This window comes from Cyanothece sp. BG0011, from assembly GCF_003013815.1.
GTDB lineage: Bacteria > Cyanobacteriota > Cyanobacteriia > Cyanobacteriales > Microcystaceae > Crocosphaera.
Window position 1 is genome coordinate 1 of the sequence record NZ_PRLH01000053.1, and the last position, 42664, is coordinate 42664.

A 42664-nucleotide genomic window follows, 5' to 3' on the forward strand; every position below is an offset into this window, starting at 1 on the left:
TTTACCTTTGAATTTCCCTTTAGTCCTTGGTATCCTGGCTATTTACAGCGAGAAATTGTCAAAAAAGAACTCATTACCCCCGAAGGTGCATGGCCGACCTACTTTTTAGATAACCATGATATTCCGAGACATTTATCCCGTTGGATTGAATGTAGTTTATGTACTAATCCTCTAGGTATTGCTCAAGCAGCAGCCGCTATTTTATTGACCATTCGAGGCACTCCTTTTCTCTACTATGGTCAAGAAATTGGCATGGTAGACAATTTAGATATTCCTCCCGATCAAATTAAAGATCAAGCTATTGTTAAAAGCGATAGCGGAGAATCACCACCTCCTAGGGATAGTGCCAGAACACCGATGCAATGGAATGACTCCGTTAATGCCGGGTTTAGCTTTGGAAAAGACGTTGAACCTTGGCTTCCTGTTAATAAAAATTACACAGAAAAAAATGTAGAAAAAGAGTTAAAAGATCCCCATTCTTTACTCAATTTTTATCGACAGTTAATTAAAGCTAGAAAAAATAGCGAAGCGTTACAAGTTGGTCGTTGGCATAGTTTAATTCATTATCCTTATGAACATTTAGCTTACACCCGAAAAACGGAAGCAGAAACGGTATTAGTTTTAATCAACTTTTCCTATGAAAAAGAGTTAACCGTAGATGAATATATTGCCCCTTATACTTGGGAAATATTAGTTTCTAATGAGAGGGAAGTGGGTAAAATGATTGACTTACCCTCTAAGTTATATCCCTTTGAAGTTTCCGTATTAAGACGCGATAATTAACTGTAATTTTATAAGTTGAAGATTTCAGGGAATGATCCCTTGTTATCGACTCAAGTTTCCTTAATACATATAATGTATGTATGAGCTTTGAATATGATCCCCAAAAAGCAAAAACCAATCAGCAAAAGCATGGAGTTTCCTTTGCAGAAGCTGAAATGGTCTTTTTTGATCCCCTAGCGATTCACGATCTCGATCCTGATTCTCTAACAGAAGAACGTTTTATCGCCGTGGGGATGGGAAACACAGGATCGCTATTAGTGGTTATTTATACCCTACGAGGTGAAATAATCCGATTAATTTCTGCTCGTCGTGCGACAAAACAGGAGAGAAAAACTTATGAAACCTGAATATGATTTTTCTAAAGGAAAACGAGGTGCAATTATTCCATCTACGGGAAAAACACGGATTACCATTTATCTAGATGATGATATTCTAGCTAACTTTCGAGAACAAGCAGAAGAAAAAGGAACTGGCTACCAAACCCTAATTAATGAAGTTTTAAAGCAACATATCCAATCTTCTTCTGAACGATCGCTTACTGAAGCAGATTTACGTCGTATTCTTCGGGAAGAATTATCAGAAATACGATAAGATTCCTTGTTTAAGACTTGACAGTTTGCGATCGCTTTTTTTACTGACTTGGGAAGCGATCGCTTGATATAATCTTGTAACGATTAAACACCCCTTCCATGAGGATAGTTAAAATCAATATCGGGTCCAACAGGAACAACTCCCGTCGGATTAATGGTTTTATGACTTTGATAATAATGTCCTTTAATATGCTTAAAATTAACGGTTTCTGCTACTTGGGGAAATTGATATAATTCTCTGACATATCCCCATAAATTCGGATAATCCACAATCCGCTTTTTATTACACTTAAAATGTCCTACATAAACCGGATCAAATCTCACTAAAGTGGTAAATAATCTCCAGTCTGCCTCTGTTAATTGATCTCCCATTAAATACCGAGAATGAGACAGTCTTTCTTCTATCCAATCTAAGGTTTCAAAGAGAGGGTTAAAGGCTTCTTCATAAGCGTCTTGAGTCGTGGCAAATCCTGCCTTATAAACCCCATTATTAACTGTATTATAAATTCTATCATTAACTTGATCAATCTCGTCTCTTAACCCTTCTGGATAGTAATCTCCGGGTTTGGCCCCAAGATGATCAAATTCACTGTTAAACATCCGAATAATTTCAGCAGATTCATTATTAACAATGGTATTGTTTTTTTTATCCCATAAAATAGGAACCGTTACCCTTCCCGTATACTTTTCGTCTGCTTTCGTATAAACTTCATACAAATAGTTAGCGTCATGAATGGGATCAGAAATGACCCCTTCTCCGGGTTTAAAAGTCCAACCATATTCCCCCATAAACCAGTGAACAACAGAGACGGAAATCATTGATTCTAGTCCTTTAATTGCCCGAAAAATTAGAGTTCTATGGGCCCAAGGACAAGCATAGGAAACATATAAATGATAACGGTTTTCTTCGGCTTTAAATCCGTCTTTTCCATCTTTGGTTATCCAATGACGAAACTGAGATTGTTGGCGAACAAAACGCCCTCCTGTACTCTTGGTATCGTACCATTGATCCTGCCAAACCCCATCAATTAATAATCCCATTTTTTGATCATCCTAATTTGTTTGTGTGCGTACTTTTTCAGTATAATCCTTTGGTTTCCATTGACGAAATTGTTTTAAAATTAGTTGCCGTAAGTTAAGGGGTAAATAAGACATTAATAAGCCTAAATTTGTTCTTTTTGATGAACCTAAAACCTGTTTTGATGAGGTTAAAAGTTCTCTTCCTTCTTGTGTTTTTCCTTGTTCAATTAATCTGAGTCCTAAGTCTTGTTGGGTTTGGGCTAATTTTATTTTTCGCTTTTCTTCTAAGTCTTGATCCTGAAAGTTATAATTATCAATACAATATAATTTTGCTTGTAAAAAGTGTAAATTTTGTCCTAAACTGGTTTGTCCTCCATGAAAACGATATTCCATTAAATAGTCGGGTAAAAAATAGCCTACTTTCTTAATTAATGCAAGTCTAACTAATAAGTCAAAATCTTCACATCCATCAGCTTTAGGGTCCATATAATCCACTTCTTTTAAACAAGAATAACGGAATAATGTTGACCCTACTTGTAAACTTTGATAATAAAAAGTTTGCCAATCTAAGTCTTGAATAATGCCTTCTTTAAGTTGATCTTTACCCCAACGAATTGTATTTTCTTTTGTGGCAGATTCGACCCTATTACTATTTTTATCAATCACCCAATGGTTAGTACAAACAAAATCAACTTGAGGGTTTTTATCTAATATATTAACTGTTTTTTCTAGAAACTCTGGGGTTAAGGCATCATCATCATCAAACTTGATAAAATAGTCTCCTTTAGATGCTTCAAAACCCGATCGCATATTACGACTTCTTCCTATATTTTTCTCATGACGAATATAACGAATTCGACTGTCTTGAAATCCTGCAACAACTTCCGAAGTATTATCAGGAGAAGCATCGTCACAGATAATTAATTCAAAATCGGAATAGGTTTGATTAAGAACAGTATTAACCGCATAGGTAAGATAATGGGAACGGTTATAAGTTGGAATACAAACACTGACTTTAACCATGATTTTTTAAGAAATAGTGCGCTTAATTTTTCCCATAATTCCTTGCAGTTTTCGAGTTGCTTTCGTCAAGGAAGTCGGGGGAATTAATTGACTGGGTTTTTGTTCAGGATTTTTCAAAAAACGATAATGTAAAAAGGTATCTTTATAGTTAATATCTGCATCTTCTCCTTGACACAAACGGGCGAAAGATGCTGAGGAATAATTCATATAATGAATACGATGAATTGGCTTTAATCCTTGTTCATTGTAAAGGACATTATCGATGTTCACAAAAGGATCAGCGTCAGCACAATTTCCGGTTCTATCTTGTCCGTCTGAACTTTGGGTAAAGTTGTAAATGGGTCGTTCACACCGTAAAGTTAGATAGTTATAGAGAAAAACATCATCCCACCAGCCAATTCTATTAATCCATTCAACTTCTCTTTTGTTAATCAATTTATCTTCTAATTCTGCTAATTCTTCGGGAGGAAATAATCCTTTTTTTGAGCCGAAAAAACTAGCATCATGAATTTTAGGTCTGACTTGTTCTTCTGTATAGCAACCACTGGCTTCTATAATAGGAATATTTAGGGCTGCATTTTCCGTTGATTTACGATGTTCCCAGTCATCAAAGACAAAATCATAATCTTCTAACTTCTTAAATACATCGTCAACAGACTTCATGGCTAAATTATCAGCTTCGTAAAAAATAAACTGATCAAATTCCCCATCAAAGGCGACAAATTTACGATGTAAATGCCCCTTATACCATCTGGGCCGACTAGCTTTACTTTCTTTATTTCTAGGATGGGCTTCCCAAACTTTATGAGCAAACTTTTCCCATCTATCAATAGAGAATTGATTCTCAAATAAACTCAAATTCGATCTATTTTTGATCTCCGCTTTGACCTTATCTAAACGATTATCATAGGGAATAATACAAATGGGTAGTGAAGGACTGACATTAACTTCAATACTATTGAGTAATGCTATGAGTTGATCGTAAACGACATCATTAGCTAGGGTATAAATTCCTTGAGATACCATAATTTTTCCTTGAATTTTTATGGTTTATTAACTAAGATTTGACCAATCTGATACACTTCAAACCCAATAAATAAACATAAAATAATGGTAACCAATTTATTGAGCCAAGGAATGTTACCTTTTCCGAAGAAAGAGGCCACAAGTTTAGCAATTACAATTCCCATGGCCATGCAAACTAAAATTTTACCTAAGTTAGTCATTTGTTTACCTCTAATTAATCTTTATGTTAGTAGAAACGATGTCAAGATAAGTTTAAATTAGGAACTACTGAGAAAAGCTACCATCAGGTAAAATGGTATTTTCTAGGTTAGCACCTTCCATATTCGCCCCCCCTAAATTGGCTCCTTCTAAGTTACTTTTAATCAGTCTTGTGTATTTTAGTTTAGCATTAAGTAAGTTAGCAAATTTAAAATTAGTTTCGGTTAAATTAGCCCCATTTAAAATGGCTCCTTCGAGGTTGGCTCTTTCAAGGTTGGCTCCTTCGAGGTTGGCCTCCATGAGATTCACCCCTTCTAAATTGGCTCCTTCTAAATTAGCTCCTGTTAGGGTAACACCTTTTAAGTAAGCATTGCTAAGATTGACTCCCCTTAAGTCAGCATTGGTCAGGTCAGAATCTTTGAGGTTAGAATCTTTTAAGTTGGCCCCGGCTAAGTTTGCCCCTGTTAAATTCCCTTGTCGCAAACTGAGATGACGTAAATAACAGCCTTGACAGTTTTTGCTGGTTAAAAGCAGTCTGACAGTGCGCCCTCGCCAATACATAAACCCAGTCGTCCCGATCAAGGCCAAGGCCACCATAATACTGATGCTTAAAATGACTGATTTTAAAGAATAGTGAGTGAGGATGGGGTTAAAAGATGTTTTTCTTTCGATGCTCAACGGTTCTAATGCTTGATAAGCCCTTAAGGCATCAACAAAGCGATCGCTTTGTTTCGGTGCCGTCATTTTCCTTAACCATCGTCTAAAACGGGGATGAAGGTGAAGGAGTAAATGTTGATAATGGAGTTGATACCCATGAGGATCAAGTAATTGATTAATATTGTGGGCTGACGTGCCAGTCAACAGACAAACCAGTGTCGCCCCCACACTGTAAAGATCGGAGGCGGTGGTGAGTTCACGGTTAAACATTTCTTCGGGGGGCATAAACCCCACTGTCCCCCGAATGCTACTACTCATGCCGAGATCAGAACCCCCCATGCGAGCAAAGCCAAAGTCAATTAAATAGACTTTTAACCCATTATTCGGGTCAATTAGGATGTTATCTGGCTTAATATCCCCATGAATGATAGGAGGATTCTGTTTTTGTAAATAGATGAGGATTGCTAAGAGATTGAGGGCAACTTGTTTAATTTCTGGGGGGGTTAACCCTTTAACTTGCCCTAGGGACTGTGCTTGTTTATATTCTTGAACTAAACAAAAGCCGTTGGGGGTTTCAAAGGAGTCGAGATAACGGGGAATACTGGCTAGATTCAGCGATCGCAATACCTTAATTTCTGATTGATGGGCCTGGTAACTATTCCAATTGCCAATTTTCGCAAATTGATATTGTTTAATGACCACGGTTTTTTGGGTATCAAGATGGGAGGCCAGATAAGTCACCCGTCCTCCCGTACTGTTTTTTCCTAGGACTTGTTCTATGTGGTAGTTGTACTGTGAAAAGTCGGGATATCTAGCCATATTCCCTCCAGGTCAAAGAATCAGTCCTTATTAGGAGTTATTGCCCCTCAAAATAGTCTTCTAATGCCTGTTGCACAATTTGATTCATGGGTCGTTTTTCCTCCTGGGAGGCTTGTTTGAGACGGGCAAACATAGCATCAGGAACGCTGACCCGGTGTTGATTTTTGCGAACCCGGCGACGTTTTTGGGGCTGATAGCTTTGAGAGAAGGTTCTCAGGGCATCAAAGCTGACTCGTTGACAAAATTGCCCAAAACTCTCGTTATCGATTTTCTCTGCTTTATAGTAGGCAAACAAGGGTTCTAGGAAGCTCTCAATGTCTTTTTCTGGTAATTTCTCAATGTAGGGTTGAGCCAGTTGGGTTTGGTTGGGATCGCCCCCTAACCACACTTGATACATTCCGGGGGCGCTGCCTACAAACCCTAATTCGGCCATGTAGGGACGGGCGCAACCGTTAGGACATCCAGTCATTCTAATGACGATGGGTTCCCCTCCTAGGCCCAGATGGTCTAAAACCCCATTAATCCGCTCTAAAATCCCTGGTAACGCCCGTTCTGACTCGGTGATGGCTAATCCGCAGGTGGGCAGTGCGGGACAGGCCATGGAATACCGGGTTAAGGTATCGATTTTTTCGGGGTCGATAACAATGCCACAGTGGAGCAAAATGTTGTCGATGCCGGCTTTATGGTCTGGGTCAATCTCATAGATAATGAGGTTATGATTAGCGGTTAAACGCATGGGTAGGGCGTATTCGTCCGTAATCTTTTTCAACGCGGTTTTTAGCTGAAAACTGCCCTCATCTTTCACCCGGCCATTTTCGATGGAGATCCCTAAAAAGAGCTTACCGTCTCCCTGTTCGTGCCAGCCGAGATAATCTTCATATTTCCAGTCTGGGAGGGGTTTAAAGGGTTCTAGGGCTTTGCCGAAGTAGTCTTCTACCTTCCCCCTAAATTTTTCGATTCCCCAATCAGAAATCAGGTATTTCATGCGAGCGTGACGGCGTTGGGTGCGATCGCCGTAGTCCCGTTGGGTGGCTAAGATGGCTTTGAGCAAGTCAAACACCTCGTCTTTGGTCACATAGCCCAAGGGATCAGCTAATCTGGCAAAGGTTTCTTCTTTGTTGTGGGTGCGTCCCATTCCACCGCCGGTGAGGACGTTAAACCCGAGTAATTCCTCGTTATCATCGGTTATCACCACTAAACTAACGTCGTGGGTGTAGAGATCGATGGAGTTATCCCCTGGTACGGTGACGCTACATTTAAATTTACGGGGCATATAATGTTGCCCGTAAAGGGGTTCTTCGCTATCTTTAATCAGGGTTCCGTTGCCGTTCCGTTGACGGGCTGCCACCACTTCGGGATCTTCTTCGACGCTGATGGCTTTTTCTCCATCTAACCAAATTTCGTAATAGGCATTGGTTTGGGGTCGCAAGAGATCGGCGATTTTATCGGCGTATTCCCAAGCATATTGGTAATCTGGGCGATTTTTATAGGGGGCTGGCGGGGCCATGACGTTGCGATTGAGATCCCCACAAGCTCCCAGGGTTGATCCCATGCTCTTGACAATAGAGGCGATCGCTGACTTCAGATTTTTCTTTAAAATTCCATGAAGTTGAAACCCTTGTCGGGTGGTGACTCGTAAGGTTTGGTTGCCATATTCATCACTGAGGCGATCCAAGGTTGAGTAGAGTTGCGGTGGGATAAAGCCCCCTGGGTTACGGGTCCGCAACATCATCTGATAATCTTTTTCTTGTCCTTTAACGCGGTTATCTCGGTTATCTTGTTGATAAGATCCATGAAATTTGAGTATTTGAACCGCATCTTGGCTAAAATGGGTACTATCTTCTAATAATTCGCTTTTCAAAGGCTCTCTTAAGAAGTTGCTACGTTCTTTAATGTTTTCTAGTTTGGAAACTTTGCGAGTAGGTGAAACAGGAGTTTTGACCATTGCCATGAATATTAAATGCGTTACTAATCTGGCTTTATCTTTCTATATTGCTCAGTCAGATTATGAGTGACTTTTTCTATCTTAACTGTTTTGAGTCTCTTTGATTCTTTAAAAAATGTGACAGTCTTTTCTTTGTGACTCTCATTTTTTTTAGGATCTTGATTTTTTTGAATAAATTTGCTAGATTTTGTATTATTTTAAACATAAAAAGATTAATAAAAATGGCAATTCCTAAAAAAATCTGGTTTTTATGGTTTCAGGGACTGGAACAAGCTCCATTAGTTGTTAAAAAATGTCACCAATCTTGGTCAGAGTATAACCCTAATTGGGAGCTTATTTGTCTGGATAATAATAATTTTAAAAACTATGTAGACATAATGTTACCAGAAGAAAAGTTCAAACAATTACCTGGTGCCAAAAAAGCCAATTTAGTTCGGTTGGAGTTACTTTCAAAATATGGAGGAGTATGGGCTGATGCTACTAGCTTATGTAGAGTCCCCTTAGATAGTTGGTTAGAAGATTATACTCAAGCTGGTTTTTTTGCTTTTACTTATAAAACGAGAGGTTATGGATGGATTTTGAATTGGTTTTTAGCATCAGAACCATCTAACCCCATTACTGTCAGCATGAATCAAACTTTAACAGCTTTTTATCGTGATAATAAATTCTATCATGGTGGGATAATAGCTAAAAAAAGAATTAAGTTTTTAGAAAAATTCTTAAATCGTAAATATAAAACAACCCGATTTTGGTCTTCATGGTTTGTCAGGAAAATATTTAAAGTTTATCCCTATTTTATTTTTCATTATATCTTTGCCAATTTAATTAATTCAGATCGAGAACTTTTAAAGCAATATCAATTAATGAAGCCCTATCCCCCTAACGGTGAAATTTTAGGAAGATATGGATTACTCCGTCCGTTAACTCCTGAATTAAAAGAAAGAATCGATAGTCGAATTGATCCCGTCTATAAATTAACTTATAAGTACAACCAGGAAAAATATTCTTCATCCTCAATTTTATATTATCTTTTAGAAAAAACTGAATAACTAAAATAGTATCTTCGTCCGATGGTTCTAGGAGTGTGGGATATGTGATATAACTATGAAGGTTAAGTTACGGAAAATCTTGTCTTTTTTGACCCATCATCGGGGTCTTGGTAAGATTGTGAGGCTTTTCAAACCCTAGTTTCCCATAACTTACTTTCTCGTTGACAATTTGTACTATCCCTTAGTTATTCATGACAACATTGCTCACACAGTCTCAACCGTCAGTTTCTCCTCCATTGGATGAGAATATTCGGTTACGCGATATCTTAAAAACGTTACCTTCAGAAGTCTTTGTTAAAAATCCCCGTAAAGCTTGGTTTAAAGTGGTTCTGACTGTCTCGATGGTCGCTTTAGGATGGGCCGCCTTGGCGGTTTCTCCTTGGTACTTGCTTCCCATTTTATGGGTATTTACGGGAACCGCCATGACTGGATTATTTGTCATTGGTCATGATTGTGGACATCGCTCTTTTTCTAATAATAATTGGGTCAATGATTTGGTTGGCCATGCTGTTTTTTTACCGCTATTTTATCCGTTTCATGGTTGGCGTATTCTTCACAATCATCACCACAAGCATACTAATAAATTAGATGTTGATAATGCTTGGGACCCCTTTATGCCCGAATTTTACGAAACCTTTTCTAGTTTTGAAAAGTGGGGATATCGACAGTTAAGAGGTCGTTTTTGGTGGTTTGCTTCTGTGGTTCACTGGGCAAAAATTCACTTTGACTGGACTAAATTTGAAGGAAAAGACAGAGAACAAATCCGCTTTTCTGCTTTAGTGGTTATTGTTGCTGCTATCATTGTTTTTCCTCTTGCCTTCGCGACTTTAGGAATCTGGGGTGTGATTAAGTTTTGGTTATTACCTTGGTTAGTCTTCCATTTTTGGATGAGTACCTTTACATTAGTCCATCATACGGTTCCCAATATTCCTTTTAAAAAAGAAGCAGAGTGGAACGAAGCTCAAGCGCAATTATCCGGTACAGTTCATTGTGATTATCCCCGTTGGGTAGAAATTTTGTGTCATGACATTAATGTTCACATTCCCCATCACATTTCTACCGGAATCCCTAGCTATAATTTAAGAATGGCTCATCAAAGTTTAAAGGAAAATTGGGGTGATTATTTGTGTGAACTTCGCTTTTCTTGGCCGTTAATGAATGAGATCACCACTCAATGTCATCTTTATCATCCTGAAACAAATTATCAGAGTTTTCAACAATATTATCAGAGTAAAAAATAATAAATCCTTGTTCTGAGAATCGGGGATCGCTGACCACAAGCGATCCTTTTTTTATTGTTACAATTAAAAACAAACCAATTAATTTATAAACATGATGAAGATCAGCGTATTAGGCATAGGATTAATGGGCAAACCCCTAGCAAAACGACTGTTAGAAGCTGATCATTCCGTTATTGTCTATAATCGAACCATCAGTAAAGCCCTACCATTAGAACCGTTAGGGGCTAAGGTGGCTCAAACCCCCTTAGAAGCCATCCAGGGGTCAGAGGTGCTAATTTTAATGTTAACGGATGCTAACGCTATCCGCGAGGTAATTTTAAGCCCAGAAACGGCAGATAATCTACAAAACCGTACTATCATTCAAATGGGAACTATCGCCCCCGATGAAAGCCGCAACATCCAAAAAGCGGTAGAAAAACAAGGAGGCCAGTATCTAGAAGCCCCTGTATTAGGTAGCATTCCTCAAGCGAAGGAAGGAACATTATTGGTGATGGTAGGGGCTAAAACGTCTCAATTTGAAGAATATAAGCCAATTTTAAAACAATTTGGCTCCCAACCCCAACATATTGGGGAAGTGGGAACCGCATCCGCTTTAAAGTTAGCCTTAAATCAATTAATTGCAGCTTTAACCAGTGGGTTCGCCTTGAGTTTAGGGTTAATTGAACGGCAGGGAGTTGATATTGATAAATTTATGGGTATTTTGCGAGAAAGTGCTTTATATGCCCCTACCTTTGATAAAAAGTTAGATAGAATGCAGCAACGTAATTTTGAAAATCCTAATTTTCCCACCAAACATTTATTAAAAGATGTCAATTTATTCTTAAATCAAGCGGAAGAAAATGGCTTAAATACTGAAGTTTTGCAAGGGGTTCGTAGGATTATTCAACAAACAATAGAATTAGGATTATCAGATCAGGACTATTCTGCTTTATTTTCTGCTATTAATACAGAAAAATAGGATTCTAACGAGCAACCCTTTGGTGCATAAATTTAATGGCGAATTAAAACAAAAATTCCCACCGCTAAAACAAAATAACCAAACCCTTTTTGTAAGTTTTTCGCCTCAATAAAACGAGTAAGATAAGCCCCCGTCAGGGTTCCTAAACTGGCTGCCAGGGTAAAAGAAATCATTAACGTCCAATCAAGCTTTACCTGGGAAAGATAACCCAGAAATCCCGTCATGGAATTAAAGGTAATAATAATTAAGGAAGTACCGATCGCCTTTTTCATGGGAAGACCCCCTAACAGCACTAAGGCCGGAATGATGGCAAAACCACCCCCCACCCCAACAAATCCGGTTAAAATACCGACCCCTAATCCTTCTAAAAGGATAAACAACCGATTGTTTTGATTATTATCTTTAAAGCTCTCTTTTTCGGTTAGCAAGTTCTGATTTTTCAATCTTTGTCTTCCTTGGCGAATCATGATAAGACTCGCCAATACCATGACAAGGGCAAAGCAGATCAATTGAGTGGTTTCGGTAATAAAGGGAAATCCTGCCATTTTTGCACCGATATAAGCCCCTAACATAGCAGTAGGGACAAAAATAACCGCCACTTGACCATTAACATTCCCATGTAACCAGTGAGGAATGGCCCCAATTAAGCTCACCGTCCCGACAATGCCCAAACTCATGGCGATCGCAGTTTTAGCTCCGAGTCCCATCACATAAACTAAGATCGGCACAGCTAAGATAGAACCCCCTCCCCCAATTAAGCCTAAACTGAGTCCGATACAAATGGCCAAAAAATGTCCAATAATCCAAATTATCATCTTGCATTTACACCCGTTGGTTAAAAGGTAATTTTGCCAGTAATCTTGCTAAAGCGCAGGTATCTGTAATGCCTGCAAAAAGAAGTCCGGTTCCGATCAAACCACTGAGGAGCAAAAACCAAGGGGAAACAAACGCTCCTAACAATGTCCCCATGATGACTAATGAACCTGTGATAATTTGTACCTGACGCATTAAGCTGATAGGGGCATTCCGATTAACAATGGTTGGTAATCCTCTTTTTTTCCAGTCTTCTATACCGCCACCGAGATGACTAACTCCTCGAAAACCCACCGCCATTAGTTTTTGTGCTGCTTGAGCAGACCGATTACCGGTTCGACAGTAAACAACTAAGGGCTTATCTTGTTCTAAGGGAATTTTATCAGGTTTCAGTTGAGATAAGGGAATCAATACCGCTTTGGGAAGATGTTCGGCGGCATATTCTGAAACTTCCCGAACATCCACCAGGGTAACGCGATCCTTATCTAACCATGATTTTAAGGTATTACTATCAATGGTGGGTAATGCCTCATAATTAAGGGTTTTCATCTTATTTTCAATTCAACTATTTAAAAATAAACATAATTTGAGGGCTATGCCTCACGACTTATATTATAACTAATTAACTATATAGTCAACCTAAAAAACTTGACATAATTTGTCATTGCCCTTGATTGATTGCTTAAACAGTTATGAGAGATGCCGATCTATATCACTTTCTTGTTAAAATATTATTTAGTTAACTAAAAGAAACGACGAAACTTGATTAATCGATGGCAAAAACCTCTACTGATAATAATCCAGCCAAGCAACAGGAATTTCTGGCTCCCATCGCTGATTATTTTAAAATTCTTTCAGAAACCAGTCGCCTACAAATATTAAGTTGTTTGAAAGACGGGGGGATGAATGCCAGCGAACTCAGTAAAGCTACTGGTTTAGGGCAAGCGAATTTATCTAAGCATCTTAAAATGTTAACGGAGGCCGAAATTTTATCCCGTCAGCCTCAAGGGGTAACGATATATTACGAAATTCAAGATCCGATGATTTTTGAGTTATGCGAGTTAGTTTGTGGTCGTCTCTACTCAAAGATGCAGCAAAAAACAGAAGCCTTTAAGCAATTACATCTATCCTTTAGCAATACATAATTCAACTAAAAATAAACCCTGAAACCTAAAAATCATCACTAATATTGATGATTCTCGATATTAAGTTAAAAGTTATGATGATTGACCTTACCGACTCCCTACTCCCCTACTCCTGTGCAACCTTTTACCCATAAGTTTTCATCGACTGAGTCTGTCTCTGTATAATGGTAAGATAGAAAACTCTACAGATTCTGGAGGAACAGTCGATTGTCAAGGTCAGTCAATGTCGCTATCCTAGGAGCAACGGGAGCCGTCGGCACTGAGTTGCTAGAACTTTTAGAAAGCCGTAACTTTCCCCTCAATAACCTCAAACTGTTGGCTTCTCCTCGTTCAGCAGGAACGATTTTAAACTATAAGGGAGAAACCATTAAAGTTGAGGCAGTCGAAGCAAAGGCTTTCAATGACGTTGACCTTGTCCTCGCTTCTGCCGGGGGTTCTACTTCCAAAGCTTGGGCCCAGACCATTGTAGACGCTGGAGCGGTGATGGTGGATAACTCCAGTGCCTTCCGCATGAACCCAGACGTTCCTCTCATTGTGCCAGAAATCAACCCAGAGGCGGCGGCTAACCATCAAGGCATTATTGCTAATCCTAACTGTACGACAATTTTAATGGCAGTGGCCATTTACCCCTTGCACCAAGTTCAACCCATCGAACGTATTGTGGTTTCAACTTATCAGTCGGCCAGTGGAGCCGGTGCTAGGGCAATGGAAGAAGTCAAAATTCAATCTCAAGCTATTTTAAAAGGAGAAGACCCTAAAGCAGAAATTTTACCCTATCCCCTCGCTTTTAACCTCTTTCCCCATAACTCTCCCTTAACCGAAACAGGATATTGTGAAGAGGAGATGAAAATGGTCAATGAAACCCGTAAAATATTTAATACCCCCCATTTAAAAATTACGGCAACTTGTGTTAGAGTGCCAGTGCTTCGGGCCCATTCAGAAGCCATTAATTTAGAATTTAAAGAACCGTTTTCTGTGGCTCAAGCTAGGGAAATTATCGCTAACTCCCCAGGGGTTCAATTACTCGAAGATTGGCAAAAAAACTATTTTCCTATGCCTATTGATGCTTCGGGTAAAGATGATGTTCTAGTGGGTAGGATTCGTCAAGATATTTCTCATGCCAACGGCTTAGAATTATGGATTTGTGGGGATCAAATTCGTAAAGGCGCAGCCTTAAACGCCGTGCAAATTGCTGAATTGTTAATGGAAAAAAGCTGGTTAAATACAGCGAAATCATCCCTAAACGTATAAGGAGAATTATTAAGTATCATTAGGTGCAAAATAAAACTGTAACGGATAAGCAAGTTAATGAATGAGCAAAGTTTTGGTAAGGTGATTACTGCAATGGTAACGCCATTTGATCAGGAGGGAAATGTTAACTATGAAATGGCAGAAAAATTAGCCATTCATTTAGTTGATAATGGTAGCGACAGCTTATTACTTTGTGGGACAACAGGAGAGTCCCCTACCCTGAGTTGGTCAGAAAAATCCCAGTTATTTCAAGTAGTAAAAAAAGCCGTAGGCTCTAAAGGAAAAGTGTTAGCCGGAACCGGGGCTAATTCAACTCAACACGCCATTGAAATGACCGAAAAAGTTGCTAAAATGGGATTAGATGGCTCATTGCAAGTGGTTCCTTATTACAATAAACCCCCTCAAGAAGGACTGTATGAACATTTTAAAAAAATTGCGGAAACTGTAGGCAATTTTCCCATAATATTGTATAATATACCTGGGCGGACAGGACAAAATATGTCCCCCGAAACCATTGCCAAACTAGCAGAAATCAATAACATTATTGCTATCAAAGAAGCCAGTGGAAATTTAGAACAAGCCTGTAAAATTCGGCGCATGACCGATCCTTCATTTTTGATTTATGCAGGAGATGACTTTTTAACCTTGCCGTTGTTAACGGTGGGAGGAGTAGGGGTGATTAGTGTGGCCAGTCACTTAGTTGGCACACAAATGCAACAAATGATCGCAGCATTTGAGAATAATAAAGGGAGTCAAGCCACAGAAATTAATGTGAAACTTTTTCCCTTATTTAAAGTCTTATTTTGTACAACCAATCCTATTCCCATCAAAGCAGCATTAAACTTACAAGGATGGCAAGTGGGAAGCGTGAGACTTCCCCTAGTAGAATTATCAGAAACGTTAAAAGAAGAGGTTAAAGTTGTCTTACAAGAATTATCTTTGATTGACAAGTAATTAATCAATGAATTAATGACCTAGAACCATAATTTTCACTATCAAAAGCGTTTTATTCAAGTTAACTAAACCTAACGATTAACCCATTGACTTAAAATAATAAGGAGGAAAATGAGTCAAACTAAGAAACAATCCAACCTAAAAATTATTCCCTTAGGGGGACTTCACGAAATCGGCAAAAATACCTGTGTCCTAGAATACAATGACGAAATTATTCTCATTGATGCCGGTATCGCCTTTCCCACAGAAGAAATGCACGGGGTCAATATTGTTTTACCCGATATGACCTATTTACGAAAAAATCGTCATAAAATCAAAGGAATGATTGCCACTCATGGTCATGAAGACCATATCGGTGGTATTCCCTATCATTTGAAGCAATTTGATATTCCCAAGATTTATGGGCCCAAGTTGGCCATGTCCTTACTTAAGGATAAATTAGAAGAAGCCGGGGTGAGCGATCGCACCAAGCTACAAACCGTCAGTCCGAGAGAAATAGTTAGGATCAGTCCCTCCTTTTTAGTTGAATTTATCCGCAATACCCATTCTATTGCCGATAGCTTCACCATAGCCATTCACACACCGTTAGGGGTGGTTATCCATACAGGAGACTTTAAAGTCGATCATACCCCTGTTGATGGAGAATTTTTCGACTTTCAAAAATTAGCTGAACACGGCGAAAAAGGCGTTCTCTGCTTACTAAGCGACTCCACCAACGCAGAAGTACCCGGCAGTACCCCTTCAGAAAGTTCAGTCTATCCCAACTTAGATCGCATTATTGCCCAGGCCGAAGCTAGGTTAATGATCACTACCTTTGCCTCTTCAGTGCATCGGGTCAATATCATCTTACAACTGGCGCAAAAACATAAGCGGAAAGTGGCAGTGGTGGGCCGTTCGATGTTAAACGTCATTGCCCACGCCAGAGAATTAGGTTATCTTAAATGTCCGGATGACCTCTTCGTTTCCCTCAAAGCAGCCAACAACTTACCCGATGAACAAGTTTTAATTTTAACCACCGGGTCACAAGGGGAACCCTTAGCCGCCTTAACCCGTATTTCGAGGGGTTCTCACCGTCATATTAAAGTGCGTCGAGGGGATACGATCGTCTTTTCTGCTAACCCCATTCCAGGAAACACCATTGCGGTGGTTAATACAATTGATCGCCTGATGATGCAAGGGGCAAAAGTGATCTATGGCCGTCATCATGGGATTCATGTTTCCGGTCATGGTTGTCAAGAAGACCATAAATTGATGTTAGCCTTAACTCGGCCTAAATTCTTTGTTCCAGTCCACGGGGAACACCGAATGCTGGTTAAACACGCCGAAACCGCTTATAAGATGGGAGTTCCGGCCGATAATATCGTTATTATTAACAATGGGGACATTGTTGAGGTTTCTGAGGATAGTATTGGCGTTGCCGGAACAGTACCCTCAGGGATCGAGTTGGTTGATCAAGCCGGAGTGGTTCACGAACACGTCATGGAAGATCGTCAACAACTGGCTCAAGATGGGGTAGTTACCGTGGCGGCGGCCATTAGTTGGGAAGGAAAATTATTAACTTCTCCTGAAGTGGACTTACGGGGTGTGGTGAGTAAAGTGGAATATTCTTTGATCAAACAATTGATTATTCGGGCGATCGAAAATATTTTAGAGAACCGTTGGAACGACTTCGCTTCAAGCAATGGTAAAACAGAGGTAGACTGGGACTACTTACAAGACGAAATTGAAAACACCCTACAAAGGTTAGTGAAACGGGAATTAAGAAGTTATCCCCTGGTTATCTTCTTGTTACAAACCCCTGAACAGCCTTCTCGCTCGGAAGCAACTGCTAACCGTAAAGTTTATCGTCGTCGTCGTCCCACGGCTTCAACGGCTTCTTAATGTCAGACTTAGTTAATCTTGTTCTAGGGGTCAACAGTGGTTGACCCCTATTTTTGTAGACAGTGAAAAACAACTGACCATCGATCAACTTAGTCTTGAAAATTGATTGATAAAGTAGACAATAAACCATTATTTTGAATCCATAATTCCATGAAATCAATCTCACTTATTTTGTTATTAACGTTAGGGGTTTTTAATGTTAGTGTCACTCAAGCACAAGATCCCCCGGCGGAGACTTATCAACCCGGTTATTGGCAACCGGTGGCAAGGTTTGATACAAAACGCATTGTAGAAGTTAATATTATTAATGAAACCGATATCCCGATTGAATTTGATTTAACAGATATAGAAGCCATGAACCCCCAGGCTTTACAACCAGAAGAAACCGGAAATTTAAAAGGGTTTGGTAGTTCGGCTAATATTGTTATTTATCCCTTAGTTAACGATGCAACAGACTTTAATTTACGTTACAAAGTCAACGTGGATGAAGATAATAATATTGTTAATGTATCCGTTGTCAAAGATAAGCCCAGTTTTTTAGGCCATCGCTCCATTAATTTACAAAAAACCGGTGCTATTTATCTTTATTAATATCAATTTCCGAAAGTAGGGGTCAACGGTAGTTGACCCCTACAACCTTAACCACGGGGTTTTATGCGGACGGAGAGACTCGAACTCTCACGCCAAAGACACTAGAACCTAAATCTAGCGCGTCTACCAATTCCGCCACGTCCGCATTTTATTGTCCAGTTTATAATCATAACATATTTTTTTCTAATTAAACGACAACTCGTGACATACTTGTGCTGTTAGGCGAGCAGTTTCCTGGGCTGAACGTGCCATTACTGGTCTTATTTATTCATATCTCCCAAACTGAGATCCCCTTCGTTATTCCTTTTTGAGCTACTGAATTTGCCACATTATCTCATGACCTCCCCATAGGGGAACAAGTTCAGATTCAATCAGTGGGATGTGAGCAGGAATCTGCCAAGCCGATTTGACTAGGGTTATCTGTTCGGTATTACGTGGGAGTCGGTAAAAATCTGGTCCATAAAAGCTGGCAAAAGCTTCAAGCTTATCGAGAGCATCAGCACGCTCAAAGGCTTCTGCGTATAACATTAGCGCGTGTAGAGCCGAATAACATCCTGCACAGCCACAGGAATTTTCTTTGTTGTTGCGAGTATGGGGAGCGCTGTCAGTACCCAGAAAAAACTTAGGATTGCCCGAGGTAGCGGCTTCAACAATAGCCTGACGATGCTCTTCCCCTTTCAAAATGGGTAGACAATAAAAATGGGGGCGAAGGCCACCTTGAAAGAGGGCATTGCGATTAAACAATAAATGTTGTGGCGTGATGGTGGCAGCGACGTTTTCAGCCTCCAGGACAAAATTCACCGCATCTGAAGTGGTGATGTGTTCAAACACTATCCGCAGTTTGGGAAATCGTTGTTTGAGAGGAAGCAAATATTTTTCAATAAATACTTTCTCGCGATCAAATACGTCAACATCTTTATCCGTCACTTCCCCGTGTACTAATAACGGTAGGTCTACCTCCTCCATCACTTCAAAGACGCGATCGCAGCGACGAATATCCGTCACGCCGAAGTCTGAATTCGTGGTTGCCCCGGCAGGATAATACTTAAGTGCTTTGACAAACCCCGAAGCCAATGCTGCGATAATATCTTTAGGGGTTGTGTTGTCGGTAAGATAAAGGGTCATCAAGGGTTCAAACTGTTGGCCAGCCGGAATGGCGGCGATGATGCGTTCTCGATAAGCTGCTGCTTCATCTACTGAGCGAACTGGGGGCTTCAAATTCGGCATAATGATAGCACGAGCAAACTGACGCACGGTGTGGGGCAACACGGTTTTGAGTATTGCCCCGTCACGTATATGCAAATGCCAGTCATCAGGCTGGGTTATGGTCAGCTTTTGCATCCTGTCCTCCCTCGTCTTCTTGTTGAGATGAATTCAATTCTTGTTACTCTTTTTCTCTCATAGCCCCATAAGCTTAATTATATTTGTGAACTACCCCAACTTACTCCGCTAAGGCTTCGTTGAAGTTGGGGCTTCTGAACTCACAGGGGAATGCCTCAAGACAGACTTGCGTCCACCTTTTGGGCTTACTTCCCCTCCTTCAGCAGCAGTCCTGGTTCCCAAGACCGATCCTCTTGGTCGATTGGGCTTGCGCCATGGGATGGCGCGCCCCTCGACCGCTATCTGCCTGATGCCTTCTGCTCTAATATTCTTGCTCGCATTTTCGTCCCTATCGTGGTGTGTGCCACAACTCGGACAAGTCCATTCCCTAATATCTAATGGCATTTCTGACATTTGATAAAGACAATTAGAGCAAGTTTTAGAGGAAGGAAACCATCTATCAATTTCTACTAATAAACCTCCTTTTTGCTCTAGTTTATAAGCAAGAAAATTGACAAATATTCCCCATCCGACATCAGATATAGCCTTAGCTAAGTTATGATTACGAACCATACCCTTGATGTTCAAATTCTCAACGACTACTACTTGATTATCATCAACAATTTTTCTAGATAATTTATGTATAAAGTCTTGACGGGCATTGCTTATACGTTCGTGAACTCTAGCTACTAGCTTTTTTGCTTTTTCTCTTGATTTACTCCCCTTGTTCTTACGAGCTAATTTAGCCTGTTTTCTAGCTAAGTTTTTTTCATGTTTTTTGAGATGTTTAGGATTAGTATATTTAGACGTTTTCTCTCCATCATGAGTGATACAGAAGTCTTTGAGTCCTAAATCGATTCCTATAACTTTTCCACTCGCTACTACTTCAGGAGTCTCTTGTTCAGTGTCAAATAACAATGAAGCATAGTATTTTCCTGTCGGTGTTTTTGTAATAGTTACAGTCTTTAATTGTCCCTCAAATAATCTATGAATAGAAGCTTTAATTATCCCCACTTGAGGGACTTTTACGCCTTTATCTACTACCTCGCAGTTTTGAGGATATTGACAGGATTGCTTGCCATGATAAGACTTGAATCTAGGATACTTGGCTCTTTTATCAAAGAAGTTCTTGAAGGCTTTAGTCAAGTTTAGAGTGGTTGACTGCAAGACCTGAGAATAACATTCACAGAGCCATGCAGTTTCCTCTGACTTTTTGAGCTTTGGTAATACTTTGTGTAGTGCTACCCGACTCAAACCCTTACCTGTTTCTTTATAAGTTTCATTGCACAGATTTAAGGCGTAATTCCACCACCAACGAGCGCATCCCATCACTTGACTAAGTTTTTGAGATTGCTCAGGTGTTGGATAAATTCGGACTTTTACTGCTCTGTACAATGGTTTCACGCAAGCTATACTTTATGATAAAAGTATAGCACAAGATAATAGAATGTGGACGCTTTGCGGTTTATTTGTAGGCCCTTGCATTCATCCCTAACCTATAGAGGATAAGGGAATTCTGCCCGACATTGGGTTAAGAGAGGCTGATGATTTTAAAACCATCCATCGACTAGCTTAATATAATTCATAGCTAAAATGAGTTAGCATAAATACTTTGTTATCTATTTCATTTACGTAATTATAAGTTAGCAACCATGTCGTATCGATCTAAACCATCTGCTGACCCCTGTGTAACTACCTTCGATGAGTTTGTGCGACTGGCGGATTATTCTCTGATGGATACCTTAAATGCCGACCCTGATGCCACGGTCGATGGTGATGATCACCGTCCCCGTCAGGTTTTCTCTGGTCATTTTGTACCGGTGACACCTACACCGCTTGCGGAACCAGAATATGTAACTCATAGCAAAGACTTTTTTAAAGAACTTGGGTTGAGCGATGATCTGGTGCTGGATGAAAAATTTCGCCAGGTTTTTTCTGGTGATATCTCTGCTGCCCATGAGCCTATGCGTCAAATGGGCTGGGCGACGGGTTATGCCCTGTCGATTTATGGCAACGAATATATCCAAAATTGTCCATTCGGTACTGGGAATGGTTATGGCGATGGTCGGGCGATATCTGTGTTTGAAGGAATAATCAATGGTCAGCGCTGGGAAATGCAATTGAAAGGTGGCGGACCCACACCTTATTGCCGTGGTGCTGACGGGCGCGCAGTGCTACGTTCAAGTGTGCGTGAGTTTCTGGCGCAAGACTATATGCACGCCTTAGATGTACCAACATCGCGTTCTTTGACACTGTATGTGTCTAAATCTGAGACTGTTACCCGGCCTTGGTATTCTCAAGACTCCCACTCCACCGACCCTGATATTTTGGTGGACAATCCTGTGGCTATTTCAACTCGCGTTGCACCCTCCTTTTTGCGCGTTGGTCAGCTAGAGTTATTTGCCCGCCGCGCTCGCAGTAATGCTCATCCGAGAGCATTAAAAGAGTTGAGCATGATAGTGTCCCATTTAATCGAGCGAGAATACAAAAGCGACATTAATCAAAACCTTGGTAAAGCCTATCAATTGGTTGAGTTGGCTAAGCTATTTCGCCAACGTCTTACTTCACTGGTGGCCAATTGGCTACGGGTTGGTTATTGCCAGGGTAATTTTAACAGCGATAACTGCGCCGCTGGTGGCTTTACCCTCGACTATGGACCATTTGGGTTTTGTGAAAAATTTGACCCTTGGTTTCAACCTTGGACTGGCGGCGGTAAACACTTTTCATTCTTCAATCAGCCCATGGCAGCCGAAGCGAATTATTATATGTTTTGGAAAGCGGTGAGACCGCTACTTGCAGAAGATGCTGAAGCTTTAGAACAGTTCGACCAAGTAGGTCGTGACTTTGCACAGGCAATGCAAGAACAAATCCAAAAAATGTGGGCGGCTAAACTTGGCTTAACTGAATTTAACCCAGAGCTATTTGAGACCCTAATGCAGTTAATGACCAACTCAGAGGTAGATTACACCATTTTCTTCCGCGAGTTATCCCATATACCAGAGGATGTTGAACCCTTGAAAAAGAGCTTCTATACTGAAACGTCACAACAAATTGATGAACAATGGCAATCTTGGCTACAAAGCTGGCACAACCTCCTCAGGAACCACGGCAATCTAGCTGATATCTCAAAAAATATGAAACAGACTAACCCAAAATATACATGGCGAGAGTGGCTGATTGTTCCCGCGTACCAACAGGCCATGCAAGGGGACTATACCTTAGTCAAAGAGTTGCAAGAAGTGCTTAGCCATCCCTATGATGAGCAATCACAAGAAATAGAAGATAAATACTATCGCCTAAAACCTAAGGCGTTTTTTGGTGCTGGTGGCGTATCTCACTATAGCTGCTCATCTTGATGTTGAATTACAACAGTGGTTAGAATTATTGGTGTTTAACGACTAAATAATAGTCCAATTCCTGCTATGGCAATACAGACTCCTAAAAAGGCTCTTAAAGAGATTTTTTGTCCCATTGCCAAGGCAAACGGGAGGACAAATAGGGGACTGGTTGCTAACAAAGTTTGAGCGATGGCCGCAGGAGAAAATTTAATGGCTGTTTGCTGTAGCCAAATACCTAGATAGGTACTCCCAAATGCTGTTAAACTAATAACCCCGATGAGTTTTAAAGATAGTTTATGGGAAGTCTCTATGGTTTTCTGGTGGGAAATTAATAATAAAACCCCAACAATTATTAATCCCCCTACTAATCTTAATAAGGTACTTTCTAATGGTAAAAAATTCGATTTTACTAGAGCAAAACGCGCTAAAATTACTCCTGTTGCTTGAGATAATGAAGCTAATCCTCCCCATAAGCTCCCTTTCATCAGATTAGGATAACTGATAACCGTATCAGGAGTTCTTTCTGTAATAACCCAAGCGACCCCCAACAAGGTTAAAATAATTCCCAAGCAAGATATTAATTCCAGGCTTTCTGATAAAAAAATTAAGGCCAAAATCGCCGACATCGGGATAGCCAATGTTTCCATTAATAAAGTACGTCTAGCTCCTAAATAACCTAAAGTGGTAAAATAGGCTGTATCTCCAATTCCAATGCCAATGACTCCACTCAATATTAAAATTACCATTGGTAAAAAATGAAACTCAGGTATTGTATCACGGGTCAATAATAGAGTAACAATAATCAAAAATGTTGCCACAATTCCTTTAAATAAATTTAGCTTTAAGGCAGAAATTTTCTGCCCTAGCATTTGATAAACGACTGATGAAGCCGCCCATAAAAATGCACCTCCTAAAGCAGACATTTCCCCGATATATTCATGAATTTCCATTATTAATTATTTTCCTAATATTTATACTCTTGATGGTTAGGCATATTTAATATATATAGTCAGTATACCCATAAATCTCTTGTTCATTTGTGACATTAAGCAGGTTTATGTTACATTCAAAGAAAATGGATTAAAAATTGACCATGATGAAAGTCGCTGACATCATGACTAAAGATGTCATTACCATTCGCAGTTCAGCTAAAGTTTCTGTGGCTGTTCAATTAATGCGAGAACAAACAATTCATACGTTAATTGTTGAACGTAGCCACCCTCAAGATGCTTACGGAATTATTACGGACAGTGATATTGTTAATCAGGTTGTTGCTTCTGGGAAAAATCCCCAACAAGTCAGAGTTTATGAAATTATGACCAAACCTTGTCTTGTTTTAAATCCAGATTTAGGGGTTGAATATGCAGCCAAACTATTTAAAAATTCAGACATTCGTTGTGCGCCTGTTATTAAAGGTGAACTTCTAGGCATTGTTTCGGTTTCCGATATTTTAAATAAAAGTGAATTTGTTAACAATCCCCTCGAAGACCAATTACATAAACAAATTGAAGAGAAAATTAATGAAGCTAAAAAAATATGTCAAAAGTTTTCTCATGATTCAAAAGCTTGTCAAGAAGCTTGGTTATTAGTCGAAGAACTCGAAGCAGAAGCCTCTTTTTATAGTAATAAAAAACCCGAAAAAACTGCTCTAGAAGCCTATCTAGAAGAATATCCCTCAGTGGGACAAATCTTGACGTTAGACAATTGGTGTAGTGGTTGAATGCCACTTGTGTGGCTTGCTTCGGCTTACTTTTGCCGTTTTCCCCTTGCCCTTTGCCGCCCTTGAGGGGAACGGGTTATGGTGGGATAAGCCGATTCACTCGACATTTGATCGACATAAATGGGAATGGTGAAGTGGAATTGACTGCCATGATCTTTCCCTTGGGACTCGGCCCAGATGTGTCCCCCCCAACCGCTAACGATTTGACGACAGATAGCTAACCCTAACCCAGTTCCCCCTGTACTGCGTCGTAATGCCCCTTCTTCCTGGTAAAAACGGTCAAAGACGGTTTCTAAGCGTTTCGGTTCGATTCCTCGCCCTGTATCGGCAACAGTGACCTCTAAATGATGGGGACTATGACAACTGACTTCAATGGTAATTTTGCCCTCTTCGCTAGTAAATTTGCAAGCATTGTCTAACAATTTGGCCAAGACTTCCACTAACCATTCTCCATCTGCTTTAACTAAGGGGAGTTCTTCCATGACCAAATTTTCAATGTTAGGGAGTGGTGTCTCCTTGTGACGGGCTCTGACGTTGCTTAAGGATAATTCCACACATTCGTGCAAATCTAAGGCTTCAATATTCCACTCTACCCGTCCACTTTCTAACTGGGATAAGGTGAGGAAATCTTGCACCAGTTTTCGCATTCGTTCAGCATCTTGCAGCGCGGTATTCAGCATCACTTGGCGTAACTCAGGAGACATATCCGGTTCTGTGGCCAAACTTTCTAAACACACTTGAATGGTGGATAAAGGGGTCCGTAATTCATGGCCCGTGATGGCCACTAAATTGGAACGAGTGCGATCGAGGGCTTCTAATTGTTCATTGAGATCCTGAAGATTAGCATAGGCTTCTGCTTGGATGAGGGCTACCCCAATTTGAGTGGCGATCGCATTAACTAGGGCTACATCTTCTTCTTTCCAGCTAATGGGTTTCGGGCCACAATGATGCAACTCCAACATTCCCAACAGTCGACCACTGTAAAAAATTGGCACTAACATCCACGATAAAATCGAGCAACTATGGACTAAGGTTTGTAAGGATTGGGCTGAGGGGTTTCCTTTACCATTGCTCAATCGAGGATCATTCGTCGCGTTATCGATGGTTAAAGCGTCTCGTAACTCAACCACTTCTTGAAATAACGGATTTTCTTGCAAGGGCCAGGTTTGTCCTTTAATGGAGGGAATCCCTTGATTGAGAAATTCGTGTTCAATGGTGGCCGTTGTGTCGGTTTCCTTGCAACGATAGACTAAACAACGACAAACCCCTAACCCTTCCCCTAGCTTCTGCACCGCCACTTGTAGAATTTCATCGGGGTCCAAAGATAAACGAATAGCAGTGGTCACTGAGTTAATTAATCTTTCTTTATGTTCTTTGGCCGAGAGACTGCGATTGGCTTTGATCAGTTTATATTGACCAGCTTGTAAATAAGTGACTAACCGTTGTACAAAGGGATCGGGATTATTGTTGGTTACATCCCAGGTGGTGTTATCTACCTCTTGGGTTTGAGGGTCCCCGTCTTGTAAAAAATCAGAGGGGATATAGCGATCGCGAGCTTGTTGGGCTTTTTCTGCTAATTCTGGGCGATAATCTACAATTGTTTTTAAAAGAATATTGGCAGCCTGTTGAGCCACTTGACGATCAAAGGTCCAAATCCCTTCAAAACGACGGTTATTATCCATGTCCGTCGTCATTCCTTGGTTTCGATTGGGACTTTTTTCTTGACAAATTAAACAACTGGCATAGCTTTTCCCTAAAACGATTAAATGCCATTCTTTAGTTAAGGGATCGTCGGCATCAAAGGCAATAGTTTCATAGTCTTGAGACCGGTGTTTAAAATCCGTTTCTGGGGCGGCCAAGACATAGACTTGATTACTTTTTTGAGCAATGCGTCGATATCGTTGGGCTTCTTGACGATAAAATCGTTCTCGTTGAAAACTGGCAATAACTAAGGGTTGTTCTGATCCTGCTAATACCTGATCTTCCATAGCATGAGACAGGGCAGTTAAGGAAGCCTTAAAATACATTTGAGGCCTCCATTGAGGAAAAATTTGTAACAGTTGTGTTAAAACCGATTTTGATCTGCTCATCAATGATTGTGTCCGAGGTATCGTAGCAAAATCGAGGTTCCCTTGTCATTCTATCTCAAATCGAGCTAGACCATGTCCCCAACCAGAAAGGGTATCAGGGGAGTTGCTTGACATAATCGATAATCATCATGAGTTTACTTTATTGAGTTTCATAGGGATCTCGTTGAGTGTTTTATTAAGGTAGCAGAAAAAATCAACCATCATTTTTAGAGACATATCTCTTAACAAATCTTAACTAACTGGGGGTCAGACCCTATTTTTATCTGGGAAATTTAACAATTTGACAACGATTTGAGAAATCATGCTTATAATCGGTACAGGATTCATTATGATCTGAACATACTTCTTAGTGAACGTTTACAGTTACTTATCATTTTGTTGCAATGCCTCGAATACTCGTAATTGAAGATGATGATGCCATTAGAGACCTTATCGCCACCAACCTAGAGATGGCGGGTTATGACATCAAACAAGCCCCGGACGGGATCAAAGGACAGGCCCTCGCTGTTCAATTACAGCCTGATTTAATCATGCTGGATCTCATGTTACCCAAAGTGGACGGCTTTACGGTTTGTCAAAGACTGCGACGGGACGATCGCACCGCCGATATTCCCGTATTGATGTTATCGGCTTTAGGTCAAACCCAAGACAAAGTTGAAGGGTTTAACGCCGGGGCTGATGATTATTTAACCAAACCCTTCGAGTTAGCAGAAATGCTGGCTAGGGTACGGGCTTTATTAAGACGAACCGATCGCATTCCTCAAGCGGCGAAACATTCAGAAATCTTGAATTATGGTCCATTGACCTTAATTCCTGAACGATTTGAAGCCATTTGGTTTGAGGATACCGTCAAGTTAACTCACCTCGAATTTGAGTTACTGCACTGTTTACTACAGCGTCATGGCCAAACCGTGTCCCCTAGCGAAATTCTCAAGGAAGTGTGGGGTTATGATCCCGATGACGATATTGAGACTATTCGTGTTCATATTCGTCATTTACGGACAAAATTAGAACCCGATCCTAGACATCCTTGCTACATCAAAACCGTTTACGGGGCGGGCTACTGTTTAGAGTTACCCAGTTCTGAACAGTTACCTTTGTCTACTGATGCTGCAGTGGTGTAAATGGTTCCGAAAGGTAGGGATTTATTGGTGACAAAATCCCTGAATTATGTGGAAGTGGGGGGGACATCTTAAACATCGGTTCCCTAAAAACAACTAAACGATGGATTAAGATGGTAGATTCAACGATCAAACCATTTAAGGAATCATAGTTTCCATTTATGTCACCCCCATTCGACTTCTTTCTTCTGAGATTGTTAATTTAATCGCAGCCGGAGAAGTAATTGACTCATTAGCGGCTGTTGTGCGTGAATTGGTTGAAAATGCCATTGATGCAGAAGCTACCCGCTTAACCATTTCGATATTGCCTGAATTATGGCAGGTAGAGGTCGCAGATAATGGTAGAGGAATATCGTTAGAAAATTTACGTCACTGTGCTAAAGCCCATCATACTAGCAAAATTTGTGACTTAGACGATCTCTGGAAAATCACCAGTTTGGGGTTTAGGGGAGAAGCTTTATTTAGTATTACTCAAGTCGGCCAGCTAACCATCAAGAGTCGAGACGCTACGGACTATCAAACGGGATGGTGTGTTGATTATAATCAGCAAGGGGAAGTTATCAAAGAAGCAACTTCACCAATGGCACCAGGAACCATTGTGACGGCTTCTGACCTATTTGGGACTATTCCTGTGCGCCGTCAAGGTTTACCCACCTTCAAGCAACAATTAAAGGCGATACAGGGCATAATTGACAATATGTCCCTGTGTCATCCCCAGATTACTTGGCAAGTTTATCATCATCATAAACCTTGGTTGACTATCAGTCCTGGGAAAACCCCACAGCAAATTTTACCCCAGTTAGTGAAGTCGGTTCATTTTCACGATTTACAGTTTCTCTGTGAGACAATGGTTACCCCTTGCCAAGAAGAGGCTAAACTAGAGATGGTTTTAGGGTTGCCCGATCGCACTTCACGGGGCCGTTTAGATTGGTTGAAAATCGCAGTCAATGGCCGTGTGGTGCGATCGCCTCAATTAGAACAAACGGTCTTAGCTGCCTTAAGTCGTACGTTACCGAAAGGCCGTTTTCCCATTGGTTTTCTCCATTTCAAGATACCACCCTCAGAAATCGATTGGAACCGGCACCCGGCTAAAACAGAAATTTATTTACAATCTTTAGACTTTTGGCAAGATCAAGTTACAGAAATTATTGAAAAAGTTTTAAAATTGTCTCCTCTGACTATCACCACAGTGGGGCAAAATCAGCGTGTTAAAAAGTTACTCAAAGCATCAGAAAATAAAGGGGTTTATCATGTCGGATCTTCTGATTCAAATGAGTTAGATTTGATTAAATTAAGAGCAGTGGGACAAGTTAATAAAACCTACATTGTTGCCGAACATTCCCAAGGTTTATGGTTAGTTGAACAACATATTGCTCACGAAAGAGTATTATATGAAAAGTTACAAGATGAATGGCAATTGATCACGGTTCAACAAGCGATTATTTTAACAGAATTATCGAGTAAACAAGTGGAACAATTAGAAAGAATTGGGATAGATATTGAACCCTTTGGAGACAATACTTGGGCGGTTCGTACTGTTCCGAAATTATTAGAAACTAGGGCAGATTGTGCAGAGGGTTTAATGGAATTAAGTTTAGGGGGAGACTTAGAAAGCGCACAAGTTGCAGTGGCTTGTCGTAGTGCCATTCGCAATGGAATGGTATTAGAATTAAGTCAAATGCAAGACCTTTTAGATAGTTGGAAAAAAACCCGAAATCCTCGCACTTGTCCCCACGGTAGACCCATTTATTTATCTTTAGAAGAGTCTTCTTTATCTCGTTTTTTTCGTCGTCATTGGGTGATTGGAAAAAGTCATGGAATCTAAGCTTTATTATTAAATTAGTTACTGTTTTATGCGTCGAGATTCAATTTTTTACAAACTCTTTCAAACCTATCCTCCTTTATTGTTTGAACTGTTGACCAATCCTCCAGAAAATGCTTCAGAATATAGATTTGATTCTGTTGCCATTAAAGAACCGAGGTTTGAGATAGATGGAGTGTTTTTACCACCAGAAAATGAAAGTTCAGGAATTGTATATTTTTGTGAGGTACAGTTTCAAAAAGATGAAAAATTGTATGAGAGACTGTTTGCCGAATTATTCTTATACTTTAAGAAAGACCTGAACAATTAAAGCAAGGCATAATAGAATTAATAACTACAATCGTAATGTACAAATTTGAACAACTGAGTCAAAAGGAGGTAGAAGAAATGTTAGGAATTACAATTAAGGAAACACAAGTTTATCGAGAAATTAAGCAAGAAGGAAAAGAAGCAGAAGCACGATCACTAATTCTTCGTCTCTTAACCAAACGAGTAGGGGAATTATCTCCAGAAGTCTATCAAACTATTGAAACTCTCTCCTTGGAACAATTAGAAAACCTCGGTGAAGCATTGCTTGATTTTAGCAGTATGACTGATTTAGAAAATTGGTTAAAAGGAGATAGAAAGGAAAATTAATCTCTTAAGCGATCGCTCGTTTTAAAAATGCGATCGCCTCTTCTTTGCCAACATTTTCCTTGAGAAAACACTCATTCAAATAAAACCAAAAGATGAAATGAGGGGAGATCAAAAGTTCTTAAAATGAAAATTATCTTTGTTTACAATGCTAATAGTGGTTTCATGAATACTGTCTTAGATATCGGCCATAAAATTATTAGTCCAGAGACATATAACTGTAATCTTTGTAATATTACTTATGGTATTTTCAAGGAAAACAAAGAATGGAAAACATTTCGAGAATCATCCGATTACGAGTTAGAATTTTTACATAAAGATGAATTTGAGAAAAAATATCAACAAAAAAGAGACTATCCCATTATTTTAATGAGTAATAAAAATTATGAATTATATGAATTGATTAACAAAGATGAATTAAATAAAATGCAAAGTGCAGAAGAATTAATCAATCAGCTTCAAGCAACGATTAAATAACTAAAACTTCAGGATATCAAAACAGTCTAAACCCCAATCTTGAGGGTTAATTATATTGTGTGATTATACCAGAACTGTGTCAATTAAACAGTCATCAAATACACTGTTAGTTATACTTAGGTAATTTATACTAATAATTGAGTAAGATTTAAGGGACTTAAACACTTTCCTAAACATCACCTCAACATCATTATCAATCTTCAACGCATCCGTATTTCAACATTAAAGATAGATCAATTTTGGGTGAGTATTTGTTTTCCTAAATCTTATTACTCCAATCGACAAAGAGATAATACTTTATGGTTAAGCAACAAAGCAATGACAACAACCTTCATCACGTTGTGATTGTGGGTGGAGGTTTCGGTGGACTTTATGCGGCCCAAAAATTAGCCAAAGCCCCGGTTAAAGTCACCTTAATTGATAAGCGAAACTTCCATGTGTTTCAACCCCTACTTTATCAAGTCGCTACAGGGGGGTTATCTCCTGCTGATATTTCTTCTCCATTAAGAGCTTTATTGAGTAAAAATAAAAATACTGAAGTCTTAATGGGAGAAGTGACTGAAATTAACCCAGAACGGCAAACCGTCAAACTTCGTTACCGAGAAATTCAATATGACTCCCTCATTGTAGCCACAGGGGTCACCCAGAAGTATTTTAACGATAGTTGGGAAGAAAAAGCCCCAGGGTTAAAAACCATTGAAAATGCCATAGAAATGCGCAGAAGGGTCTTTATTGCTTTTGAATCGGCAGAAAAAGAGCCGAACCCTGAACGACGCAAAGACTGGTTAACTTTTGTCCTAGTGGGAGGGGGCCCGGCGGGGGTTGAATTGGCCGGGGCGTTAGCGGAATTGGCCCACGGAACTTTAAAAGAGGATTTTCGCAATATTGAAACCTCTGAAGCCAAAATCATCCTATTACAAAGTCCTCAATACATTTTACCGGCTTATCCGCCCCATCTCTCTATTAAAGCCCAAAAATCCCTAGAACAATTAGGGGTCACAGTGAAAACAGGGGTGAGAGTGACGGATATTAAAGGACAGTTGGTAACCTATCGTCAGGATGGTAGGTTAGAACAAATCCGGACTCGTACCGTTCTCTGGACCGCCGGCATGAAAGCCTCTCCCGTTGCTAAGATATTAGCTGATGCTGCCGAGGCAGAACTCGATAAAGCCGGACGGGTCATGGTTGAACCTGATTTCCACCTAGCTAAATACAACAATATCTTTGTGATTGGAGATTTAGCCCATTATCCCGATGGAAAAGGCGGAATTTTACCCGGTATCGCCCCGGTGGCCATGCAAGAAGGGGAATATGTGGCCCGCTTGATTAGCAATGGACTACAAAACCGTCCTCTCAAACCCTTTAAATATAGGGACTGGGGTAATTTAGCCGTCATTGGTAAACACCAAGCGGTTGTGGATATGGGTTGGTTACAATTATCTGGTTTCTTGGCTTGGTTTGTCTGGTTATTTATCCACGTTTTCTACCTCTTAGAATTCGACAATAAACTAATTGTGATGGTTCAATGGGCGTGGAGTTACTTTACAGAAAGCAAAGGAGCCCGTCTGATTACCACTCCAGGACAAGACCCAGAAATTACCCTCGAAGATGACCAAGAAACGATGATTTATCAAGCCGTTACCCTCAAAGCACCCAATATATCCTAAATTCAAGGGAATAGGGCTTAGGGGAAAAGACACCCTTGCCACCCCCTCTAACTCCCCCTTTTGTGAGGGGGAGAACCCTTGCCACCCCCTCTAACTCCCCCTTTTGTGAGGGGGAGAACCCTTGCCACCCCCTCCAAGGCTGTTGCCTTGGTAACTATTTTTGTTAACAATGAACAGTTCATGAATACCTGACTATTTAAAATAAAAGGTATTGCCTTAATTGCAGGGAAATTGGCAATTAAGCATCAATCTTTAGGGTTAGGGTCATGAGAATACTTTTAGTGGAAGACGACGAACGCATTGCTAATGTGTTAGCGGCGAGTTTGACTGAACAACGATACACCGTTGATATGGCTGGGGATGGGGAAAAAGGATGGGATTTTATCGAAGCTCTTGCCTATGATTTAATCCTTTTAGATGTCATGTTACCGAAACTCAATGGCATTGATTTATGTCAACGCATTCGTCAATCCGGCTATAGCATTCCTGTGCTTATGCTAACGGCAAAAGATACCAGTGAAGATAAAGTGATGGGCCTGGATGTGGGAGCCGATGATTATGTGGTAAAACCCTTTGATGTCCCTGAATTATTAGCAAGAATTCGGGCTTTATTAAGACGGGGAAATGTTGCCCCTAACCCGATTTTAGAATGGCAACAGTTGCGACTTGACCCCAGTAATTACGAGGTGACCTATCGGGATCAACTCTTACATTTAACCCCCAAAGAATATGGATTATTAGAATTATTTTTACGCAACGAAAATATGGTTTTAAGTCGCAGTGCAATTCTGGATAACCTCTGGTCTTTTGAAGATCCCCCCACGGAAGAGGCGGTGAAAGTTCATATTAAAGATTTACGAAAAAAATTAAGAAAAGTAGGCGCACCCCCTGACTTTATTGAAACGGTTTATGGTGTCGGCTATCGACTCAAACAAGGATAAATGATCAACCCCCTTCGGGGGAGAGAACAGGGAACGGGCAAGGGTTCTCCCCTTGTGTGAGGGGGAGTTAGAGGGGGTGGCAAGGGTTCGTCCGTTGCTTGTTTCCTCTCCCCATCCCTGGGTCTGAGTCTCCCGCCTAGAGAAGGTCAAGCTGCCGAGGTGTCTTCGGGGTCTAAAGCCCCCATCATACGCCTTCCCCATTCCCCATTCCCCATTCCCCATTCCCTTTACAAGAGCTTAAGATGAAACCCAAATTTAAACAGAAAACTCTCGATCACCAATTTCGGGCTTTACGGTGGCGTTTATTGCTGTCTTATTTATTAGTAATGATGGCCATTCGTTTAATTTCAAATGTCTTAATTTATCAATTGTTTGCTCATGGTTTATACGAACAATTGGATCAGCGTTTAATTAATTTAGCCCAATCTGCAGCCCATAGTTTAATTGACATTAAAAATAATCCTAAAGCAGTTGATAATCCAGCTTATCGGAAACTGGATCAAGATGGAGACTTAGACATTGCCTGGCAAAACCTTCGGCAACCGCAACAAAGTGTCGAATGGTTCGGCGATCGCCAAGAACCTTTGGCCCATTCTGGCAACCTGAAACCCACCTGGCCGTTTATAGTGGGGTTTCAAACCGTTGACGACGGAGAAATTCGCATTTTAACCATCATGGCTTATCATGATCCCCAAGAAAGACGACATTTAGAAGGCTATGTCAGGGTTAGTGAGTCCACCCAGTCAGTGGAAGCGGTATTAAACCGATTACGCTTAAAATCCATGTTTGGGGGCATGATTGCCCTAGGATTGATTAGTGTGGGGGGAATGTGGTTAACCCGTCAGTCTCTTAAACCCATTGAGCAAAGTTTTCGACAGTTAAAACAGTTTACCGCCGACGCATCCCATGAGTTACGCAGTCCCCTAACGGCTATTAAAACCTCTGTCACCCTCTTAAAAAGCCATCCCGAACGGTTTCAAAGCGAAGATATCCCTAAACTGGATATTATTCTCAGTGCCACCGATCAAATGTCCCATTTAGTGGAAGATTTACTGTTGTTAGCCCGTATGGACGGAAAACGGGAGATGACCCGTCAAGGGTGGCAAAAAATCCCTCTCATAGAATTATTAGAGGATGTAGTAGAATTCTCAGAACCCAACGCCGAAGGTAAAAACATTAGCTTAAAATTGTTTTGTCTCACGGATGCCATTATTAAAGGGGATAGTCATCAACTATTACGCTTGTTTTCTAATTTAGTGGAAAATGCCCTACAATATACCCCCATTGGGGGAAACGTCACCGTTAGTTTAAAGCAAGACGATCAATCAGCCCTGGTTATGGTAGAAGATACGGGTATCGGTATCGCAGAGAAAAATTTACCCCATGTTTTTGATCGCTTGTGGCGAGAAGATACCGCCCGGACGTACCGCCCCCACGGATCGGGGTTAGGGTTAGCCATTTGTCAAGCGATCGCCCAACACCACGAGGGAGACATTACTGTTAAGAGTCAAGTGGGGGTGGGTAGCTGTTTTCAGGTTCGTCTACCGTTGGTGAGTTAGAGAAAAACCTTAGATTATTAAATCAACCCGACTTCTTTACTATCTTTCCCTAAAGTAATAAGTAACGAAGCAAAAAGTCGTTACTACAGTTTAGGAGGAAGTCTTATGAATCGTGAAGATGGACAAATTTTGTGGATTACCGTTATTACGTCTGCTTTTTCTTTAGTTCTCACCTTCGGGTTTGCTTTTTAGGCGTAAGTTCGACCCCAGGGAATTGATAGATAACTGATAACAAGCTTGACGTTTTAAATTCCTATTATTTCCTTACAACCAGAAGAACTTCGCACTCAACATTCCTAACATCAAACTCAGGTTTTTAGAGTTTCATTCCTTTCTCTTTCAAGAGGTATGACTATGATTCGTCTATTTCAAAAACACCATTTTTCTCTTACTTTTCTGATTAGTTTACCCCTAATACTTCTTATGTATTGTGGTGCAAGTTCAACAGTTTTTGATGTCAGTCGCAAATGGACAGCTATTTCTATTAATGAACATATTATTTCATAAAAATTTCGCGGTGAGTGAGGAGTGAAAATGATAATTCTTATTGGGAGAAGTTCTATGATTCGTTTCTTTCGTAAATACCATCGTTGGTTAGCGGTTGCTCTTTGTCTACCTTTAATTTCAACGGTTCTCACGGGTATGGGTTTCACTATTTTTGATGAATGGTTTCACCAGGAGAGATTTGCTCATTTCTTACTGGAAATTCATACGATGAAAATTATCGGGTTAGATGAGATTTTTCCTGTTTTGAATGGTTTGGGATTAGTTGGGTTGTTAATTACCGGTTTAAGTATGACTGGGTTGTTCAGAAAACGGCGGTCTCTTAATGAGATTAGATAATAAAAGTAATCTCCAAATTCCATTGGACTTTCGAGGTTTGTTCAATATAAATCTGACGAATAAATTCTCGAAAGTAAAACCGTCTTTCTGCTTCTGATAAGTCTTGCCAAAATCTCGGTAAGGAAACAGCATCGGCAATCTTTTTTAAGTTTTCTGGGGGCAGTTGTTCGAGTTGAGACCTTAGTTGACTCATTTCTAGGTTTAAATGATAACGTCTTAGGTTAGCGGTTTGATCATCTAGAATATTGGATTTAACTAAGAAAGATAATTGATTGATGATATCTTTTTTTTCTTCTATTTGAGTTTGAATTTTATTTTTATAAGTTGCGATTTTTTGAGGATCGAAATTTTTGACTTTTTTAGGAAAGTTCTGACAAATATAGTCAATGGTTTTCTGTAAAACCTCTTGATAAGGAATGGCTTTACATTGAGGGGTTAAAGGACAATTTTGCGGACGGATATAGAGATAGTCTTTTTTTTTCTTTCTTTGGGTAACATGGTTAATACTCATTGACTGATGGCATTTTTGACAGCTAACTAAACCGACTAAAGAATGTTTTGCGCTGGCTGTTTTTGAGGATAATTTTCGGTTTCTTCCCAATAAACGATCAATTTGGGCGGCTTCTTCTCGTGAAAGAATGGGCATATGGGTATTAGAAATAATCTCATTATTTTTGTATTTTAAGTCGCCTCGATAAACAGGGTTTTTTAACCAGCGACTTCCTGTGGAAACGGAGATTTTTTTACCGTATCGTTTGGCTAAATAATTAACAGCCCCTCGTAGTGATCCAAATAATAAAAATTGTTCAAAAAAGTCTTTAATAATAGGGGCGGTACTACGATCTATAATATAACAGTCTTTTCCTCGACGGTAGCCGTAAGGGGCTTTTCCTGGGGGTGGTAGGGCTTTAATTCTTGTTAATGCTTGTCCTTTTTTAAGAGATAAATTTCTTTGATTTTCTTTGATAGTTTCTAAGAGTTTGGGATCATTAATATCAATTTTTGTTGTATTTTCTAACAATTCTAGTTCATCTAAATCAGTCAATTTATTATTCGCTAAAGCAAGTATTTTTATTCCTAAGTTGGTTAATTTTTGATAAGTATTCTTGACAATTTCAGCATTATCTCCTAGGTCTTCTAATTGACCAATTAAAAGATAATTCGGTGGTTTTTTTTGACAATCATTTAAGAGTTTTTCTAATTCATATCTTGCTCCTAAATCATGATAACTTTGGTCTATTTTTAAATGATTAATAGGTATTTCTAAATCATTCTCTAGTAAAGGTTCGCTATAAAAATAAGCATAAATGATCATTTTAAACAGTTTAATATTAAATCAAATTATGAAAAGATAATTTGAGACCCTGGGGCATTAATTTTAACAGAAAGTACCTGATGATTCGCAAAGGTTTGTGCTAATTTAGGATGAACTTCTGGTGGGGCAAAAAATAACATAAAACCCCCTGCACCGGCACCTAATAGTTTACCACCCCAGGCCCCGGCTTCTTGTCCAAGTTGATAAAGATGATCGATTTCTGGGTTAGATATGACTGTATCTAAACTTCTTTTTGCTATCCAAGCTTTATCTAATAATTCACCGAACGCAGATAAGGATTGATTACTGGTTAAAATATCCCAACCCTGATCCACCATTTTTCTCATTTGTTTAAGGGTTTCTGTATTATCATTAACTCGTTTTAATTGTTTTTCTACTACTTTGGCAGCCCGTCGTTTAATGCCTGTAAAAACAATGAAAAGATGGGCTTCAAACTCTGCTAATCTTTGGGGGGAAATAGCAACACGGTTGACAATTATATCGTCTTCTGTTCTAAATTCAACTAAGTTGAATCCTCCCATGGCTGACATTAGTTGATCTTGGCATCCTACACGATCTTTGACAAGATGACGTTCTACATAAATGGCTTCATAAGCTAAGTCTAACGGTTTAACAAATTCTCCTTTAAAACTATGTAATGCTTGTAATAAAGACACTGTAAAAGCAGAGGAGGAACCTAAGCCAGTAAATGCCGGTAAGTCGGCTACATTATGGAGTTCAATATCTTTATCTAAATCGCAAAATTTTAAACATTCACGATACACTTTATGTTCGATATCTTCGACGGTTTTAACTAATTCTACTTTTCGATAAGAAACCCGAATTAAATAGTCGAATAAATGGCTAGGAAACGGGCTGGCGGTAACATAAGAAAATTTATCAATGGCTGTGGCTAAAACCGCCCCTCCATGTTCTAAAAAATACTCTGGATAGTCTGTTCCTCCTCCAAAAAAACTAATTCTAACTGGCGCGCGTGAAATTAACATGGTTCTAATAAATTCGTAAAGTTTTCTTGAATAAATGCGGCTGCTTGGGGTAAGGTTTCTGGTGTGCCAATATCTAAAAATGGGGCTTCAATAGGATGGACTTTTATCTTAATTTTTTTCTTAAGTAAGGTGGGAAAAACATCATATTCAAAACTCAAAGGAAACTGAGAAGGAAACTGTTTTAAAGTTTCGTGGCGAAATAAATAAACCCCTCCATTAATAACCCCTTGACCAACTTTTTTTTCAGCAAAATTTAATAGGGTATTGGACTGATCAAAAACCAGGGAACCATAACGAGAGGCATCATTAACGGATACCCCTAAAATGACACATCCGACTTCTTTATCCTCTAAATAGTTTTCTAATTCCTGAAAATTAGCTACAATTAAAGAATCACCATTCATAACTAACCATGCTTTAGGGGATAAACTAACTTGTTGAACGGCATTAATAAACCCTCCGGCTGTGCCTAATGGTTCATTTTCACGGCAACAATAAATGTCTACTCCCTTGACCTGATCAGTGTTAAAATGTTCCTCAATCACTTCTCCTAAATGGCCAGTTGATAAAATTTGTTGCTTAATTCCTTGTTGTTTCAGATAGCGAATAATCCATTCTAAAAAGGGTTTATTGACAACGGAAGCCATGGGTTTAGGAATGTTGGGAAGTAGGTGTTTAACTCTCGTTCCATATCCCCCTGCTAAAATTACTGCTGCAATGTCATTCATAAATATATTCTAGTACAATATCAATGGTTTCAATTGATTATGATGGATAATCTGATAAAAGTGATTTGATAATACCATTATTAAGCCCTAATTACTCCTTTTTTTTACAACAATTATTGATTATTATTGATGAGGATTTTTTCTCATGGTAACTGACTTATGTGATGCTTTAAAAGAGTGGGATATTGCTGTTAAAAGCCTAGAAAAAGGTAACAGTATTTTACTATTACGTAAAGGCGGCATTAAAGAAGTTTCTGGACAGTTTGAAGTTAAGCATAATCCTATCTTATTATACCCTACTTACGAACATCAAAAACCTCATTTATTAAAATCAGATTATGGTAGTTTGGTTGAGACTGTTTCATCGGGGTGGCATCCTGAAACCATTACGATTAATAGTTGGGCTAATATTACTACTGTTTTTCAAGTGAAAGAATTTTCTAAGATTAAACAACTGTATCCTTATCATATTTGGACAGAAAACTTTGTTGAAGAACGATTTAATTGGAAAGCTAAGCAACCTATTTTTGTTTTATTGTTGCGTGTTTTTCTCTTACCTCAACCTGTGATGATTCCTTATCACTCAAGTTATGGAGGGTGTCGTTCTTGGATTCAACTAAATCAGGGAATTTCTTTGCTAAAAAGTTATCCAGTTATCCCTGAAAATAACTATTATCAAAGGGTAGAAGAAATTAGAAAAATTATTATGTCCTCTTGAGTGCTTTTTTGGTACAATCAATAAATAAGTTATTTAATGATTAGATTATGTATCTATTAATTCCGGCGGCAGGAATGGGAAAACGAATGGGAAGCGATCGCAATAAACTCCTGCTCACTCTTTTAGGTAAACCCCTACTCAGTTGGACGCTGTTAGCAGCAGAAGCATCTCAAAAAATTGAATGGATTGGTATTATCGGACAACCCTACGATTTTCCTGACTTTAAAACAATTTTAAACGCCATTTCTATCAGCACACCTGTGGAATTTATCCAGGGAGGGGAAACCCGTCAAGCCTCTGTTTATAATGGTTTACAAGCATTACCCGAAGCAGCCGAAAATGTTTTAATTCATGATGGCGCAAGATGTTTAGTAACCTCCGAGTTATTTGATCGATGTGCCGAACAACTGTTAACTTGTCAAGGATTAATTGCAGGCATTCCTGTTAAAGATACCATTAAAATTGTTGATAGTAACCGATTTATTCAAGATACCCCAAATCGTTCTAATTTATGGGCTGCCCAAACCCCTCAAGGATTTAAAGTCAACTTATTAAAAGACTGTCATGAAAAAGGCTATCAACTGGGTTGGCAAGTCACCGATGATGCTGCTTTATTTGAAAAATGTCAATTACCAGTCAAAATTGTTGAAGGAGAAGAAACCAATTTAAAAGTAACCACTCCTGTGGATTTAGCCATAGCAGAATTCATTTTAAAACAGCGATTTATCAAGTAAATTTCTAACATATTTTTAAAAAAATGTCAACAATAAAGCCGTTATAGTTATTAATAATCAAAAAAAATAATGAGCCAAAATACAGATTTTTTACCTCAAGTTTCTGTCATTATTCCCATTTATAATGGGCAAGAAGATTTACCGAATTTAATCAACTGCTTGCAATGTCAAACCTATCCCAAAGACAAAGTAGAATATTTATTAGTCAATAATAATAGTAAGGATAAGACCTCAGATTTACTAGAGCAAGCTATCATTGAATCCCAAAAAATAGGACTAAATTTAAAAGCCTTAAACGAGAACAATATTCAAAGTTCTTATGCTGCCCGTAATCAAGGAATTCGTCAAGCAACCGGGGAAATTTTAGCCTTTACCGATGCCGACTGTCGCCCTTTAAACCATTGGGTTGAAGAATTAGTCAAGCCATTTATTGATGAAAAAATCGGCATTGTCGTCGGAGAAATAGAAGCTTTACCGGGGAATAGTTTTTTAGAAAAATATGCAGAACGCAATAATGTTTTATCCCAAAAATTCTTATTAGAACATCCTTTTTTACCCTACGGACAAACAGCAAACTTAGGAATTAGACGAATTATTTTTACCAAAACTGGTTTATTTCGTCCCTATTTAACCACAGGAGGAGATGCGGATATTTGCTGGAGAATTCAACAACAAACCGACTATCAATTAACCTTTGCTGCCAGTGCGATTATTCGTCATCGTCATCGTTCTAACTTTAAAGAATTAAGAAGTCAATGGCAACGTTATGGTCGTTCTAATCTCTATTTACACGAATTGTATGGGGTGGATTTAATGCGAGAATTTACCGTAAAAGAAGGCATTTATCGGGTTGGACGTTGGCTATTAAAAGAAATACCAAGAGATACAATTAAACTAATCAAAGGGCAAGGCCAACCCATGGATTTAATCAAAATGCCTATTGATCTCTTTAACTTTTATGCTAGAAGCCAAGGACAAAAAACAGCAACCTTAACCGAAAAAGCTAAACAAATTGATTGGTTATCATGAATTTAGAATAATATTTCACGGGCGACCAGACAATCTTGTTTAATTTGATTTTTGAGAGCATCAAGAGAGGGAAATTTTTGTTCAGAGCGTAAGAATTTTTCAAGTTCAACTGTTACAAACGTTCCGTATAAATTTCCTGACCAATCTAACAAATGAACTTCGACCGTAGGCACTTGGCCATTAACCGTAGGACGACTGCCAATGTTAATCACTCCTTTTACCCTTTCCCCTGTATTCAAAATAACCCGAACACAATAAACCCCACGACGGGGTAATAATTTATCAAAAGGAACTTGTAGATTAGCTGTCGGAAAACCAATGGTTCTACCCACCTGTTGTCCTTTAACAACAATACCTTCTAACGAATAGGCATAACCTAACATTTCTTTAGCTTGTCTCACATTTCCAGTGGCTAAACATTGACGAATTCTCGAACTACTAATGCGTAAAGGGTTATCTGAATTGAGACAAGTTTGTAACTTAGTAATATGAACAAAGACCCCGAATTTTTTAGCCAAGTCTTGCAAGATTTGAGCATTTCCTGCTCTCCCTTTTCCAAAACGGAAATCTTGGCCGACGCTGATATATTTAGCATTCAGTTGTTTAACTAAAATATCTTCTACAAAGGCTTGAGGACTTAAAGACGCTAAACTGCGATCAAACGGTAAACGGACTAATTGTTTAACGTCGATAGACTCTAAGCGTTTGACTTTTTCCCTCAGAGGAGTCAATAACAGTCGTGTTTGCCCGCTAAAAAATTCTTGAGGGTGAGGGGTAAAAGTAACAATGGTGGGGGTGTATTGTTTTTGAAGTTTGAGGATAGGGTTAAGCACTTGTCGATGTCCGAGATGGATACCGTCAAAGTTGCCAAGAGCAATGGCCGTTGGGGTGATGACATTATTAGTTGATGAGGTTACCCACACATTCAATTCCTTATCCTGAAAATTTTACTCATTGATTTTAGCTTAACTCATCAACTCCTTTGGCATATGCCAATACTCAGTAGATCGAAAACTTACTTGTTTGGGCTGCAAGGGAGACGAGCGACCCCGGTCGGGTTCCCCGACAAGCGTGAACGCGCGAGGAGTGGGGAGAAGGGGAGATTATTTTAAAGTATTTTAGAGTAAATAAAAGTTCAAAAGGTTATAAATCTCTAAGAATCTCAATCATATTCCCTAATTTTTTATTTTTATTCTATTTTCTTTCTCCTCCGCTTCGGTCTCCCTGCTCCCCCGCAATCCTAACTAGGATCTTTGTGATCTACTTATACTACTCCGATAAGAATCAATGGTTTTCTCCTGAGAAAGCAGGGGAGTAGGGAGTGGGGAGCAGGGAGAAATATGAAATAATAAGAAAGTATTAGGCGATCGCCAATTAAAAAACGTGGGATATTATCGTTTTATCATCGGAGCAACCTTAAGCGTCGGGTCTTGTCTATTGCCCAAAGCAATTATTTCGAGTGTCTCTCAACCGCCCCCTCCTCTTTCTCCTCCCCTCACCGTAACAGCGGCCGTACCTCGTTATTTTCCCCCCACCTATTCCGTGGATAGTCAGGGAAACCCCGAAGGATTTGCCATCGATGTGATCGAAGCCGTGGCAAAACGGGCGAATTTAGAGATTAAATATGAAATTAAAGAGAATTGGAGTGATGCAGTCAA

At 39.6% G+C, this 42664-nt stretch carries 40 protein-coding genes, 1 tRNA gene and 1 pseudogene; 25 read left to right on the forward strand and 17 right to left on the reverse strand.

The genetic code is table 11. The features are described from left to right. From C4E06_RS07765 to C4E06_RS07775, 3 genes are all read left to right on the forward strand, one after another. A partial coding sequence (locus tag C4E06_RS07765) for an alpha-amylase family glycosyl hydrolase (protein ID WP_255412133.1) occupies positions 1-783 on the forward strand: 783 nt, incomplete at its 5' end. Positions 784-863: 80 nt separating this feature from the next. Further along, a complete protein-coding gene (locus tag C4E06_RS07770) occupies positions 864-1130 on the forward strand; it encodes a BrnT family toxin (RefSeq protein WP_107667553.1) in 267 nt (88 codons plus the stop codon). Next, a complete protein-coding gene (locus C4E06_RS07775; protein WP_107667554.1) occupies positions 1120-1374 on the forward strand; it encodes a BrnA antitoxin family protein in 255 nt (84 codons plus the stop codon). The genes C4E06_RS07770 and C4E06_RS07775 overlap by 11 nt, the downstream gene beginning before the upstream one ends. Positions 1375-1457: 83 nt before the next feature. On the opposite strand, the gene C4E06_RS07780 is transcribed toward C4E06_RS07775, so the two are convergent. The 6 genes from C4E06_RS07780 to sir form a co-directional block, all read right to left on the reverse strand. Continuing rightward, positions 1458-2414 (reverse strand): glutathione S-transferase family protein, encoded by a 957-nt coding sequence (locus C4E06_RS07780; protein ID WP_107667555.1) that lies wholly within the window; start codon positions 2412-2414, stop codon positions 1458-1460. 12 nt (positions 2415-2426) lie between these two features. Further along, positions 2427-3416, reverse strand: coding sequence for a glycosyltransferase family 2 protein (locus C4E06_RS07785; RefSeq protein ID WP_107667556.1), 990 nt, complete (start codon positions 3414-3416; stop codon positions 2427-2429). A 6-nt stretch (positions 3417-3422) separates the two neighbouring features. Next, on the reverse strand, positions 3423-4442 hold the full coding sequence (locus tag C4E06_RS07790; RefSeq protein ID WP_107667557.1) for an Npun_R2821/Npun_R2822 family protein: 1020 nt from the start codon (positions 4440-4442) through the stop codon (positions 3423-3425). Positions 4443-4459: 17 nt separating this feature from the next. Then, on the reverse strand, positions 4460-4642 hold the full coding sequence (locus tag C4E06_RS07795) for a hypothetical protein (protein ID WP_107667558.1): 183 nt from the start codon (positions 4640-4642) through the stop codon (positions 4460-4462). Between the two features lie 64 nt (positions 4643-4706). Next, positions 4707-6116, reverse strand: a complete 1410-nt coding sequence (locus tag C4E06_RS07800; protein WP_107667559.1) for a serine/threonine-protein kinase — start codon at positions 6114-6116, stop codon at positions 4707-4709. 37 nt (positions 6117-6153) lie between these two features. Beyond that, complete coding sequence (sir, locus tag C4E06_RS07805; RefSeq protein WP_107667587.1) at positions 6154-8061, reverse strand: sulfite reductase, ferredoxin dependent; 1908 nt, start codon at positions 8059-8061, stop codon at positions 6154-6156. A gap of 221 nt (positions 8062-8282) precedes the next feature. Here sir and C4E06_RS07810 point away from each other — a divergent pair, with 221 nt between their 5' ends. The 3 genes from C4E06_RS07810 to C4E06_RS07820 all read left to right on the forward strand — a co-directional run bounded on the left by C4E06_RS07810 (position 8283) and on the right by C4E06_RS07820 (position 11309). Further along, entirely contained in the window at positions 8283-9110 is an 828-nt protein-coding gene (locus tag C4E06_RS07810; protein ID WP_107667560.1) for a capsular polysaccharide synthesis protein, read from the forward strand. Positions 9111-9301: 191 nt separating this feature from the next. Next, positions 9302-10351: a fatty acid desaturase gene (locus tag C4E06_RS07815; protein WP_107667561.1), complete on the forward strand. Its 1050-nt coding sequence runs from the start codon at positions 9302-9304 to the stop codon at positions 10349-10351. 94 nt (positions 10352-10445) lie between these two features. Further along, positions 10446-11309, forward strand: coding sequence for an NAD(P)-dependent oxidoreductase (locus C4E06_RS07820; protein ID WP_107667562.1), 864 nt, complete (start codon positions 10446-10448; stop codon positions 11307-11309). 32 nt (positions 11310-11341) lie between these two features. Here the strand turns inward: C4E06_RS07820 and C4E06_RS07825 are convergent, their stop codons facing one another. Together C4E06_RS07825 and C4E06_RS07830 are read right to left on the reverse strand one after the other, a co-directional pair. Beyond that, a complete protein-coding gene (locus C4E06_RS07825) occupies positions 11342-12124 on the reverse strand; it encodes a sulfite exporter TauE/SafE family protein (protein ID WP_107667563.1) in 783 nt (260 codons plus the stop codon). 7 nt (positions 12125-12131) lie between these two features. Beyond that, on the reverse strand, positions 12132-12671 hold the full coding sequence (locus C4E06_RS07830; protein ID WP_107667564.1) for a rhodanese-like domain-containing protein: 540 nt from the start codon (positions 12669-12671) through the stop codon (positions 12132-12134). A 224-nt stretch (positions 12672-12895) separates the two neighbouring features. Here C4E06_RS07830 and C4E06_RS07835 point away from each other — a divergent pair, with 224 nt between their 5' ends. The 5 genes from C4E06_RS07835 to C4E06_RS07855 all read left to right on the forward strand — a co-directional run bounded on the left by C4E06_RS07835 (position 12896) and on the right by C4E06_RS07855 (position 17944). Beyond that, entirely contained in the window at positions 12896-13267 is a 372-nt protein-coding gene (locus C4E06_RS07835; protein ID WP_107667565.1) for a helix-turn-helix transcriptional regulator, read from the forward strand. Between the two features lie 207 nt (positions 13268-13474). Continuing rightward, positions 13475-14518, forward strand: a complete 1044-nt coding sequence (locus C4E06_RS07840; RefSeq protein ID WP_107667566.1) for an aspartate-semialdehyde dehydrogenase — start codon at positions 13475-13477, stop codon at positions 14516-14518. 57 nt (positions 14519-14575) lie between these two features. After that, positions 14576-15472, forward strand: a complete 897-nt coding sequence (gene dapA / locus C4E06_RS07845) for a 4-hydroxy-tetrahydrodipicolinate synthase (RefSeq protein ID WP_107667567.1) — start codon at positions 14576-14578, stop codon at positions 15470-15472. A gap of 111 nt (positions 15473-15583) precedes the next feature. Beyond that, positions 15584-17353: a ribonuclease J gene (locus C4E06_RS07850; RefSeq protein ID WP_107667568.1), complete on the forward strand. Its 1770-nt coding sequence runs from the start codon at positions 15584-15586 to the stop codon at positions 17351-17353. Between the two features lie 150 nt (positions 17354-17503). Then, positions 17504-17944: a hypothetical protein gene (locus C4E06_RS07855; protein WP_107667569.1), complete on the forward strand. Its 441-nt coding sequence runs from the start codon at positions 17504-17506 to the stop codon at positions 17942-17944. 64 nt (positions 17945-18008) lie between these two features. Here C4E06_RS07855 and C4E06_RS07860 read toward each other — a convergent pair. The 3 genes from C4E06_RS07860 to C4E06_RS07870 all read right to left on the reverse strand — a co-directional run bounded on the left by C4E06_RS07860 (position 18009) and on the right by C4E06_RS07870 (position 20659). Then, positions 18009-18089 (reverse strand) — tRNA-Leu (locus tag C4E06_RS07860). 167 nt (positions 18090-18256) lie between these two features. Beyond that, positions 18257-19285 carry a dihydroorotase gene (pyrC, locus tag C4E06_RS07865; protein WP_107667570.1) on the reverse strand — a complete coding sequence of 343 codons (1029 nt, stop codon included), beginning with the start codon at positions 19283-19285 and terminating at the stop codon, positions 18257-18259. Between the two features lie 108 nt (positions 19286-19393). Beyond that, entirely contained in the window at positions 19394-20659 is a 1266-nt protein-coding gene (locus tag C4E06_RS07870) for an RNA-guided endonuclease TnpB family protein (RefSeq protein ID WP_107667588.1), read from the reverse strand. A gap of 257 nt (positions 20660-20916) precedes the next feature. Between C4E06_RS07870 and C4E06_RS07875 the strand changes: the two genes are divergently transcribed. Further along, the gene (locus C4E06_RS07875) at positions 20917-22620 is read left to right on the forward strand and encodes a protein adenylyltransferase SelO family protein (protein ID WP_107667571.1); all 1704 of its coding nucleotides are present in this window, start codon (positions 20917-20919) and stop codon (positions 22618-22620) included. A 35-nt stretch (positions 22621-22655) separates the two neighbouring features. Here the strand turns inward: C4E06_RS07875 and C4E06_RS07880 are convergent, their stop codons facing one another. Then, positions 22656-23552, reverse strand: coding sequence for a DMT family transporter (locus tag C4E06_RS07880; protein WP_107667572.1), 897 nt, complete (start codon positions 23550-23552; stop codon positions 22656-22658). Between the two features lie 143 nt (positions 23553-23695). Between C4E06_RS07880 and C4E06_RS07885 the strand changes: the two genes are divergently transcribed. Further along, positions 23696-24322 (forward strand): CBS domain-containing protein, encoded by a 627-nt coding sequence (locus C4E06_RS07885; protein WP_107667573.1) that lies wholly within the window; start codon positions 23696-23698, stop codon positions 24320-24322. Positions 24323-24348: 26 nt separating this feature from the next. Here the strand turns inward: C4E06_RS07885 and C4E06_RS07890 are convergent, their stop codons facing one another. After that, the gene (locus C4E06_RS07890) at positions 24349-26412 is read right to left on the reverse strand and encodes a DICT sensory domain-containing protein (protein WP_107667589.1); all 2064 of its coding nucleotides are present in this window, start codon (positions 26410-26412) and stop codon (positions 24349-24351) included. 383 nt (positions 26413-26795) lie between these two features. On the opposite strand from C4E06_RS07890, the gene C4E06_RS07895 reads away from it, so the two are divergent. The 8 genes and pseudogenes from C4E06_RS07895 (at position 26796) to C4E06_RS07930 (ending at position 35475) form a co-directional block, all read left to right on the forward strand. Further along, entirely contained in the window at positions 26796-27536 is a 741-nt protein-coding gene (locus C4E06_RS07895) for a response regulator transcription factor (RefSeq protein ID WP_008276531.1), read from the forward strand. A 154-nt stretch (positions 27537-27690) separates the two neighbouring features. After that, on the forward strand, positions 27691-29358 hold the full coding sequence (gene mutL / locus C4E06_RS07900; protein ID WP_107667574.1) for a DNA mismatch repair endonuclease MutL: 1668 nt from the start codon (positions 27691-27693) through the stop codon (positions 29356-29358). A gap of 28 nt (positions 29359-29386) precedes the next feature. Next, positions 29387-29991 (forward strand): annotated as a pseudogene (locus tag C4E06_RS29505) (DUF2887 domain-containing protein). Between the two features lie 123 nt (positions 29992-30114). After that, positions 30115-30465, forward strand: a complete 351-nt coding sequence (locus C4E06_RS07910; protein ID WP_107667575.1) for a GTPase — start codon at positions 30115-30117, stop codon at positions 30463-30465. Between the two features lie 299 nt (positions 30466-30764). Further along, positions 30765-32132, forward strand: a complete 1368-nt coding sequence (locus tag C4E06_RS07915) for an NAD(P)/FAD-dependent oxidoreductase (protein ID WP_107667576.1) — start codon at positions 30765-30767, stop codon at positions 32130-32132. Positions 32133-32398: 266 nt separating this feature from the next. Then, the gene (locus C4E06_RS07920) at positions 32399-33073 is read left to right on the forward strand and encodes a response regulator transcription factor (RefSeq protein WP_107667577.1); all 675 of its coding nucleotides are present in this window, start codon (positions 32399-32401) and stop codon (positions 33071-33073) included. 242 nt (positions 33074-33315) lie between these two features. Further along, a complete protein-coding gene (locus C4E06_RS07925; protein ID WP_107667578.1) occupies positions 33316-34632 on the forward strand; it encodes a cell wall metabolism sensor histidine kinase WalK in 1317 nt (438 codons plus the stop codon). Positions 34633-35193: 561 nt separating this feature from the next. Next, a complete protein-coding gene (locus tag C4E06_RS07930; protein WP_107667579.1) occupies positions 35194-35475 on the forward strand; it encodes a peptidase in 282 nt (93 codons plus the stop codon). Here the strand turns inward: C4E06_RS07930 and C4E06_RS07935 are convergent. The 3 genes from C4E06_RS07935 to C4E06_RS07945 are packed head-to-tail and all read right to left on the reverse strand — an operon-like array spanning position 35468 to position 38525. Continuing rightward, complete coding sequence (locus C4E06_RS07935) at positions 35468-36790, reverse strand: recombinase family protein (RefSeq protein ID WP_107667580.1); 1323 nt, start codon at positions 36788-36790, stop codon at positions 35468-35470. The genes C4E06_RS07930 and C4E06_RS07935 overlap by 8 nt on opposite strands. 26 nt (positions 36791-36816) lie before the next feature. After that, on the reverse strand, positions 36817-37797 hold the full coding sequence (locus tag C4E06_RS07940; RefSeq protein WP_107667581.1) for a GHMP kinase: 981 nt from the start codon (positions 37795-37797) through the stop codon (positions 36817-36819). Beyond that, on the reverse strand, positions 37791-38525 hold the full coding sequence (locus C4E06_RS07945; RefSeq protein WP_107667582.1) for a sugar phosphate nucleotidyltransferase: 735 nt from the start codon (positions 38523-38525) through the stop codon (positions 37791-37793). The genes C4E06_RS07940 and C4E06_RS07945 overlap by 7 nt, the downstream gene beginning before the upstream one ends. Positions 38526-38670: 145 nt before the next feature. On the opposite strand from C4E06_RS07945, the gene C4E06_RS07950 reads away from it, so the two are divergent. The 3 genes from C4E06_RS07950 (at position 38671) to C4E06_RS07960 (ending at position 41006) form a co-directional block, all read left to right on the forward strand. Then, positions 38671-39243, forward strand: a complete 573-nt coding sequence (locus C4E06_RS07950) for a DUF1802 family protein (RefSeq protein ID WP_107667583.1) — start codon at positions 38671-38673, stop codon at positions 39241-39243. A 47-nt stretch (positions 39244-39290) separates the two neighbouring features. Beyond that, positions 39291-39977 (forward strand): 2-C-methyl-D-erythritol 4-phosphate cytidylyltransferase, encoded by a 687-nt coding sequence (gene ispD, locus C4E06_RS07955; RefSeq protein ID WP_107667584.1) that lies wholly within the window; start codon positions 39291-39293, stop codon positions 39975-39977. 69 nt (positions 39978-40046) lie between these two features. Continuing rightward, positions 40047-41006 (forward strand): glycosyltransferase family 2 protein, encoded by a 960-nt coding sequence (locus C4E06_RS07960; RefSeq protein ID WP_107667585.1) that lies wholly within the window; start codon positions 40047-40049, stop codon positions 41004-41006. A gap of 2 nt (positions 41007-41008) precedes the next feature. Here the strand turns inward: C4E06_RS07960 and C4E06_RS07965 are convergent, their stop codons facing one another. Next, entirely contained in the window at positions 41009-41929 is a 921-nt protein-coding gene (locus C4E06_RS07965) for a bifunctional riboflavin kinase/FAD synthetase (RefSeq protein ID WP_107667586.1), read from the reverse strand. A gap of 460 nt (positions 41930-42389) precedes the next feature. On the opposite strand from C4E06_RS07965, the gene C4E06_RS07970 reads away from it, so the two are divergent. After that, a partial coding sequence (locus tag C4E06_RS07970; protein WP_157951124.1) for a transporter substrate-binding domain-containing protein occupies positions 42390-42664 on the forward strand: 275 nt, incomplete at its 3' end.

Excerpts from the sequence above, each read along its gene's own strand:
- C4E06_RS07910 (WP_107667575.1), top strand. The coding sequence starts at position 30,115 with ATGAAAATTATCTTTGTTTACAATGCTAATAGTGGTTTCATGAATACT.
- pyrC (WP_107667570.1), bottom strand. The coding sequence starts at position 19,285 with ATGCAAAAGCTGACCATAACCCAGCCTGATGACTGGCATTTGCATATA.
- C4E06_RS07785 (WP_107667556.1), bottom strand. The coding sequence starts at position 3,416 with ATGGTTAAAGTCAGTGTTTGTATTCCAACTTATAACCGTTCCCATTAT.
- C4E06_RS07895 (WP_008276531.1), top strand. The coding sequence starts at position 26,796 with ATGCCTCGAATACTCGTAATTGAAGATGATGATGCCATTAGAGACCTT.
- C4E06_RS07940 (WP_107667581.1), bottom strand. The coding sequence starts at position 37,797 with ATGTTAATTTCACGCGCGCCAGTTAGAATTAGTTTTTTTGGAGGAGGA.
- C4E06_RS07920 (WP_107667577.1), top strand. The coding sequence starts at position 32,399 with ATGAGAATACTTTTAGTGGAAGACGACGAACGCATTGCTAATGTGTTA.
- C4E06_RS07855 (WP_107667569.1), top strand. The coding sequence starts at position 17,504 with ATGAAATCAATCTCACTTATTTTGTTATTAACGTTAGGGGTTTTTAAT.
- C4E06_RS07795 (WP_107667558.1), bottom strand. The coding sequence starts at position 4,642 with ATGACTAACTTAGGTAAAATTTTAGTTTGCATGGCCATGGGAATTGTA.
- dapA (WP_107667567.1), top strand. The coding sequence starts at position 14,576 with ATGAATGAGCAAAGTTTTGGTAAGGTGATTACTGCAATGGTAACGCCA.
- C4E06_RS07935 (WP_107667580.1), bottom strand. The coding sequence starts at position 36,790 with ATGATCATTTATGCTTATTTTTATAGCGAACCTTTACTAGAGAATGAT.
- C4E06_RS07790 (WP_107667557.1), bottom strand. The coding sequence starts at position 4,442 with ATGGTATCTCAAGGAATTTATACCCTAGCTAATGATGTCGTTTACGAT.
- C4E06_RS07780 (WP_107667555.1), bottom strand. The coding sequence starts at position 2,414 with ATGGGATTATTAATTGATGGGGTTTGGCAGGATCAATGGTACGATACC.
- C4E06_RS07820 (WP_107667562.1), top strand. The coding sequence starts at position 10,446 with ATGAAGATCAGCGTATTAGGCATAGGATTAATGGGCAAACCCCTAGCA.
- C4E06_RS07915 (WP_107667576.1), top strand. The coding sequence starts at position 30,765 with ATGGTTAAGCAACAAAGCAATGACAACAACCTTCATCACGTTGTGATT.
- sir (WP_107667587.1), bottom strand. The coding sequence starts at position 8,061 with ATGGTCAAAACTCCTGTTTCACCTACTCGCAAAGTTTCCAAACTAGAA.
- C4E06_RS07885 (WP_107667573.1), top strand. The coding sequence starts at position 23,696 with ATGATGAAAGTCGCTGACATCATGACTAAAGATGTCATTACCATTCGC.
- C4E06_RS07800 (WP_107667559.1), bottom strand. The coding sequence starts at position 6,116 with ATGGCTAGATATCCCGACTTTTCACAGTACAACTACCACATAGAACAA.
- C4E06_RS07930 (WP_107667579.1), top strand. The coding sequence starts at position 35,194 with ATGATTCGTTTCTTTCGTAAATACCATCGTTGGTTAGCGGTTGCTCTT.
- C4E06_RS07810 (WP_107667560.1), top strand. The coding sequence starts at position 8,283 with ATGGCAATTCCTAAAAAAATCTGGTTTTTATGGTTTCAGGGACTGGAA.
- C4E06_RS07850 (WP_107667568.1), top strand. The coding sequence starts at position 15,584 with ATGAGTCAAACTAAGAAACAATCCAACCTAAAAATTATTCCCTTAGGG.
- C4E06_RS07945 (WP_107667582.1), bottom strand. The coding sequence starts at position 38,525 with ATGAATGACATTGCAGCAGTAATTTTAGCAGGGGGATATGGAACGAGA.
- C4E06_RS07770 (WP_107667553.1), top strand. The coding sequence starts at position 864 with ATGAGCTTTGAATATGATCCCCAAAAAGCAAAAACCAATCAGCAAAAG.
- C4E06_RS07880 (WP_107667572.1), bottom strand. The coding sequence starts at position 23,552 with ATGGAAATTCATGAATATATCGGGGAAATGTCTGCTTTAGGAGGTGCA.
- C4E06_RS07830 (WP_107667564.1), bottom strand. The coding sequence starts at position 12,671 with ATGAAAACCCTTAATTATGAGGCATTACCCACCATTGATAGTAATACC.
- ispD (WP_107667584.1), top strand. The coding sequence starts at position 39,291 with ATGTATCTATTAATTCCGGCGGCAGGAATGGGAAAACGAATGGGAAGC.
- C4E06_RS07815 (WP_107667561.1), top strand. The coding sequence starts at position 9,302 with ATGACAACATTGCTCACACAGTCTCAACCGTCAGTTTCTCCTCCATTG.
- C4E06_RS07950 (WP_107667583.1), top strand. The coding sequence starts at position 38,671 with ATGGTAACTGACTTATGTGATGCTTTAAAAGAGTGGGATATTGCTGTT.
- C4E06_RS07835 (WP_107667565.1), top strand. The coding sequence starts at position 12,896 with ATGGCAAAAACCTCTACTGATAATAATCCAGCCAAGCAACAGGAATTT.
- C4E06_RS07925 (WP_107667578.1), top strand. The coding sequence starts at position 33,316 with ATGAAACCCAAATTTAAACAGAAAACTCTCGATCACCAATTTCGGGCT.
- C4E06_RS07890 (WP_107667589.1), bottom strand. The coding sequence starts at position 26,412 with ATGAGCAGATCAAAATCGGTTTTAACACAACTGTTACAAATTTTTCCT.
- C4E06_RS07825 (WP_107667563.1), bottom strand. The coding sequence starts at position 12,124 with ATGATAATTTGGATTATTGGACATTTTTTGGCCATTTGTATCGGACTC.
- C4E06_RS07775 (WP_107667554.1), top strand. The coding sequence starts at position 1,120 with ATGAAACCTGAATATGATTTTTCTAAAGGAAAACGAGGTGCAATTATT.
- C4E06_RS07875 (WP_107667571.1), top strand. The coding sequence starts at position 20,917 with ATGTCGTATCGATCTAAACCATCTGCTGACCCCTGTGTAACTACCTTC.
- C4E06_RS07960 (WP_107667585.1), top strand. The coding sequence starts at position 40,047 with ATGAGCCAAAATACAGATTTTTTACCTCAAGTTTCTGTCATTATTCCC.